This is a genomic window from Micromonospora sp. NPDC048839, from assembly GCF_040649915.1.
Classification (GTDB): domain Bacteria; phylum Actinomycetota; class Actinomycetes; order Mycobacteriales; family Micromonosporaceae; genus Micromonospora.
Genome location: NZ_JBEZGL010000021.1, coordinates 1 through 56151, shown reverse-complemented (window position 1 = coordinate 56151; position 56151 = coordinate 1). Strand labels below are relative to the sequence as shown.

General features: G+C 72.1%; 55 protein-coding genes (1 of these 55 only partly in view). 34 read left to right on the top strand and 21 right to left on the bottom strand.

The features are described from left to right. The 4 genes in view from AB0C25_RS29920 to AB0C25_RS29905 are tightly spaced (at most 53 nt apart) and all read left to right on the top strand, a layout consistent with a single transcriptional unit that may run on beyond the window. Positions 1-1418, top strand: the 3' portion of a protein-coding gene (locus tag AB0C25_RS29920; protein WP_357377482.1) for a nitrite/sulfite reductase. Its footprint begins 295 nt before the window's first position; only the last 1418 of its 1713 coding nucleotides appear in the window; its start codon lies beyond the left edge, outside the window; it ends in the stop codon at positions 1416-1418. Further along, positions 1415-1576, top strand: coding sequence for a hypothetical protein (locus tag AB0C25_RS29915; RefSeq protein WP_167393614.1), 162 nt, complete (start codon positions 1415-1417; stop codon positions 1574-1576). Before AB0C25_RS29920 ends, AB0C25_RS29915 begins: the two co-directional genes overlap by 4 nt. A 53-nt stretch (positions 1577-1629) precedes the next feature. Continuing rightward, complete coding sequence (locus AB0C25_RS29910; protein WP_357377480.1) at positions 1630-2391, top strand: phosphoadenylyl-sulfate reductase; 762 nt, start codon at positions 1630-1632, stop codon at positions 2389-2391. A gap of 53 nt (positions 2392-2444) precedes the next feature. Next, a complete protein-coding gene (locus AB0C25_RS29905) occupies positions 2445-3185 on the top strand; it encodes a CbiX/SirB N-terminal domain-containing protein (RefSeq protein ID WP_357377607.1) in 741 nt (246 codons plus the stop codon). A gap of 67 nt (positions 3186-3252) precedes the next feature. Here AB0C25_RS29905 and AB0C25_RS29900 read toward each other — a convergent pair whose 3' ends face one another. Together AB0C25_RS29900 and AB0C25_RS29895 are read right to left on the bottom strand one after the other, a co-directional pair. Further along, entirely contained in the window at positions 3253-3510 is a 258-nt protein-coding gene (locus AB0C25_RS29900) for a WhiB family transcriptional regulator (protein ID WP_088950012.1), read from the bottom strand. A gap of 450 nt (positions 3511-3960) precedes the next feature. Then, positions 3961-4911 carry a diacylglycerol kinase family protein gene (locus tag AB0C25_RS29895; protein WP_357377478.1) on the bottom strand — a complete coding sequence of 317 codons (951 nt, stop codon included), beginning with the start codon at positions 4909-4911 and terminating at the stop codon, positions 3961-3963. On the opposite strand from AB0C25_RS29895, the gene AB0C25_RS29890 reads away from it, so the two are divergent. Then, entirely contained in the window at positions 4910-5338 is a 429-nt protein-coding gene (locus AB0C25_RS29890; protein WP_357377476.1) for a hypothetical protein, read from the top strand. The two genes, AB0C25_RS29895 and AB0C25_RS29890, sit on opposite strands and share 2 nt — an antisense overlap. Before the next feature lie 22 nt (positions 5339-5360). Here AB0C25_RS29890 and AB0C25_RS29885 read toward each other — a convergent pair whose 3' ends face one another. From AB0C25_RS29885 to sodN, 3 genes are read right to left on the bottom strand one after another with little or no spacing between them, the layout of a single operon-like run. Continuing rightward, the gene (locus AB0C25_RS29885; RefSeq protein ID WP_355031264.1) at positions 5361-5768 is read right to left on the bottom strand and encodes an ATP-binding protein; all 408 of its coding nucleotides are present in this window, start codon (positions 5766-5768) and stop codon (positions 5361-5363) included. Next, the gene (locus tag AB0C25_RS29880) at positions 5765-6367 is read right to left on the bottom strand and encodes a GNAT family N-acetyltransferase (RefSeq protein WP_357377474.1); all 603 of its coding nucleotides are present in this window, start codon (positions 6365-6367) and stop codon (positions 5765-5767) included. The genes AB0C25_RS29885 and AB0C25_RS29880 overlap by 4 nt, the downstream gene beginning before the upstream one ends. Then, positions 6364-6768 carry a superoxide dismutase, Ni gene (sodN, locus tag AB0C25_RS29875; RefSeq protein ID WP_357377472.1) on the bottom strand — a complete coding sequence of 135 codons (405 nt, stop codon included), beginning with the start codon at positions 6766-6768 and terminating at the stop codon, positions 6364-6366. Before sodN ends, AB0C25_RS29880 begins: the two co-directional genes overlap by 4 nt. Positions 6769-6852: 84 nt before the next feature. Here sodN and AB0C25_RS29870 point away from each other — a divergent pair, with 84 nt between their 5' ends. The 3 genes from AB0C25_RS29870 (at position 6853) to AB0C25_RS29860 (ending at position 9652) form a co-directional block, all read left to right on the top strand. Beyond that, positions 6853-7203: a S24 family peptidase gene (locus tag AB0C25_RS29870; RefSeq protein WP_357377470.1), complete on the top strand. Its 351-nt coding sequence runs from the start codon at positions 6853-6855 to the stop codon at positions 7201-7203. 143 nt (positions 7204-7346) lie between these two features. Further along, positions 7347-8525 (top strand): NADP-dependent malic enzyme, encoded by a 1179-nt coding sequence (locus AB0C25_RS29865; RefSeq protein WP_357377468.1) that lies wholly within the window; start codon positions 7347-7349, stop codon positions 8523-8525. A 164-nt stretch (positions 8526-8689) separates the two neighbouring features. Then, the gene (locus tag AB0C25_RS29860) at positions 8690-9652 is read left to right on the top strand and encodes a zinc-binding dehydrogenase (protein WP_357377466.1); all 963 of its coding nucleotides are present in this window, start codon (positions 8690-8692) and stop codon (positions 9650-9652) included. Between the two features lie 134 nt (positions 9653-9786). Here AB0C25_RS29860 and AB0C25_RS29855 read toward each other — a convergent pair whose 3' ends face one another. Together AB0C25_RS29855 and AB0C25_RS29850 are read right to left on the bottom strand one after the other, a co-directional pair. Further along, a complete protein-coding gene (locus AB0C25_RS29855) occupies positions 9787-10755 on the bottom strand; it encodes a chlorophyllase (protein WP_357377464.1) in 969 nt (322 codons plus the stop codon). Between the two features lie 98 nt (positions 10756-10853). Continuing rightward, positions 10854-11903, bottom strand: coding sequence for an aldo/keto reductase (locus AB0C25_RS29850; RefSeq protein ID WP_357377462.1), 1050 nt, complete (start codon positions 11901-11903; stop codon positions 10854-10856). 91 nt (positions 11904-11994) lie between these two features. On the opposite strand from AB0C25_RS29850, the gene AB0C25_RS29845 reads away from it, so the two are divergent. Both AB0C25_RS29845 and AB0C25_RS29840 read left to right on the top strand, forming a co-directional pair. Continuing rightward, the gene (locus tag AB0C25_RS29845) at positions 11995-12567 is read left to right on the top strand and encodes a MerR family transcriptional regulator (protein WP_357377460.1); all 573 of its coding nucleotides are present in this window, start codon (positions 11995-11997) and stop codon (positions 12565-12567) included. Between the two features lie 23 nt (positions 12568-12590). Next, positions 12591-12764: a hypothetical protein gene (locus tag AB0C25_RS29840; protein WP_238677859.1), complete on the top strand. Its 174-nt coding sequence runs from the start codon at positions 12591-12593 to the stop codon at positions 12762-12764. Between the two features lie 60 nt (positions 12765-12824). Here AB0C25_RS29840 and AB0C25_RS29835 read toward each other — a convergent pair whose 3' ends face one another. The 7 genes from AB0C25_RS29835 to AB0C25_RS29805 all read right to left on the bottom strand — a co-directional run bounded on the left by AB0C25_RS29835 (position 12825) and on the right by AB0C25_RS29805 (position 23231). Beyond that, a complete protein-coding gene (locus AB0C25_RS29835; RefSeq protein ID WP_357377457.1) occupies positions 12825-13940 on the bottom strand; it encodes an acetate kinase in 1116 nt (371 codons plus the stop codon). Continuing rightward, positions 13937-16006 carry a phosphate acetyltransferase gene (pta, locus tag AB0C25_RS29830; RefSeq protein WP_357377455.1) on the bottom strand — a complete coding sequence of 690 codons (2070 nt, stop codon included), beginning with the start codon at positions 16004-16006 and terminating at the stop codon, positions 13937-13939. Before pta ends, AB0C25_RS29835 begins: the two co-directional genes overlap by 4 nt. Positions 16007-16273: 267 nt before the next feature. Continuing rightward, on the bottom strand, positions 16274-16459 hold the full coding sequence (locus AB0C25_RS29825; RefSeq protein ID WP_357377453.1) for a DUF6104 family protein: 186 nt from the start codon (positions 16457-16459) through the stop codon (positions 16274-16276). Positions 16460-16592: 133 nt separating this feature from the next. Beyond that, positions 16593-20384, bottom strand: coding sequence for a multifunctional oxoglutarate decarboxylase/oxoglutarate dehydrogenase thiamine pyrophosphate-binding subunit/dihydrolipoyllysine-residue succinyltransferase subunit (locus AB0C25_RS29820; protein ID WP_357377451.1), 3792 nt, complete (start codon positions 20382-20384; stop codon positions 16593-16595). A 312-nt stretch (positions 20385-20696) separates the two neighbouring features. After that, the gene (locus AB0C25_RS29815) at positions 20697-21509 is read right to left on the bottom strand and encodes an ABC transporter permease (RefSeq protein WP_357377449.1); all 813 of its coding nucleotides are present in this window, start codon (positions 21507-21509) and stop codon (positions 20697-20699) included. Then, on the bottom strand, positions 21506-22441 hold the full coding sequence (locus AB0C25_RS29810) for an ATP-binding cassette domain-containing protein (protein ID WP_357377447.1): 936 nt from the start codon (positions 22439-22441) through the stop codon (positions 21506-21508). Before AB0C25_RS29810 ends, AB0C25_RS29815 begins: the two co-directional genes overlap by 4 nt. 142 nt (positions 22442-22583) lie before the next feature. Then, a complete protein-coding gene (locus AB0C25_RS29805; protein ID WP_357377445.1) occupies positions 22584-23231 on the bottom strand; it encodes a hypothetical protein in 648 nt (215 codons plus the stop codon). A 150-nt stretch (positions 23232-23381) separates the two neighbouring features. On the opposite strand from AB0C25_RS29805, the gene AB0C25_RS29800 reads away from it, so the two are divergent. The 9 genes from AB0C25_RS29800 to AB0C25_RS29760 all read left to right on the top strand — a co-directional run bounded on the left by AB0C25_RS29800 (position 23382) and on the right by AB0C25_RS29760 (position 33268). Beyond that, positions 23382-24200, top strand: a complete 819-nt coding sequence (locus tag AB0C25_RS29800) for a GNAT family N-acyltransferase (protein WP_357377443.1) — start codon at positions 23382-23384, stop codon at positions 24198-24200. Beyond that, the gene (locus tag AB0C25_RS29795; RefSeq protein ID WP_357377441.1) at positions 24197-25153 is read left to right on the top strand and encodes a lysophospholipid acyltransferase family protein; all 957 of its coding nucleotides are present in this window, start codon (positions 24197-24199) and stop codon (positions 25151-25153) included. Before AB0C25_RS29800 ends, AB0C25_RS29795 begins: the two co-directional genes overlap by 4 nt. A gap of 517 nt (positions 25154-25670) precedes the next feature. Further along, positions 25671-26495: a DUF4097 family beta strand repeat-containing protein gene (locus tag AB0C25_RS29790; protein WP_357377439.1), complete on the top strand. Its 825-nt coding sequence runs from the start codon at positions 25671-25673 to the stop codon at positions 26493-26495. Continuing rightward, complete coding sequence (locus AB0C25_RS29785; protein WP_357377437.1) at positions 26492-27103, top strand: PadR family transcriptional regulator; 612 nt, start codon at positions 26492-26494, stop codon at positions 27101-27103. The genes AB0C25_RS29790 and AB0C25_RS29785 overlap by 4 nt, the downstream gene beginning before the upstream one ends. A gap of 85 nt (positions 27104-27188) precedes the next feature. Then, positions 27189-27890 carry a response regulator transcription factor gene (locus tag AB0C25_RS29780; protein ID WP_355033347.1) on the top strand — a complete coding sequence of 234 codons (702 nt, stop codon included), beginning with the start codon at positions 27189-27191 and terminating at the stop codon, positions 27888-27890. Continuing rightward, complete coding sequence (locus AB0C25_RS29775; protein ID WP_357377435.1) at positions 27887-29434, top strand: HAMP domain-containing sensor histidine kinase; 1548 nt, start codon at positions 27887-27889, stop codon at positions 29432-29434. The genes AB0C25_RS29780 and AB0C25_RS29775 overlap by 4 nt, the downstream gene beginning before the upstream one ends. Positions 29435-29496: 62 nt before the next feature. Then, entirely contained in the window at positions 29497-31197 is a 1701-nt protein-coding gene (locus AB0C25_RS29770; protein WP_357377433.1) for a trypsin-like peptidase domain-containing protein, read from the top strand. A gap of 185 nt (positions 31198-31382) precedes the next feature. Further along, positions 31383-32054 (top strand): BON domain-containing protein, encoded by a 672-nt coding sequence (locus tag AB0C25_RS29765; protein WP_357377431.1) that lies wholly within the window; start codon positions 31383-31385, stop codon positions 32052-32054. A 158-nt stretch (positions 32055-32212) separates the two neighbouring features. Beyond that, positions 32213-33268, top strand: coding sequence for a glycosyltransferase family 4 protein (locus AB0C25_RS29760; RefSeq protein WP_357377605.1), 1056 nt, complete (start codon positions 32213-32215; stop codon positions 33266-33268). A gap of 28 nt (positions 33269-33296) precedes the next feature. On the opposite strand, the gene AB0C25_RS29755 is transcribed toward AB0C25_RS29760, so the two are convergent. Then, positions 33297-34790 (bottom strand): serine/threonine-protein kinase, encoded by a 1494-nt coding sequence (locus AB0C25_RS29755; RefSeq protein ID WP_357377429.1) that lies wholly within the window; start codon positions 34788-34790, stop codon positions 33297-33299. A gap of 165 nt (positions 34791-34955) precedes the next feature. Here AB0C25_RS29755 and AB0C25_RS29750 point away from each other — a divergent pair, with 165 nt between their 5' ends. From AB0C25_RS29750 to AB0C25_RS29720, 7 genes are all read left to right on the top strand, one after another. Further along, a complete protein-coding gene (locus tag AB0C25_RS29750) occupies positions 34956-35789 on the top strand; it encodes a patatin-like phospholipase family protein (RefSeq protein WP_357377427.1) in 834 nt (277 codons plus the stop codon). Then, complete coding sequence (locus tag AB0C25_RS29745) at positions 35789-36793, top strand: 1-acyl-sn-glycerol-3-phosphate acyltransferase (protein ID WP_357377425.1); 1005 nt, start codon at positions 35789-35791, stop codon at positions 36791-36793. The genes AB0C25_RS29750 and AB0C25_RS29745 overlap by 1 nt, the downstream gene beginning before the upstream one ends. 73 nt (positions 36794-36866) lie before the next feature. Then, positions 36867-37187, top strand: coding sequence for a divalent-cation tolerance protein CutA (gene cutA, locus AB0C25_RS29740; protein ID WP_357066756.1), 321 nt, complete (start codon positions 36867-36869; stop codon positions 37185-37187). A 48-nt stretch (positions 37188-37235) separates the two neighbouring features. After that, complete coding sequence (locus AB0C25_RS29735; protein ID WP_357377423.1) at positions 37236-40637, top strand: hypothetical protein; 3402 nt, start codon at positions 37236-37238, stop codon at positions 40635-40637. Between the two features lie 136 nt (positions 40638-40773). Continuing rightward, on the top strand, positions 40774-41823 hold the full coding sequence (locus tag AB0C25_RS29730; protein ID WP_357377421.1) for an acyl-CoA desaturase: 1050 nt from the start codon (positions 40774-40776) through the stop codon (positions 41821-41823). Positions 41824-42012: 189 nt separating this feature from the next. Then, on the top strand, positions 42013-42306 hold the full coding sequence (locus AB0C25_RS29725) for a 4a-hydroxytetrahydrobiopterin dehydratase (protein ID WP_357246551.1): 294 nt from the start codon (positions 42013-42015) through the stop codon (positions 42304-42306). Further along, positions 42303-43457 carry an FHA domain-containing protein gene (locus AB0C25_RS29720; RefSeq protein WP_357377419.1) on the top strand — a complete coding sequence of 385 codons (1155 nt, stop codon included), beginning with the start codon at positions 42303-42305 and terminating at the stop codon, positions 43455-43457. The genes AB0C25_RS29725 and AB0C25_RS29720 overlap by 4 nt, the downstream gene beginning before the upstream one ends. Positions 43458-43510: 53 nt before the next feature. Here the strand turns inward: AB0C25_RS29720 and rocD are convergent, their stop codons facing one another. The 5 genes from rocD to AB0C25_RS29695 form a co-directional block, all read right to left on the bottom strand. Then, complete coding sequence (gene rocD / locus AB0C25_RS29715) at positions 43511-44725, bottom strand: ornithine--oxo-acid transaminase (protein ID WP_357377603.1); 1215 nt, start codon at positions 44723-44725, stop codon at positions 43511-43513. Further along, entirely contained in the window at positions 44725-45540 is an 816-nt protein-coding gene (gene ddaH, locus AB0C25_RS29710) for a dimethylargininase (protein WP_357377601.1), read from the bottom strand. The genes rocD and ddaH overlap by 1 nt, the downstream gene beginning before the upstream one ends. A gap of 760 nt (positions 45541-46300) precedes the next feature. After that, positions 46301-47185 carry a thrombospondin gene (locus AB0C25_RS29705; protein ID WP_357377417.1) on the bottom strand — a complete coding sequence of 295 codons (885 nt, stop codon included), beginning with the start codon at positions 47183-47185 and terminating at the stop codon, positions 46301-46303. A 369-nt stretch (positions 47186-47554) separates the two neighbouring features. After that, entirely contained in the window at positions 47555-47836 is a 282-nt protein-coding gene (locus AB0C25_RS29700; RefSeq protein ID WP_357377415.1) for a hypothetical protein, read from the bottom strand. Continuing rightward, positions 47833-48003, bottom strand: coding sequence for a hypothetical protein (locus tag AB0C25_RS29695; protein WP_357377413.1), 171 nt, complete (start codon positions 48001-48003; stop codon positions 47833-47835). Before AB0C25_RS29695 ends, AB0C25_RS29700 begins: the two co-directional genes overlap by 4 nt. Positions 48004-48228: 225 nt before the next feature. On the opposite strand from AB0C25_RS29695, the gene AB0C25_RS29690 reads away from it, so the two are divergent. From AB0C25_RS29690 to AB0C25_RS29670, 5 genes are all read left to right on the top strand, one after another. Next, complete coding sequence (locus tag AB0C25_RS29690) at positions 48229-49116, top strand: helix-turn-helix transcriptional regulator (RefSeq protein ID WP_357377411.1); 888 nt, start codon at positions 48229-48231, stop codon at positions 49114-49116. Further along, the gene (locus AB0C25_RS29685; RefSeq protein WP_357377409.1) at positions 49109-49309 is read left to right on the top strand and encodes a DUF397 domain-containing protein; all 201 of its coding nucleotides are present in this window, start codon (positions 49109-49111) and stop codon (positions 49307-49309) included. The genes AB0C25_RS29690 and AB0C25_RS29685 overlap by 8 nt, the downstream gene beginning before the upstream one ends. A 251-nt stretch (positions 49310-49560) precedes the next feature. Next, positions 49561-50370 (top strand): DNA-formamidopyrimidine glycosylase family protein, encoded by an 810-nt coding sequence (locus AB0C25_RS29680; protein WP_357377407.1) that lies wholly within the window; start codon positions 49561-49563, stop codon positions 50368-50370. A 242-nt stretch (positions 50371-50612) separates the two neighbouring features. Beyond that, entirely contained in the window at positions 50613-51464 is an 852-nt protein-coding gene (locus AB0C25_RS29675) for an LLM class flavin-dependent oxidoreductase (protein WP_357377405.1), read from the top strand. Beyond that, positions 51461-51886 carry a nucleoside deaminase gene (locus AB0C25_RS29670; protein WP_357377403.1) on the top strand — a complete coding sequence of 142 codons (426 nt, stop codon included), beginning with the start codon at positions 51461-51463 and terminating at the stop codon, positions 51884-51886. Before AB0C25_RS29675 ends, AB0C25_RS29670 begins: the two co-directional genes overlap by 4 nt. Before the next feature lie 97 nt (positions 51887-51983). Here the strand turns inward: AB0C25_RS29670 and AB0C25_RS29665 are convergent, their stop codons facing one another. After that, entirely contained in the window at positions 51984-52826 is an 843-nt protein-coding gene (locus AB0C25_RS29665) for an arylamine N-acetyltransferase (RefSeq protein ID WP_357377401.1), read from the bottom strand. 76 nt (positions 52827-52902) lie between these two features. Here AB0C25_RS29665 and AB0C25_RS29660 point away from each other — a divergent pair, with 76 nt between their 5' ends. The 3 genes from AB0C25_RS29660 to AB0C25_RS29650 all read left to right on the top strand — a co-directional run bounded on the left by AB0C25_RS29660 (position 52903) and on the right by AB0C25_RS29650 (position 55986). Continuing rightward, positions 52903-53544 carry a TetR family transcriptional regulator gene (locus AB0C25_RS29660; RefSeq protein WP_357377399.1) on the top strand — a complete coding sequence of 214 codons (642 nt, stop codon included), beginning with the start codon at positions 52903-52905 and terminating at the stop codon, positions 53542-53544. 232 nt (positions 53545-53776) lie between these two features. Further along, positions 53777-55036, top strand: coding sequence for an AGE family epimerase/isomerase (locus AB0C25_RS29655; RefSeq protein WP_357377397.1), 1260 nt, complete (start codon positions 53777-53779; stop codon positions 55034-55036). Continuing rightward, on the top strand, positions 55033-55986 hold the full coding sequence (locus AB0C25_RS29650) for a carbohydrate kinase (RefSeq protein WP_357377395.1): 954 nt from the start codon (positions 55033-55035) through the stop codon (positions 55984-55986). The genes AB0C25_RS29655 and AB0C25_RS29650 overlap by 4 nt, the downstream gene beginning before the upstream one ends. The last annotated feature ends 165 nt before the right edge of the window (positions 55987-56151 follow it).

The window sequence follows — 56151 nt, the reverse complement described above, 5'->3', positions numbered from 1 at the left end:
TGGAGCCGCACGAGCTGGAGGACGAGTTCTTCATGCTGCGGGTCCGCATCGACGGCGGCCAGCTCAGCCTGGCCCAGTTGCGGGTGATCGCGGACATCTCCCGGGAGTTCGCCCGGGACACCGCGGACATCACCGACCGGCAGAACATCCAGTACCACTGGATCCGGGTCGAGGACATGCCGGAGATCTGGCGTCGGCTGGAGTCGGTCGGCCTGCAGACGACCGAGGCGTGCGGCGACTGTCCTCGGATCGTGCTGGGCAGCCCGGTCGCCGGGGTGGCCCGGGACGAGGTGCTCGACCCGACCCCGGCGATCGACGAGATCGTCGCCCGGTACGTCGGCGACAAGCAGTTCTCCAACCTGCCCCGCAAGTTCAAGACGTCGATCTCCTGGCTGGTCGACACCCCGTACGAGTCGAACGACATCGCCTTCCTCGGTGTCGACCACCCCGAGTACGGCCCCGGCTTCGATGTCTGGGTCGGCGGCGGTCTCTCCACCAACCCGATGCTGGCCCAGCGGCTCGGCGTCTGGGTGCCGATGGCCGAGATCCCGGACGTGTGGGCCGGGGTGGTGGGGATCTTCCGCGACTACGGCTACCGGCGGCTGCGCAACCGGGCCCGGCTGAAGTTCCTGGTGGCCGACTGGGGTGTGGAGCGTTTCCGCGAGGTCCTGGAAAAGGACTACCTCGGTCGTACGCTGCTCGACGGCCCGGCGCCGACCCTGCCGTCGAAGCCGGTCGACCACGTGGGCGTGCACGAGCAGGCCGACGGGCGGCACTACGTGGGCGCCGCGCCGGTGGTCGGGCGGGTCTCCGGCGGGCAGCTCGCCCAACTGGCCGACGTGGTCGAGGCGCACGGCAGCGACCGGGTGCGGCTCACCCCGTACCAGAAGCTGCTGGTGCTCGACGTGCCGTCGGAGCGGACGGAGTCGCTTGTCGACGCGCTGCGTGGCATTGGCCTGGAGGCCCGGCCGTCGGCCTGGCGGCGCGGCACGATGGCGTGCACCGGCATCGAGTACTGCAAGCTCGCCATCGTCGAGACGAAGGCCCGCGGCGAGGAGTTGGTGGCCCGGTTGGAGCAGCGGCTGCGTGACTTCGACGCGGACATCTCGATCCACATCAACGGCTGCCCGAACGCCTGCGCCCGCACGCAGGTGGCCGACATCGGGCTCAAGGGCCAGCTGGTGGTCGGCCCGGACGGCCGGCAGGTCGAGGGCTTCCAGGTGCACCTGGGCGGCGGACTGGGCATGGCCCAGGGGCAGACGGCCGGTTTCGGCCGCAAGCTGCGCGGCCTGAAGACCACCGCCGAGGAGCTTCCGGAGTACGTGGAACGGCTGGCCCGTCGCTACCTGGCCGGTCGGAGCGAGGGCGAGACGTTCGCCAACTGGGTGATCAGAGTCGACGAGGAGGCACTGCGGTGAGCAGCGAGAACCGAGCGGCACCTCTGTACTGCCCGTACTGCGGCGAGGAGGACCTGCGGCCGCACGAGGCGGGGCACGGCGCCTGGGAGTGCCACGCCTGCACCCGGGTCTTCTCGGTGAAGTTCACCGGCCTGCTCTCCCGGGCGGTGACCCGATGAGCGCGAGGAGTGAGCTTGCGAGCCCCGCAGTCGCGAACGAAGGGCCAGCACGAATGAGCCTCGTCTCCGCAGCGAACCTGCGCCTGGTCGGTCCGGGCGCCTCGACGTCGGCCGACCCGGCCCGACGCGACCCCGCCGAGCTGCGCGTCCTCGCCGAGCAGGCGGCCCAGGACCTGGAAGGCGCCCCGGCGCTGGAGATCGCCCGCTGGGCCGCGCAGACCTTCGGCGACCGGTTCTGCGTCACCAGCTCGATGGCCGACGCCGTGTTGGCGCACCTGGTGTCCCGGGTGGCCCCGGGCGTGGACGTGGTCTTCCTCGACACCGGCCTGCACTTCCCCGAGACGCTGCGGGTGCGCGACGAGGTGGCCCGCACGCTTCCGGTGAACGTCCGGTCGATCCGGCCGCGCCTCACGGTCGGCCAGCAGGATGGCCAGTACGGCCCCCGGCTGTTCAACAAGTCACCGGACGACTGCTGCCAGCTGCGCAAGGTGGAGCCGCTGGAGCGGGCGCTGTCCGGGTACGACGCCTGGGCCGCGGGCCTGCGCCGGGACGAGTCGCCGACCCGGGCCAACACGCCTGTGGTGACGTTCGACGCGCGGCGCGGCAGGGTCAAGGTCAACCCGATCGCGGCCTGGTCGCAGAAGGATGTGGACGCCTACATCGCCCGCTTCAACGTGCCGGTGAACGAGCTGTTCAAGCAGGGTTACGGGTCGATCGGCTGCTGGCCGTGCACCCGCCGGACGAAGGCCGGCGAGGACGCGCGGGCCGGCCGGTGGGCCATGTTCGAGAAGACCGAGTGCGGGCTGCACGTCTGACCTCGCCAGCGACCACCCCGACCGGCCCGGACGTGGCCGGCGGGGTGGCCCCGGTGGTGCTCGTCGCCCACGGCAGCCGGGATCCACGAGCGGCCGACGCCACCCGGGCACTCGCCCGAGCCGTGTCGGCGGCCCGGCCCGGGACACAGGTCTGGGCGAGTTGGCTGGACCACACCGAGCCGGGGCCGACCGAGGTGCTGCGTGGCCTGGCGGCGGCCGGTCACCAACGGGCGGTGCTGGTGCCTCTGCTGCTGACCGCCGCGTACCACCATCGGGTGGACATCCCGGCAGCGGTCGGCGCGGCGGTGCGGGCCGACCGGCCACTGGCGGTGCGGGTGACCGACGTGCTCGGCCCGGCGGACGGCACCGTCGACCCGGGGCTGCTGGCCGGGCTGCGTCGACGGCTCACCGAGGTGCGGCCGGGCCGCTTCGACGCGCTGGTGTTGGCTGCTGCGGGCACCCGGGACGCGCGCGCCCGCCGGTCGGTGGGTCAGGCCGCGGAGGCGCTCGGTGCGGAGTTCGGGGTGCCCTGTCGGGTGGCGTACGCCTCGGCGGCGCCACCGGCGGCCGGTGTGGCGGTGTCCCGACTGCGGGCGGCCGGCGCACGGCGGGTGGCGGTGTCCGCGTACTTCCTGGCGCCGGGCCTGTTCCACGACGCGGTGACCGAGGCGGCTCGGGCGGCCGGCGCGGTGGCGGTGTCCGCCCCGTTGACCGACGCGCCGGAGCTGGTCGAGGTGGTGCTGCGCCGGGTCGATGACCCGTCGTCCGGCCACGTCGTGGCACCGGCCGGCTGAGGTTGGGGCGGACAGCGGAACGCCCCGGTGGGCGGACCCACCGGGGCGTACAGCGGTGTCGTTGGGATCAGGCGGAGTGAGCGCGCAGCACGCGGAGGCCGCCGCGCCGCTTGACGGCCCGCCGCTCCTCTTCGCTCATTCCGCCCCAGACGCCGGCGTCCTGACCCGACTCGAGTGCCCACTGCAGGCACTGGTCGGTCACGGAGCAGCGCCTGCAGACGGCCTTGGCCTGCTCGACCTGCAGCAGAGCCGGTCCAGACGTCCCGATCGGGAAGAACAGCTCTGGGTCCTCGTCGCGGCAGACACTATGGTGACGCCAGTCCATGGCGGCAACACTCCTCATTCTGGATGGGTGGCGAACAATTGCTTGGTCGTGCTTTTCCTATATGCATCCGCAGTGCCGATGGTGACGGTTAGCGTCCGTCCATTCGGCAGTGCGTGAGCAGGCGTTCAGCGCCGGGGACCTGCTGGAACAGCTCAACCTGACGAGCATATCCAGGCAATGTCCCGGTAACTCAAGTCCGCTTGTGAATACTTTCACGAACAGTCGTGATGTCAAGGGTGACGCTCGGAAAAACTCCGGGCGGTGAGCAAGCCCACAGCCCCTTTGTCCGGTTTTCGGGGCTTTCCCGATTACCCGCCGTGCCACAGTCGAGGATCAATATAGTACAGTCCGCGTGACATTGCTGACATTTCCGGCACCTGCCCCTCGGTGTGGCGGCGACCAAGTCGATCGGTTGTGGCCACCGTGTCGACCAAGGGCAGTACCCGAGACCTAGCAGATTACTCTCAGTGCGGCCGGAACGGAGGTGAATCTGACTTTCTCCCGCTCGCCGAGATAGTCGCCGTCGAGCTGAAACGCCTGCGGACGGCTGGAGACCAGCGTGAACTCCGCCGTGTCATGGAGTCGTAACACCTGCCGGCCGTGTGGATCCGGTTGCCGGGACAGGAACTGAGTCACTGTACGTGTTGTGCTAGCCACCCGGAGCTGACGTAGTGCCAGCACATCCAGCCCGAGGTCGAACGACGCCGCCGGGTTCGGGTTGACCTCCCGGTCGCCCAGGTACGTCCACGGTGCCGTGTTCTGGATGATGACCGTGGCCAGCTCGGCCTCGGACGGCTCGCCCGGACGCTCCAGCACGATCGCCGGATGCCGCCGGTCCGAGGCGAAGAAGTACTGATTCATGATCGAGCGCAGATAGAGCGTCGGCGTGGACACCCGACCCTTGCGCCGGGCCTGCTCCACCCGGTGGATGACCGCGGCGTCCAGGCCGAACCCCGCGCAGAAGGTGAAGTAGCGGTCGTCGGCGAGGCCCAGCCCCACCGTCCGGCTCCGGCCCAGGCGCAACCCTTCGAGGATCATGCTGGTCGCCTCCGGCCACTCCCGGGGCAGGCCCAGCGCGCGGGCGAACACGTTTGTCGACCCGCCCGGCACGGTCGCCAGCGCGGGCAACCGCTCGGCCATCGGTGCGTCGTCGGCGCGGGGCGGCGGGTCGGCCGTCATGAGGCCGTTCACCACCTCGTTCACGGTGCCGTCGCCACCCAGGGTGACGACCAGGTCGACGCCCTCGGCCGCGGCCTCCCGGGCCAGCGCCATCGCGTGTCCGCGCCGCCGGGTGTAGCGCACGCTGAGGTCGACTTCGCTGCGCAGCGCCCGGACGAGCACGTCCCGGCTGCGTTCGCTGGTGGTGGTGGCCTTCGGATTGACCACCAGGACGGCGTGCATGGGCGGCACTGTACCTCTCGGTAGCCCGGGTATCGTGGCGCGCGTGACCATCGACTCGGCTCCCGTCACGCTCCGCTGGGCGGTCCGGCTGCTCTGGGCGGAGGCGGCCGCCGTCGGGCTGATCGCGGCATGGCTGATCTGGGCCGACCTCACGGCCACCACCACCGATCTGGCGTCGGCGTTGCTGGTGACCGCGTTCGCCGTCGGGGCCGCGGTCGCGCTCTGGGCGCTGGGCCGGGCACTGTCGCGCCGCAAGGCGGGCGCCCGCGCGCCGGCGATCGTGCTTCAGCTGATGCTGCTGCCGATTGGATGGTTCATGATCCAGGGCGGGTTGGGCTGGCTGGGCGTGCCGCTGATGGCGCTCGGCCTGGGCGTGACCTGGCTGCTGGTCAGCCCCCCGACGACCCGGGCACTGGGCGTGGCGTGACCGACCTGGCGCGCCGCGCCGGTCAGTAGCCGCCGGAGCGGCGCGTGAGCAGCGCGATCGTGGCCCGACCGTCGACGGCCGTGGCGGACGCCGACGTCGTCAACGCGGTGAGCACCTTCCAGGCGAAGGACGACTCGGCCGGCAGCGTGGCGCCACGCACGGTCGGCACGGTCACCTCGACGGTCAACGCGTCCTCGGTGACCGCGAAGCGGCACTCCAACTCGGCGTCACGGGTGGCGATGGCGAGCAGCATGGCGCACGCCTCGTCGACCGCGATCCGCAGATCCTCGATCTCGTCCAGCGCGAACTGCAACCGGGCCGCGAGACCGGCGGTGGCGGTGCGGAGCACGCCAAGGTAACCGCCGTCGGCGGGCACCGTGAGGTGCACCACGTCGTCGTCGGTCGCTGGCTGGCCAGTCAGTTGAGTCACGCCTCATCCCCCCGGTCGGGGACTCTACCCGGTCGGTCGCCCGTGCGCGTGCCAGCGGTGGCGGCATGGTCCGCCAGCTCGCGCAGCGCGTCGCCACTGAGCCGATAGGGAACCCATTCGCTCATCTGCTCCGCGCCGATCGAGGCGTAGAACCCGGCGGCCGGGTTCCAGTCGATCATCCACCACTCCAGTCGCCGGTACCCGCGTCGTACGCAGATCTCGGCCAGGGCGGCGAGCAGCAGCCGACCCGCACCGGACCCCCGGGCGGTCGGCCGAACGTAGAGATCCTCCAGGTAGATGCCGTGCACACCGGCCCAGGTGGAGAAGTTGAGGAACCACAGCGCGAAGCCGATCGGCTCGTCCTGCTCGTCCACCGCGACGTGCCCGAAGAGCGCCGGGGCCGGCGCGGGGCTGGACGCGTCCGTGGCCGCGCCGCTGGCTGGAGCAGCCGGAAACAGGGCCGAGGTCAGCTGCTCGGCGGTGAGGTGGCACTGGTCGGCGGCCCGTTCGTACTCCGCCAGCTCGTGCACCATTGCGACGACGGCCGGCACGTCCTCGGGACGTGCCGGCCGGATCGTCAGGATGACCGGTGCGGTCACGCCTTCTTGGTCTCCCAGAAGATCTTCGAGATCTCGTCGATCTTCGAGAGGAGCTTGTCGGCGGTGGCCGGGTCGAGGCTGCCCTTGACGCCACCGGCGCCGGCGAGCTTGGTGGCCTCGTTGAACAGGCTGTGCAGGTTCGGGTACTTCTCGAAGTGCGGGGGCTTGAAGTAGTCGGTCCACAGCACCCAGAGGTGGTGCTTGACCAACTCGGCGCGCTGCTCCTTGATGATGATGGCGCGGGTGCGGAACTCCGGGTCGGTGTTCGCCTGGTACTTCTCGCAGATCATTTTGACCGATTCGGCCTCGATCCGAGCCTGAGCCGGATCGTAGACACCACACGGCAGGTCGCAGTGTGCGCTCGCGGTGACGCGGGGCGCGAGGATGCGCGGAAATCGCATCAGGATCCTCCATGGGAAGTTTGCGATGATCAAAGGCGACATTACTCCTGGGGGATGCTTTCCGAACGGACGGAGGTGAAACCAGTGGGCACCGATCACCCGCCTGAGGTGGCCCGGTTGCGCGGGCCGTTGACCGCCGTCCTGGTGGTCGGCCCGTCCATGGCACCGACGCTGCGGCACGGCGACTCGGTGCTGGTCCGCCCCGGCGACCGCCGGATCCGACCCGGGGACGTGGTGGTCGCGGTCTTCCGCACTCGTCCCGACCTGCTGGTGGTGAAGCGGGCGGTCCGGCAACAGGACGGCGGCTGGTGGCTGCGCGGCGACAACGAACTGGTCACCGACGACTCCCGGGCGTACGGGATCGCCGACGTACGGGGGCGGGTGCTGGTCCGATACTGGCCGCGCCCCGGTCGGGTACATCGCCGGCGGTTATGACCCCGCTCACATCCCGGTGTGGGCGTCGACACTATGCTCGAAGTGACCGGGTGACCCCCCGTACGCGTGCCACCGCTCGCCGCCCACCTCGCGGCCAGGCCCGGCCGCCTCACATCTGTTCGACAGATCCTGGAGTCACCGCCATGTCTTCGTCCACCGTGGACCCCGCTGATCCCGTCTTCCTGCTGCACCGGGGCGGCAAGATGGCCGTCACCTCGACCGTGCCGCTGACCAGCCGGGAGGACCTCTCCCTGGCGTACACCCCGGGGGTGGCCCGGGTGTGTGAGGCGATCGCCGCCGACCCGGCCCTGGTGGACGACTACACCTGGGTGTCGCACACCGTCGCGGTGGTCACCGACGGCTCGGCGGTGCTGGGGCTCGGCAACATCGGCCCACGTGCCGCGCTGCCGGTGATGGAGGGCAAGGCGGTGTTGTTCAAGCAGTTCGGTGGGGTGGACGCCGTCCCGGTCTGCCTGGACACGCAGGACGCGGACGAGATCGTCGCCGTGGTCCGGGCGCTGGCCCCCTCGTTCGGCGGGATCAACCTGGAGGACATCAGCGCCCCGCGCTGCTTCGAGATCGAGCGCCGGCTCGACGAGGCGCTGGACATTCCGGTCTTCCACGACGACCAGCACGGCACCGCGATCGTGGTGCTGGCCGCACTGCGCAACGCCGCCACCCTGCTCGACCGCAAGCTCGGCGACCTGCGGGTCGCGGTGAGCGGTGCGGGTGCGGCCGGGGTGGCCGTGACGAAGATGCTGATCGCCGGGGGCGTCAACCCCGACCAGGTGGTCGTCTGCGACTCCAAGGGCATCATCGGCCGGCACCGCACCGAGCTGACCGGCACCAAGGCCGAGTTGGCGGCTACCACGAACGCGGACGGCCGACACGGCGACATCACCGAGGCGCTGCGCGACGCCGACGTGCTGATCGGGGTTTCCGGCGGCCAGATCCCCGAGGCCGCGGTGGCGCGGATGGCACCCGGCGGGATCGTGTTCGCGCTGGCCAACCCGACCCCCGAGGTGCACCCCGAGGTCGCCGCCCGGCACGTCGCGGTGGTCGCCACCGGGCGCAGTGACTACCCCAACCAGATCAACAACGTGCTGGCCTTCCCCGGGGTGTTCCGCGGGGCGTTGGATGCCGGCGCGACCCGGATCACCGAGGCGATGAAGGTCGCCGCCGCGGACGCCATCGCCGGCGTGGTGGCCGAGTCGCTGACCGCCGACGCGATCGTCCCGTCGCCGCTCGACCCACGCGTCGCGCCGGCCGTCGCGGAGGCGGTCGCCGAGGCGGCCCGCCGCGACGGCGTCGCCCGCCGCTAGGGTCTGCGCGGCCCGCACAGGCGCCGGTGCGCTCCTGCGCAGCATGCGCTGGCCCTGTGTGTCGGCCGCGCTGGCCCTGTGTGTCGGCCGCGCTGGCCTGGGCCGGGGCGTTGCCGGCGCAGCATGCGCCGCGCGCCTTCTTAACGGGCGCTCAGCTTGTTACCGTGCCGATCATGCGTGCCGCCTTTGCCTCCCGCTTCAATGACGCCGACCCGCTCGCCGCGCTCACCGTCGGTGAGCGGCCCGAGCCGACCCACCCGGCCGACGACTGGGTGACCGTGCAGGTGCAAGCCACCTCGCTCAACCACCACGACCTCTGGTCGCTGCGTGGGGTGGGGCTCGCCGAGGCACAGCTGCCGATGATCCTCGGCTGCGACGCGGTCGGGTTGGACCCGGAGGGCCGCCCGGTGGTCGTGTACCCGGTGGTGGTCACTCCTGGTGACCCGCGCGGGGTCTCCATCCTCTCCGAGCACTTCGCCGGGACCCTCGCCGAGCGGGTCGCCGTACCCCGATCGAACCTGATCCCGCTGCCCGACGGCATGGCGGCGACCGACGCGGCGTGCCTGCCCACGGCCTGGCTGACCGCGTGGCGGATGCTGACCACCAAGGGCCGCGTCGCGGACGCCGACAGCGTGTTGGTCCAGGGCGCGGGCGGCGGCGTCGCCACCGCGGCCGTCGCGCTCGCCGTCGCGATGGGCAAGCGGGTGTACGCGACCAGCCGCGACGCCGGCAAGCGGGACCGGATCTCGGCTCTCGGCGCCACCGCCGTGGAACCCGGTGCCCGGCTGCCGGAACGCGTCGACGTGGTGATCGAGACGGTCGGCGCGGCCACCTTCGACCACTCGCTGAAGTCGGCCGCGCCGATGGCCCGGATCGTGGTCTCCGGCGCGACCGCCGGGCACGAGCCGGCGGTCAACCTGCGCCGGCTCTTCGCGATGCAGTTGGAGATCCTGGGCACCTCGATGGGCACGCCGGGTGAGCTGTACGAGCTGCTGGCATTCTGCTCGGACAACGAGGTGCGCCCGGTGGTGGACAGCGTGGTCCCGTTCGCCCGGGTCGAGGACGCCTTCGCCCGGCTGCACTCCGGGGACGCCTTCGGCAAGATCGTCATCGACCACACCGCCTGACGCGTTCATGATCCGCGCAACATCGGGGAAACTGCTGCCTCCGGCCGCGCCGAGGCAGCAGCATCCCTGATGTTGCGCGGATCTTCGCCCGGCCGCGACCGCCCCGCGCGGCCCGCGCGGCGCGGCCCGCCCGCTCAGAGGTGGTCGTCGAAGGTGGCGACGTCGCCGCGGGTCGCATCGGTCGGGATGCGCTTCCTGGCGTCGGCGTCACCGTAGAGCGACCAGCGCAGAAACTCGACGGACGTGTCCGAGACGACACGCAGCGTCGCGCCGTCGCTGAGCAGCGCCCGCCCGTGGTCACCCTTGGGCAGGCTCAGCATCGCCTTGGGCCAGGGCACCTTGTCGTACGCGGCCTTGCCCGCCGCGTACTCGACCACCTCGTCCAGCTCACCGTGCACGAACAGTTGCGGCGCGGCCGCGCCGGCGAACGCGGTGCCCACGCCGAGCGCGGTGCCCGCGAACACCACGCCCGCGTCCAGCCGCTCGTCCCGGTTGGCGGTGAACAGCCCGATCGTGGTCACCCCGCCGGCCGAGTGCCCGGCCGCGGCCACCCGTTCGCCGTCCAACCGGCCCCGCAACGCGTCGCCGGCCTTGCCGTCCAGCGCGAGCACCTGGTCCAACGCGTACGAGACGTCCGCCGGCTGGTTGAGCACGTCGAGGATGTTCTTGTCGCCGCCGGAGGAGGTGTGCGGGAAGGTCGGCGCGGCCACCACGAAACCCGCCGCCGCCCACCGGGTCAGCAGCGTGGCGTAGTCGTCCGGCCGCCCACCCAGCCCGTGGCTGAACATCACCACCGGAAACCGGCCCTCGGCCGCCGCCGCCGACCGCCTGGCCGCGCCGCCGGACTGCCCGGCCGCCGGGTACCAGAGCGTCGTCGGCAGCGCTCGGCCGTCCCGGTTCAGCTTCAGTTGGCGTACGCCGACCGCGAAGGCGCGCCGCGGGGCCTTTCCGGCGGGAACCTGTGGTGTCGGCGTGGCGGCGGCCTTCGGCTCGACCGGCGGAACCGGACCGCTCTGGCTCGGACGGGTGTCCGCTGAGCAGCCGGCCAGACCGGCCATCAGTACGGCGCTGGCCAGCAGTGCGGGAGTGACGCGACGCGACATGAACCCGATTGTGCCCCGACCGGCTGGGGTGCCCGGCGGGCATTGACGCGTTGTGTCCTTCCGGTCACCCGGGGCTGTGCCCTCGGAGACGGGCCCACTCAGGCCGCGGCACGGTCCGCGAGAGGACGACGCCGACGGGCGATGTCCGTCAGCGCGCGCAGTGGGAAGGCGGCATTGGGGTTGTACCGGTTCGTGCCGGGCGGCACGATCTCGTCGATCCGGTCGAGGGTCGCGTCGTCGAGGGTGAGCGTGGCGCCCTTGAGCAGATCTTCCAGTTGCGGCATGGTGCGCGGTCCGATGATCGCCGAGGTGACGGCCGGATGGGCCACGGTGAAGGCGATGGCGAGCTGTGGAAGCGTGCAGCCGATGCTCGCCGCGAGGTCGACGAGCTGCTCGACGGCGTCGAGTTTTGCGGCGTTCTCGGCGATCGTGGGATCGAACTGCGCCGGCCGCAGTGCGGCCCGCCCGGTCGACAGGTCGACGGGCTGGTCCCTGCGGTACTTCCCGCTGAGAAATCCGAAGGCGAGCGGGCTCCAGACCAGCACCCCCATGCCGTAGCGCTGGCAGACCGGCAGGGTCGAGGCCTCGACGCCACGGGCCAGGATCGAGTACGGCGGTTGCTCGGTGCGCAGGCGTCCGAGGCCGCGGCGCTCGGAGACCTGGTGCGCCTCGACGATCTCCTCGGCGGGGAACGTCGAGCAGCCGAACGCTCGGATCTTGCCCTCGCGGACGAGGTCGGTGAGCACCGAGAGCGTCTCCTCGATGTCGGTCGAGGGGTCGGGACGGTGGATCTGGTAGAGGTCGATCCAGTCGGTGTCCAACCGCCGGAGGCTCCCCTCGACCGCCTTGAGGATCCACCGCCGCGAGTTGCCACCCTGGTTCGGGCCCTCACCCATCGGGAAGTGCACCTTGGTGGCCAGCACGACGTCGTCGCGGCGCCCGCGCAGCGCCCTGCCCACGATCTGTTCGGACTCGCCCTGGCCGTACATGTCGGCCGTGTCGACGACGTTGATGCCCTGGTCGAGGGCGGTGTGGACGATGCGGACGCAGTCGTCGTGGTCGGGATTGCCGACGGCACCGAACATCATGGTCCCGAGGCAGTGGGTGCTGACCTCGATGCCGGTGCCGCCGAGGGTGCGATAGCGCATGCCGATGCTCTCCTAGCTGGTTCAGTGGTGATCACCTGGCACCGTAGGAGCTGGAGTCGGCTCTAGGTCAACCCCCGTTACCCTGCTCGGCATGGCTGAGGTCACCGCGGGTCTGAGTATCGGACAGGTCGCCGAACGCACCGGCTTGAGCGTGCACGCGCTCCGCTTCTACGAGCAGCAGGGGATTTTCGTCAGCCCGGTACGCCGTGGCTCCACCGGGCGTCGCGTCTACACCCAGGACGACGTGGACTGGCTGACCGTCTGCGTCATTCTCCGCGCCTCCGGCATGCCGCTGCCGGCGCTGCGCCGCTACACCGAACTGGTTCGCGAGGGCGCGGGCAACGAGGAGGAACGACTCGCGCTCATGCGTGCGCACCACGTGCGCGTCACGGACCAGATCGGCCAGCTCACCCAGAGCCTGGATCTGATCAGCTTCAAGGTCGGGGTGTACGAGGACCTGCTCGACGAGGCTCGGCCCGCAGTCGAGTCAGGTCGTCCGCGTCCTTCGGACGGCGGGGCCGCTCCGGCACACACCGGAACCCCTGCCGATCCGGCCACCTCGACCACCTCGGCGATGGTGGACAACTGCCGGAGCGCAAGCTCGTCCCGCGAAGGACCGTACCTGGGTCGGCAGGATCACTGGGCCGGGGACGGTGCCGCCTGACCAGCTTCGCTAGGGTCACCGACATGCCTGAGAACTACACGGACCCCAGCGGCAACACCGAGGCGTTCCGCGCCTTCAACCAGACGCCGGAGGCTGCGGCACCGACGGAGGCCCCTTCCCGCCTGCCGCTCATCATCGGTGCGGCAGTGGTCGTCGTGGTGCTGGTGGCACTCGTCGCCTGGCTGGCGACCGGCTGATCGAGTCGCACCGACTCGCGCGCACCCTCGGGATTCCCGGGGGTGCGCGCCTGCGTGGCGTCAGGCCGCCCCGACCACGTCCCGGGTCTGCCGGGCGATCTCCCGTTCCTCGTCGGTGCGGATGACACAGACGCTCACCTCGGTGCCGTCGGGTGAGATGACGCGGTCGCCCGCGCCGTCGTTGCGCGCATCGTCGACGGCGATACCGAGCCGGTCCAGGCCGGCCAGCGCGGCTGCCCGGACGGGCGCGGCGTGCTCGCCGACCCCGGCGGTGAAGGCGATCGCGTCGACGTGGCCGAGCAGCGCGTAGTAAGCCCCGACGTACTCGGTGATCCGCCGGCAGTACACGTCGAAGGCCAGCGCCGCAGCCCGGTCCCCAGCCGCCCGGCGCGCAAGCACCTCGCGCATGTCGTTGGCGCCGGTCAGCCCGAGCAGCCCGCTGCGGTGGTTGAGCAGGTCGTCGATCTCGTCGACCGACAGCCCGGCCTCCCGGCGCAGGTGGAAGATCACCGTGGGGTCGAGGTCGCCGCTGCGGGTGCCCATCACCAGCCCCTGCAACGGGGACATGCCCATCGAGGTGGCGACGCTGCGACCGTTGGCCACCGCGCAGGCGCTGGCCCCGTTGCCCAGGTGCAGGGTGATCGTGTTGACCTGGTCGTACGGGCGGCCGAGCAGTTCGGCGGTACGCCGGGACACGTACGCGTGCGAGGTGCCGTGGAAGCCGTACCGGCGGATGTCGTACCGCTCGGCGGTGTCCCGGTCGATCGCGTACGTCGCGGCGGCCTCCGGCAGGGTGTGGTGGAACGCGGTGTCGAAGACGGCGACCTGCGGGACGTCCGGGAGCGCCGCGCGGGCCACCTCGATGCCGGCCAGGTTGGCCGGATTGTGCAGCGGGGCGAGCGGCACCAGGTCCTTGATCGCGGCCAGGACCGTGTCGTCGACGAGCACCGGCGCACTGAACGTCCGGCCACCGTGCACCACCCGGTGCCCGACCGCCTCCAGCCCGCCCAGGTCGAGTCCGTCCAGGATCTGCCGGACCGCGCTGGCGTGGTCCGCCGGGCCACCACCGGGCTCACCGATCCGTTCGACGGTGCCGTGGTCGAGCACCCGGTCCCCGTCGTAGAGGCGCCACTTCACCGACGACGACCCGCAGTTGAGCACCAGCACCCGACTCATGAGGCCTCCTCGGTGGCCGCCTGGATGGCGGTGATCGCCACCGTGTTGACGATGTCCGGCACGGTCGCGCCGCGGGACAGGTCGTTCACCGGCCGGCGCAGACCCTGCATGACCGGGCCGACGGCGACCGCCCCGGCCGAGCGCTGCACCGCCTTGTACGTGTTGTTGCCCGTGTTCAGGTCCGGAAAGATGAATACGGTGGCCTGGCCGGCGACCGCGCTGCCCGGCAACTTCGTCGCCGCCACCGCCGGGTCGATCGCCGCGTCGTACTGGATGGGTCCCTCGACCAGCAGGTCGGGCCGGCGCTCCCGGACCAGGGCGGTGGCCGTGGCGACCTTCTCCACGTCCGCGCCCGCGCCGGAGCTGCCGGTGGAGTACGACAGCATGGCCACCCGTGGTTCGATCCCGAACCGGGCGGCGGTGTCGGCCGACGAGATCGCGATGTCGGCGAGCTGCGCGGCGTCCGGGTCGCGGTTGACCGCGCAGTCGCCGTAGACGAGCACCCGGTCGGCGAGCAGCATGAAGAAGACGCTGGAGGCCACCGAGACGTCCGGCAGCGTACGGATGATCTCGAAGGCCGGTCGGATGGTCGCGGCGGTGGTGTGCGTGGCGCCGGAGACCATGCCGTCGGCCCGTCCGGTCGACACCATCAGCGTGCCGAAGTAGTTGGGCTGCGCCACGATGTCGTGCGCCAGTTCGGCGGTGACGCCCCGGTGGGCGCGCAGCCGCGCGTACTCGGTGGCGAAGTCGTCGCGCCATTCACTGGTGACCGGGTCCACCACGCTCGCGTCACCGAGGTCGATGCCCAGCTCACGGGTCCGCCGGACGATGTCGTCAGGTCGGCCGAGCAGCGTCAGCTCGGCCACGCCCCGGCGTAGCAGGATCTCCGCCGCGCGCAGGATCCGCTCGTCGGTGCCCTCCGGCAGCACGAGGTGCCGGGGCTTCGAGCGGGCCCGGTCGATCAGCTCGTTCTCGAACATCAGCGGGGTGACCCGCGTCGACCGGCTGACCCGCAGCCGGCGAGCCAGGTCGTCGGTGTCCACGCAGCGCTCGAACGCGCCCAGCGCGGCCTCCACCTTGCGCGGGTTGGCCGTGCTGGGCCGACCCTCGATCCGGCTGGACGCGGCCACCGTGTCGTAGCTGTCGCTGGCCACCGACAGCACCGCCAACCCGGTGTTCAGCCCCTGGACCAACCGCATCACCCGGGGGTCCGGCTGCTCGCCGAGCGTGAGCACCAGCCCGGCCACCGACGCCTGGCCGGCCACGTGCGCGGCACTCGCGGCCACGAGCAGGTCGGCCCGGTCCCCGGGGGTGATCACCAGGGCGCCTTCGGTGAGGTGGTCCAGCAGGGTCGGCACGTGCGCCGCGCCGACCACGAAGTCCAGCACGTCCCGGCTGAGCGCGGCGTCGTCCCCGGCCAGCAGGGTGGCACCGAGCGCCGCCGCCACCTCGGCCACCGTCGGCGCCGACACGCTCGGCACCTCCGGGATGGCGTACGCGGGGACCGGCAGGTCGGGCAGCGTCATCGGCTCGGTCACCCGGTTGGCGATCACCGCGAGCACCGTCGCGCCCAGGTCGGTCAGATCGTGGTACGCCCCGCGCACCGCGGACGCGACCGCCGCCGGCTCCTGCCCGAGGCCGTCCACCACCGGCACCACCACGCTGCCGAACTCGGTGGCCAGCCGGGCGTTGAAGGCCAGCTCGCGAGGATGGGCCGGATCGCCCGGGTCGTCGAAGTCGCTGCCCACCACGACCACGGCGGGGCACTGCCGCTCCACTGCCCGGTACCGCTCGACAACCGTGGAGATCAGTTGCTCACGTCGACCGTCGGCGACCAGCGCCGCCGCCTGGGTGTAGGTCGCCCCGGCCAGCTCCGACAGCGGCAGCTCGACCCGGTAACGCTCACTGAGCAGGGCGAGGATCGGATCCGGACCGGTGTCGGCGACCAACGGCCGGAACACGCCGATCCGACCCACCTGGCGGGACAGCAACTCCGCCAGTCCGAGAGCGATCGTCGACTTGCCCCCGCCCGAACCAACGCTGGTCAGATACACACTGCGAGCCACACGCCAACCCTAGAAGATCGTGAGTGTGACGAGCCTGGTGGGCCGAGAAGGCGACCCCGGGATTGGGCGTGTCGTCGGCCGGTCGGCGAGGTGTCCAGGTCCTCCTTTGCTCTGCTTCAACCCGCGCAACAGCCGATGTCCGGATATCGGACGCTCGCCGTTGCGTCCGTTGAAGCAGAGCAAAGGAGACGACGCAGCGGTGCCGACCCCGCGCCAGCAGCGTCAAGCCCGTCCTGGCCGGAGGGTCACGACGTGCGGGCGGGACTGTCAGGCGTCTTCGTCGTCGGGGTCGTCCAGGCGGGCCAGGTACGTTGCCAGGCGCTCGATGGGGGTTTCGAAGTCGGGGTTGAGGTCGACGAAGTCGCGCAGGCGCTCGCCCAGCCACTCCAGGGTCACCTGCTCGGCGCCCCGGCGCTCGACCAGCTCCTCGATGCCACGGTCGGTGAAGTACATCGGGTACGTCCTCGTGCTCGGCCCGGCGCGGGCCGGGCGGATGGGCGGGTGGGTCGATGGGTCCGTGGACCGACGCGAGCCGGGGCAGGACCGTGGGTAACGGCCCTGCCCCGGCTCGCGTGGTGCGGTCAGGTCACGGGCGGGGGAGAGCCGCCTCGATCAGCGCGTTCTGCTCGACCTCGTGGGTCTTGGCCGAGCCGACCGCCGGGGCAGCCGCGGCCGGGCGGGAGATCCGCCGCAGCCGGACGTCCGTGAGGTGCTCCAGCAGGTTGAGCGCGACGAACGACCAGGCGCCCTGGTTGGCTGGCTCCTCCTGCACCCAGGCGAAGTCCTCCGCGTTCGGGAACTGCGCGAGGGCGGCCCGGATCTCCTCCACCGGCAGCGGGTACAGCTGCTCGATCCGGAGGATCGCGGTGTCGGTGACGCCGCGCTCCTGCCGGGCCTGGAACAGGTCGTAGTAGACCTTGCCGGAGCAGAGCAGCACCCGCTTCACCGACTCCGGGGCCGGTGCCGCCGTGTCGCGCAGCACCGGCTGGAAGGTGCCGGTGGTGAAGTCCTCCACCGAGGAGACGCAGAGCTTGTGCCGCAGCAGCGACTTCGGCGTGAACACCACAAGTGGCTTGCGCTTGGGCGACAGGGCCTGGCGGCGCAGCAGGTGGAAGTAGTTCGCCGGGGTGGTCGGGATGGACACCCGCATGTTGTCCTCGGCGCACATCTGCAGGAACCGCTCCGGCCGACCGGAGGTGTGGTCCGGGCCCTGGCCCTCGTGGCCGTGGGGGAGCAGCAGGGTGACGGCGGAGCGCTGACCCCACTTCACCTCGCCGGACGAGATGAACTCGTCGATCACCGACTGGGCGCCGTTGACGAAGTCGCCGAACTGGGCTTCCCAGGCGACCAGGGCGTTGATGTTCTCCACCGAGTAGCCGTACTCGAAGCCCATCGCCGCGTACTCGCTGAGCAGCGAGTCGTGCACGAAGAACCGGGAGCGCTCGCCGTCGCCGGTGAGCGACTTCAGCGGCAGGTAGTCGTCGCCGGTGCGGGAGTCGACCACCGAGGCGTGCCGCTGGACGAACGTGCCGCGACGCGAATCCTGCCCGGCGAGCCGGACGGTGACCCCGTCGTGCAGCAGCGCCCCGAGCGCGATGATCTCGCCGAAGCCCCAGTCGATGTTGCCCTCGACGGACATCTTGGCCCGCCGGTCCAGCAGTTGCTGGATCCGCTTGTGCGGAGTGAAGCCCTCGGGGAGGTTGATGTGCGCCTCGCCGATCGCCTTCACGACCGACGCGTCGGTTGCGGTGTCGACCTGCGGCTCCGGCTCCTCCTCGCGACGCGGCCGGTTGAGCTGGCGGGGCGCCGAGGCGGCGTCCCGGGTGGCCTTGAAGACCTTCTCCAGCTGCGCCTGGTAGTCGCGCAGCAGCTCTTCCGCGTCTTCCACGGTGATGTCGCCGCGACCGATCAGCTCCTCGGTGTAGAGCTTGCGCACCGAGCGCTTCGAGTCAATGATCTTGTACATCTGGGGGTTGGACATCGACGGGTCGTCGCCCTCGTTGTGCCCGCGCCGGCGGTAGCAGACCATGTCGATCACGACGTCCTTGTTGAACGTCTGCCGGTATTCGAAGGCCAGCCGAGCCACCCGGACCACGGCCTCCGGGTCGTCGCCGTTCACGTGGAAGATCGGCGCCTGGATCATCCGGGCCACGTCGGTGCTGTAGAGGCTGGACCGGCTGTACTCCGGGGCGGTGGTGAAGCCGACCTGGTTGTTGACCACCACGTGCACGGTGCCGCCGGTGCGGTAGCCGCGCAACTGCGACAGGTTGAGCGTCTCGGCGACCACGCCCTGCCCGGCGAACGCCGCGTCACCGTGCACCGCCAGCGGCAGCACGGTGTAGCCCTCCAGCTTGAGGTCGATCCGGTCCTGCTTGGCGCGGACGATGCCTTCCAGCACCGGGTCGACGGCCTCCAGGTGCGACGGGTTGGCCACCACCGACACCTTCACCGAGTGCCCGCCGTCCGGGGTGGTGAACTTGCCGTTCTGGCCCAGGTGGTATTTCACGTCGCCGGAGCCCTGCGTCGAGCGCGGGTCCAGGTGGCCCTCGAACTCCGAGAAGATCTTCTCGTACGGCTTGCCGACGATGTTGGCCAGCACGTTGAGCCGACCCCGGTGCGCCATGCCGATGACGACCTCGTCCAGGCCGTTCTCGGCGGACGACTCCAGCACCTCACCGAGCAGCGGGATCAGCGACTCGCCGCCCTCCAGGGAGAAGCGCTTCTGGCCCACGTACTTGGTCTGCAGGAAGGTCTCGAACGCCTCGGCGGCGTTGAGCCGGTTGAGCACGTGCTTCTGCTCGTCGGCGGCCGGCTTCTCGTACTTGCGCTCGATCCGTTCCTGCACCCAGCGCCGCTCCTCCGGGTCCTGGATGTGCATGTACTCGATGCCGACGCGGCGGCAGTACGAGTCGCGCAGCACGCCGAGGATCGAGCGCAGCTTCATCCGCTGCCGGCCGGCGAAGCCGTTGACCGGGAACTCGCGGTCCAGGTCCCAGAGGGTGAGCCCGTGCTGGAGGACGTCCAGGTCGGGGTGCTTGCGGATCTTGAATTCCAGCGGGTCGGTGTCGGCCATCAGGTGACCGCGCACGCGGTACGCGTGGATCAGCTCGTGCACCCGGGCGGTCTTGTTGATCTGGCCCTCGGAGTTGACCGCGACGTCGCGCATCCAGCGCACCGGCTCGTACGGGATGCGCAGCGAGGTGAAGATCTGGTCGTAGAAGCCGTGCTCGCCGAGGATCAGCTCGTGCATCACCTTGAGGAACTCGCCGGACTGTGCGCCCTGGATGATCCGGTGGTCGTACGTGCTGGTCAGCGTGATGATCTTGCTGACGGCCAGCTCGGCCAGGGTGGCCTCGGACATGCCCTGGTAGGGGGCCGGGTACTCCATCGCACCGACGCCGATGATCGCGCTCTGCCCCTGCATCAGGCGGGGCATCGAGTGCACGGTGCCGATGCCGCCCGGGTTGGTCAGCGAGATCGTGGTGCCGCTGTAGTCGTCCATGGTCAGCTCGTTGCGCCGCGCCCGCCGGACCACGTCCTCGTACGCCTGCCAGAACTGGCGGAAGTCCATCGTCTCGCAGCCCTTGATGGAGGGAACCACCAGGTTGCGGCTGCCGTCCGGCTTGGCCAGGTCGATCGCGATGCCGAGGTTGACGTGGGCGGGGCGGACCATCGCCGGCTTGCCGTTGGCCTCGGCGAAGGAGTTGTTCATCTCCGGGTGCTGGGCCAGCGCCCGGACCATCGCGTACCCGACCAGGTGGGTGAAGCTGACCTTGCCACCGCGCCCCCGGGCGAGGTGGTTGTTGATCACGATGCGGTTGTCGACGAGCAGCTTCGCCGGGACCGCGCGCACGCTGGTCGCGGTGGGCACGCTCAGCGAGGCGTCCATGTTCTGGACGATCTTCGCGGCGACGCCCCGCAGGGGCGTGGTCTGTGGGCCGTCGGCGCTCGGCGCGGCGGCCGGCTTGGCCGGGGCCGCCTTCGCCGGGGCGGCCTTGGGCGCGGCCGGCGCGGCAGCGGGCTTGGCCTGCGCCGACTGGGCGGCGGACGACTGGGCGGCGGGCGACTGCGCGGCGGGCGACTGCGCGGCGCTCGGCTTGCTCGCGGTCGCCGGCGGCGTGGCGCTCGGCTGGCTGACCGTGGCGGCTGCCTCCGGCTGCCCGTCCGGCTCGGGAGCGGCGGTCGGCTTTTCCGACGCCTCAGCCCCGCGTGGCGTGGCCGCGCCGGGCGCCGGCCGGTAGTCGGCGAAGAAGTCGTGCCAGGCCGAATCGACGCTCGATGGGTCGGCGAGGTACCGCTGGTACATCTCCTCGACGATCCACTCATTCGGGCCGAAACCCGCCAGTGGGTTCTCCTGCGAAGTCTGCTGGGTCGACACGGCCGGTAATCGCCTCTTTCACGCGGGTTTGTGTGGCACGCGGTGTGTCCCTCGTGCCCGATTAGGAGCACGGACTGGACGGCTCCCAGGCTACGCCGTACGGATCCCGTAGGCATTTCAGCCTCGGCCCCGTGGCCGGTTTCACAGAAGATGCCAGAAGTTCAGCAACCGCTGCGCGGCCGGCCGAGGGCTGGTAACGCGCGGCAGATCGAGGCTGGTGACCCGCAGCAGATCGCTGGTGACGCACGGCCAACTCCGGCGTGGTGCCGGCCCCGGGGCGGCCAGCTCGCCGCCCCGGGGTCGGAAACGCCGTCAGGCGATGTCGCGACGTCGAGTGATCAGGATTCCGACGATGCCACTGACCAGCGCGTAGCCCACCAGCACCAGGGCGCCGACCCACCAGTCGGGGGTCATGTCGGTGCTGCTCCCGCTGATCATCACCTGGGATGCCACCGAGGGCCAGACCACCTGCCACTTCATCACCGCCTCGTTGTCCAGCCAGCCGGAGAGGAGGAAGAAGAGCAGCTGCGCCACCTGGGTGCCGATCAGGTACAGCACCGAGGCGGTGATCACCGCGCCGAGCTGGTTGGGGATCAGCGTGCCGATGCCCACCCCGAGGACCGTCCAGATCATGTACGCCAGCAGGTTCAGCAGCAGCGCCCGGTGCACCGTCCACTCGCCGAGCTGCGTGCCGTGCCCATCCAGGCTCAGGAAGATCGACCCGGCGGCCAGGTCGATCACCGTGGTGACCAGCCAGAAGCCGAAGCCCAGCAGTGAGGCGGCACCGAGCTTGGCCAGGATCACCGAGGTGCGCCGCGGGGTGGTCAGGTACGTCGTGGTCGCGGTCTGGTGGAAGACCTCGTTGGTGACCATCAGGATGCCGATCAGCATCACGAACATCAGTCCGAGGTACTGCCCCGAGGTGTACAGGTTGGCCGCCTGGTTGGCGGGGGCGGCCTGATCCCCGCTGACACCGACGTTCTGCCCGTCGCCGGCGAGCGCCTCGTGGGCGACCCAGGCGTTGAGGGCGAACGCCAGCACCAGGGCGAGGAACGCGCCCAGGGCCAGCCACCACCACGTGCTGGTGGTGCGGATCTTGAGCAGTTCGGCTCGGACCAGGTTCATCGGATGCCCGCCTTTCCGGCCGTCAGCTCCAGGAAGACCCGTTCCAGGTCGGGTCGTTCGGTGGTCAGTTCGTGCAGCTCGACGCCGGCGGCCAGGGCGGTCCGGCCGATCGTCGGGGCGTCCACCCCGGCGACCAGCAGCACGCCCTGCTCGTCGGTGTCGACGGTCGCCGACTGCGCCTTCAGCGCCGCGACCAGCGCCTCGGCCTGCGGCGTGCGGACCCGCACCCGGGCGGTCTGCGCCATCGAGCCGAGGACCTGGTCGACAGGTCCCTGCCGGACCAGCTGCCCGGCCGCGATGATCACCACGTCGTCGGCGAGGAGCTGCATCTCCGACAGCAGGTGGCTGGAGACCAGCACGGTGCGGCCTTCGTGGGCGAGGTTCTTGAGGAACCCGCGCATCCACCGGATGCCCTCCGGGTCGAGCCCGTTGGCGGGCTCGTCGAGGATCAGCACGCGAGGGTCGCCGAGCATGGCGGCGGCGATGCCCAGCCGCTGCTTCATGCCCAGCGAGTAGCCCTTGAACTTGCGCTTCGCCGCCGGGGTCAACCCGACCAGGGCCAGCGCCTCGTCGGCCCGCTGCCGGGGCAGCCCGGCCGCCGCGCAGATGACCCGCAGGTGGTTGATGCCGGTACGGCCCTTGTGCGCGCTGGAGGCTTCCAGCACCGCGCCGACGTGCCGGAGCGGGTCCGTGAGATCGGCGTACCGGTGGCCGCTGATGGTGGTCGTGCCCGCGGTCGGCGTGACCAGGTTCAGCAGCATGCGCAGGGTGGTGGTCTTACCAGCGCCGTTCGGGCCGAGGAAGCCGGTCACCCGCCCCGGTGCCACGGTGAAGGACAGGTTGTTCACCGCCCGCACGTTCTTGTACTGCTTCGTCAGACCGGACACCACGATCTGACCGTCGCTGGTGGGGCTTCGCTGCCCGTCAGTCATCGTTCTCCTCCCGTGTACGGCGTCGAGGTACGCCGTGGCACAGCGTGACGGCCCGGGGCACCAAGGTCAATCAGGCTCGGTCCCTATGTTCGTCTCCGTCGCAGGGCGGAGGCGACTCCACCCTGCGGACGACGGACCGGGTTCAGCGGGCGATCCAGGTCGCCCGCGCCGCGCCGAGCAACGCGCCGTCCGGGCCGTACAGGCTGGTGTGCACGAGCGCCTTGCGCCCATCGACGTCGAGCAACGCCCCGGTCACCACGCAGTCGTCGCCCGGCCCCGGCAGCGCGGTGACCACGGCGGCGATCCGACCCAACAGGTACGGGCGGCCCGGCGCGAGGACCGTCCAGCCGCCGGGGCAGTCCAACGCCGCCCAGACCGTGGCGGCGCTGACCCGCTCGGGCGCCCGGAACGGCGCGGCGGTCCGCCCATCAGGTAGCCGGCCGGGAAAGATCCGCAGCCCGTCGGTCCGCTGCGGCCCGCAGACGTAACAACCGGGGAACGGATGCTCGGCCAGGCCGGGGTAGCGGGTCGCCGCGGCCACCGCGGTGTCCAGGTCGACCGGGGGTACGACGACGTCGACCACGTCGGCCGGGCGCACCTCGGCCACCAGCTCGCCGGCCGGGTCACGGACCTCGCCGTCGGTGAGGATCAGCTCGGTGTCCAGTGGTGGCGGTCGGCGCAGCGTCACCTCGACCGGGCCCGTGCCGCCCGCCTCGGCGGCGAACACTCCCGCGCTCCAGCCGCCGTTGCCCGAGCCGGGCGGCCCGTTGTAGCGGGACTCGATCCGCATCGTCGACCTCCGGTGGGGCATGCCGGCGTCGTCGCCGGTTCGTCGCGCAGCCTCGCACGACCACCCGTGGGACGCATCTGCCGGCCGGCGTTCATCCTGCCGACACCGGTGGTCTGAGTGAATGGCAACCCGAGCACCTACACAGATCCCATGGCCGTTCTGCATGCCGCTGGCGCACCCCTGACGACCAGCGGATACACCCTGCTGATCGCCGACGACCCCATCCAGGTCGCGGCCGCGCAACGCCTGCGCCACGAGGTGTTCGCCACCGAGCTCGGCGCCACCCTCCTCCCCGGCGCCGCCGGGCTGGACGTGGATCCCTTCGACGCGCACTGCGACCACCTGATCGTCCGCGAGGACAGCACCGGCCAGGTGGTCGGCACGTACCGTCTGCTGCCGCCGGGCCGCACCACCCGCCGGTACGCCGAGGACGAGTTCGACCTCGGCGCGCTCGACCCGCTCCGCGACGACCTGGTCGAGGCGGGCCGGTCGTGTGTGCACCCGGACCACCGCTCCGGCGCGGTGATCAATCTGATGTGGGCGGGCATCGTCCGATACCTGCACCTGCGGGGCTCCCGTTGGCTCGGCGGCTGCGCGTCGGTGCCGGTGGCCGACGGTGGGCGGACGGTCGCCGAGGTGTGGACCCAGGCCCAGACCCGGCACCTGTCGCCGCCGCCGCTGCGGGTCCGCCCGCTGCGGCCCTGGTTCGCCGAGTCGGCCGCCGGTCCGGTGCCCGCCGGTCCGGTGCCCGCCGGTCCGGTGCCCGCCGGGCCGATGGCCGCCGCCGAGCCGGCGGGCCGCGTCGCGGTACCGCCGCTGCTGCGTGGCTACCTCCGGCTGGGCGCGTGGATCTGCGGCGAGCCGTCGTACGACCCCGACTTCGGCTGCGCGGACTTCTACGTGCTGTTCTGCCTGGACCGGATGAACCCGCGTTACCTGCGGCACTTCCTGGGCGAGGCGCAGCGATGACCGCCGGGTCGCACGACCTGTGGCGGCCGTCGTCGGGTTGCGACGACGACTGTCTGCCACCGACCGGCGCGGTGCCCACCGTGTCGGTGACCCGTCGGGTGCTGCGGTTGGTCGCCGTGTCCGGCATGCTGCTGGCCGGCGTCGGCCTGGTGGTGCTGCTGCCCGTACTGCCGGTCCGGGAACGGCACGCGGCGGTGCGCGGTTGGGCCCGGTCCACCGCGCGGGCCTTCGGGGTCCGGCTGGTGATCCGGGGTCGACTGCCCCGGCGGCGGGCGCTGCTGGTCGCCAACCATGTCTCGTGGCTGGACATCCTCGCGGTGCTGGCCGTCGCGCCCACCCGGATGGTGGCGAAGCGGGAGATCCGCTCCTGGCCGGTGTTCGGCCTGCTGGCCGCGGCGGCGCGGACCGTCTTCGTGGACCGCGCCCGGCCGCGCGCGCTACCGGCCATGGTCGGCCGGATCGCCGACACGCTGCGCGCCGGCCGGTCGGTCGCGGTCTTCCCGGAGGGGACGACCTGGTGTGCGGGCGCCGGTGCGGCCGACTGCCGCCCCGGCGGCGGCTTCCGGCCCGCGACGTTCCAGGCGGCCATCGACACGGGCAGCCCGGTGGTGCCACTGCGGATCGCCTACGCCTGCACGGCCACCGGTACGACCACCACGGCCGCTGCCTTCCTCGGTGCGGACACGTTGCTGCGGTCGGTGGTCCGGGTGGTCACGGCGCGGGATCTGGTGGTGTCGGTGACGATCGCCGCCGCGCTGCATCCGGCCCGTACCGCCGACCGGCGGTTGCTGGCTCGGGCCGCCGAGTCCGCCGTACACCTGGTGCCCGCGGCGGCGCGGAGCCGGCCGCACCCGGTGCCCACGACGACCCCGGCGGTCGCGGTGCCCACGGCGGTCCCGGCGGTGCCCGTGCCGACGCCAGCCGTCGGCGGCGGGCTGGATCTGGCGGCCTGAGGACGGCGGCCCTGCGCCGTGCCCTGCGCCGTGCCCGTGGCCCTGCGCTCCGAGCCCGCGGCCCGCGCCCACCAAGATCGCGCTCCGAGCCCGCGCTCCGAGCCCGCGTTCCGAGCCTGTGCCCCGAGCCCGCGTTCCGAGCCCGCGTTCCGAGCCCGCGTTCCGAGCCCGTGCCCCGAGCCCGTGCCCCGAGCCCGTGCCCCGCGCCCGCCAAGATCGCGCTCGATCCAGCAAGTAGTGGCCTCCGGGATGTGGGATGCCACTACATCAAGGATCGAGCGCGATCTTGGTATACGGGGTGGGTTCGGGGAGCAAGATCTTCGCAACTTCGGTGATGTTGCTGCCTGGTGCGCGTCTGAGGCAGCAACATCCGGGAAGGTGCGCGGATCTTGGGGGCGGATCTTGGCGCGCGCAGGACGGCCGGCAACTCGCGACCTGTCTTGTGCTGTCGCGATGTATCGCGTTACTGTCTGCTCGTCCGGCGCGCGTTGGCGCGCCGTCGAGAGGAGGACGCGCCATGGCCGGATGGACGGTCGAGAGCCCGCAGCGGCTCACCGTGGACGGGCCGGTCACCCGGCTGGACGTCCGCCTGGTCAGTGGGCGGCTCAACGTGGTCGCCGCCGACGGCCCGACTCGGATCGACGTGACCCAGGTCGGCCGTCGGCCGGTCGTGATCGAGCATGCCGACGGCCGGCTCAGCATCCGTCAGGAACGCGGTCGGAGCTGGTCGGACGTCCTGCGGTGGTTCCGGATGATCCACCGCTACCCCCGGGTGGACGTCTCCATCGCCGTGTCCGCCGACGTCCTCGCCGACCTGGGCCTGGTCGCGGGCTCGCTCGTCGTCTCGGGCCTACGCCGGCAGACCAGGGTCCACGTCACCGCCGGCCAGATCACCCTGATGGGACTGCGTGGCACCACCACGGCGAACATCACCTCCGGCCCGGTGGAGGCGCTCGGCGTCCGCGGCGACCTCACCCTGGAGACGGTCTCCGGCGAGGTGATCCTCGCCGACAGCGCCGCCGACCGGGTACGGGCGCAGACCGTCTCCGGCGCCATCACCTGTGACCTGGACAACCCCCGGCACAGCGAGATCCGGTTGACCACCATCTCGGGCGGCATCACCGTCCGGGTCCGCGCGGACAGCGACCTCGCCGTCCAGCTGAACACCGCCTCCGGGCGCATCACCAGCGGCTTTCCGCAGCTGCGCAGCTCGACGTTCCCGGTGCGCAACAGCGAGGGAGTGATCGGTGCCGGCAACGGTAAGCTCTGGGCTTCCGCGACCTCGGGGAGCATCGCCCTGCTCGCCCGAGCCGTCGACCACGATGGGGAGGAGCTGCCGTGACCGCCGTGTTCAGCCACGGGCGGCTCCGGCTCTACCTGCTCAAGCTGCTCGACGACGGCCCGAAGCACGGCTACGAGCTGATCCGCCTGCTGGAGGACCGTTTCCTCGGGCTCTACGCGCCCAGCGCCGGCACCATCTACCCCCGCCTGCAACGGCTGGAGGTCGAGGGTCTGGTCAGCCACACCGCGGCCGGCGGCCGCAAGACGTACGACATCACCGACGCCGGCCGGGCGGAGCTGCGCCAACGGGCCGGCGAGTTGGAAGCCCTCGAGGCGGACATCGCGGCCTCGGTGGCCGACCTCTCCACCCTGGCCGGTGAGATCCGCAGCGAGGTACGAGGCTCGGTTCGCGACCTCAAGCGGGAGCTGAGCGAGGCCACCCGGCAGACCCGGCGCACCCGGTGGGACGCACCGGCACCGCCGCCCCGGCCGGCGTCGACCGTCGGGCCGCAGGCCGAGCTGCTCGACGAGCTCGACAAGCGGCTGCACGCGTTCAGCGCCGAGGTGGGCCGGTTGACGCGCGCCCGGCCGTTCAGCGACAACCAGCTGCGCACCGCGATCCGGCTGCTCGACGGCGCCCTGGACGGGCTGCGCCGCCTGCTGCGCTGACCGGAGTCGCCGAACGGCGGTGACTCACAGGATTTTTGCAGGAACTGTCCAGCGCTGGCGCAGTGATGTCACCGATGATGGGCGCATGCCCGCTACCCAGACCGAGGCGCGACTTCTCGTCGTCGAGGACGACCCCAACATCCTCGAACTGCTCTCCGCGAGCCTGCGCTTCGCGGGGTTCGACGTGGCCACGGCGACCAGTGGGAGCGCGGCGCTCAACGCCGCGAAGGACCACCGGCCCGACCTGGTGGTGCTCGACGTCATGCTGCCGGACCTGGACGGCTTCGAGGTCATCCGGATGCTCCGCGAGGGCGGCACGCGTACCCCGGTGGTCTTCCTGACCGCTCGGGACGCCACCGACGACAAGATCCGTGGGCTGACCCTGGGTGGTGACGACTACGTCACCAAGCCGTTCAGCCTGGAGGAGTTGACCGCCAGGATCCGGGCCGTGCTGCGCCGCACCACGACCGGCGGGCAGGCGCCCTCCCGGCTCACCTTCGCCGACCTGGAGTTGGACGAGGAGACCCACGAGGTGCACCGGGCCGGCCAGCGCGTGCAGCTGTCGCCGACCGAGTTCAAGCTGTTGCGCTACCTGATGCTCAACGCCAACCGGGTGCTGTCCAAGGCGCAGATCCTCGACCACGTCTGGAACTACGACTTCCGTGGTGACGACAACATCGTCGAGTCCTACATCTCCTACCTGCGACGCAAGGTCGACACCACCCAACCCCGGTTGATCCACACGCTGCGTGGCGTCGGGTACGTGCTGCGCAAGCCGGCGGCGTGAACGCGGTCCAGCAGGCGAAGGGGCGGCTGCGGGGCGTACCGCTGCGGGTCAAACTGGTGACCGCGGTGCTGCTGCTCGTGGCCGCCGCGCTGCTGGTGATCAGTTCGCTGACCACCGTCTTCCTGCGCAGCTACCTGGTCACCCAGGTCGACACCGAGTTGAGTGTCTCGGCACGCAGTCTCGACGAGGTCGTCACCGCGCAGCGGGGCAGTGTGGGCTTTCCGACCGACTACCTGCTGGCGGTCATCGACCCGAGAACCGGCCGGCAAGTGTTCTACGACGACAAGCGTTTCGTGCTGGACGACCTGCCACCGATCCCGTCGGACGCCGCCGGCTTCGAGAAGCTGGAGAGCAAGCCCTTCACCGTCCGGGCCCGGGACAGCAAGGTGCGTTGGCGGATGCTCTACACCCAGCTGCCCAACGGTCAGCCCCTGGCCATCGGTCAGCACCTCACCGACGTCGACCAGGCGGTGAGGCGGCTGGTCTGGATCGACCTGCTGGTCGGCGGGTCAGTGCTGATCATGCTGGCCTCGGTGGGCGCGGCGATCGTCCGGACCAGCCTCAAACCGCTTGTCGAGATCGAACGAACCGCTGCCGCCATCGCCGGCGGCGACCTGACCCGGCGCGTGCCCGACCCGGAGGAGGGGCAGGTCGAGCCCACCTCGGAACTGGGCCGCCTCTCCCGCGCGCTGAACGCGATGCTCACCCAGATCGAGGCGGCGTTCACCGCCCGAGCCGCCTCGGAGATGTCGGCGCGCTCGGCGGAGAGCTCCGCCCGGGACGCTGCCTACGCCGCTCAGGCGTCCGAGGCGCGGGCCATCCGCTCCGAGGAGCGGATGCGACGCTTCGTCGCGGACGCCTCGCACGAACTACGGACCCCGCTGACCACCATCCGCGGTTTCGCCGAGCTGTACCGGCAGGGCGCGGCCCGGGAGCCCGAGCAGACCGCCGGCCTGCTGCGCCGCATCGAGGACGAGGCGGCCCGGATGGGGCTGCTGGTGGAGGACCTGCTGCTGCTCGCCCGGCTGGACCGGGAACGGCCACTCGCACTGAGTCCGGTGGAACTGCCGGTGCTCGCCTCCGACGCCGTGCAGGCCGCCCGGGTGATCGCTCCGGACCGCCGGATCGAGCTGGAGATCGAGCCCGGATCGGGTCCGCTCGTCGTCTCCGCCGACGACCCGCGGCTGCGTCAGGTGATCGGCAACCTGGTCACCAACGCGCTCACCCACACCCCGCCGGACGCCGAGATCCGGGTGCGGTTGCGGGCCGAACCGGGAGGCCACGCCGTCATCGAGGTGGCCGACAGCGGTCCGGGCCTCTCGCCGGAGCAGGCGGAACGGGTCTTCGAGCGGTTCTATCGGGCCGACGCGGCACGCACGCGGCGGGCCGACGGCAACACCGGCACCGGCCTCGGCCTGGCGATCGTGGCGGCGCTCGTCGCCGCGCACGGCGGCTCGGTCGAGGCGGCCGAGACACCCGGCGGCGGGGCCACCTTCCGGGTCCGGTTGCCGCTGCTGCCGCAGGTCGACGACATCGGCGAGTGACTTTCAGCCAACTTCCAGGACGGTTCCAGGTTGATTGCAGTGCCGAGGGAGAAGGTAGTGCCATGACCGAGTACGAGTCCGACCCGCAGCGCCGGCCGGCCCCCACCGACGCCGAGCCGTCGCACCCCACCGCCGAGCTGCCACGCGACGAGCGCGCGCAGTCCGACTCCCCGACCACTCCCGTCCAGGTCGTTTCGACCACGGGTGACGCGCAGGCCACGGGTGACGCGCCGACCACCGGCGACACCTCGACCACCGCCGTCACCGAGGCCGCACCCGCCGCCTACGGCGCGCAGCCGACCAGCACGCCGCCGGGCGCGCAGCCGACCGGGTACGAGCCGCCGACCTCCGCGCAGCCGACCGGATACGAGCCGCCGGCCACCGCTGGATCCGCGCCGCCGTACCCGGTCTCCGGCTACCCGGCGCCCGGCCAGTCCAGCTACCCGGCGCCCGGCCAGTCCAGCTACCCCACGCCCGGCCAGCCCGGCTACCCCCAGCCGAACGCCGGCCGGTACCCCGGTGCCCCCTGGTATGCGGGCCAGCAGTCCGGCTGGGCCGGCGGGGGACAGCCGGGCATGGCGTACCCGCCGCACCAGCAGCAGCACGCCCAGCAGCAGCAGCAGCACCCGGGGCAGCACGCCCCGCACCCGGGTCAGCCGGTACCGCCGTGGGGTCCGCAGGTCGCGCCGCCCGGCAGCGGTCCCCGGCCCGGCCGGATCGCCAAGTTCGCCGGCGCCGGCGTCGCGGTGTTCGCGCTGATGCTCGGCTCCGGCGTGGCCGGTGGAGCGCTCGCCCTCGCGCTCGACGGCGACGGCGGTGGCGTCACCCGCACCTACACCGCGGCACCGGTGCTCAACAGCGCCGACCTGCCGAAGATCGCCGCGTCCGTGCAGGACAGCGTCGTCTCGATCACCACCGGCAGCGGCGAGGGCTCCGGCGTGGTGCTCACCACCGACGGCTACGTGCTGACCAACAACCACGTGGTCGCCTCGGCCAGCGGCGACACCGTCGAGGTGGTCTTCGCCGACGGCAAGAAGGCACCCGCGAAGATCATTGGCACCGACCCGAAGACCGACCTGGCCGTGGTCAAGGCCGACGGGGTCACCGACCTCAAGCCGGCCAAGTTCGGCGACAGCGACGCCATGCAGGTCGGTGACCAGGTGCTCGCCCTGGGCAGCCCGCTCGGTCTGCAGGGTTCGGTGACCTCGGGCATCCTCAGCGCCCGGGACCGCACCATCCGGGCCGGCGAGGGCCAGCAGCAGGACCCGACCCAGCAGAGCCAGCCCGTCAGCTCGATCTCCGGGCTGCTCCAGACCGACGCGCCGATCAACCCGGGCAACTCCGGCGGCGCGCTCGTCAACACCCGGGGTGAGGTGATCGGCGTCAACACCGCCATCGCGACCTCCGGGCAGAGCACCGGCAACATCGGGGTCGGGTTCGCCATCCCCAGCAACAAGGCGAAGGACGTCGCCGGCAAGCTCCAGCGCGGCGAGAAGGTCAGCCACCCGTCGCTCGGAGTGGGCGTCAACCAGGCCGAGGGCGGCGGCGCGCTCGTCGCGTCGATCACCCCGGGCAGCCCGGCCGAGAAGGCCGGCCTCCAGCGCGGCGACGTCGTCACCAGGTTCGGTGACAAGCCGGTCAACGACTCGGACGACCTGGTCGGCGCGGTCCAGGCCGGCAAGGTCGGCGACCGGGTCGAGGTGCAGTTCAAGCGGAACGGCGCCGAGAAGTCGGTGTCCGTGACGCTCGCCGAGACGAACTGACAGATATCTGAACCTGCTTCCTCCCTCCGGCGGCGGGTGGCGGGGCCGAGGGGGTCGGCTCCGTCACCCGCCGCGCTTTTCGCCCAGGACGGCGGTTCACCCGGATCGGGTGAACCGCCGTCACCCGGGTGCCCGGCAGATTTCGGTGCGCGAGTTCTCGGCGACCGAAACCGGGGGTGGGTGCCATGACCGAGGTGGTGGACGTCCGCGACGACCAGCGGATCCAACGCGACGTCCTGGCGGAGCTGGCCTGGGACGCCCAACTGCAACCGAACGAGATCGGTGTGACCGTCGACCAGGGCGTGGTCACCCTCACCGGGTACGTCGACGGTGCCGCCCGCGGTTGGGCCGCGACCCGATGCGCCCAGCGGGTTCGCGGCGTACGGGCGGTGGCCGACGAGATCGAGGTGCGGCTGCCCGGTACGCCGGGGCGTACCGACGCCGAGATCGCCATCGCCGCCTCCCGGGCTCTGGAGTGGGACAGCTTCGTGCCCGCCGAGCGGCTCGACGTGACGGTGGCCAACGGCTGGCTGATGCTGCGTGGCGAGGTCGAGTTCGGGTGGCAGCGGCGGGCCGCGGAGGGGGAGGTGCGCCGGCTCGACGGCGTACGGGGGATCACCAACCTGATCGAGGTACGGCCGCTGGCCCCGCCGGTCGCGGACCGACTGCGTCGGGACGTCCAGCGGGCGCTGGCCCGCACCATCGGTGGCGACCGGGTGACCGTCGAGGTGGACGGCGACACGCTGGTCCTCGCCGGGGTGGTCCGTTCCTGGTGGGAACGTGACCAGGTCCAGCGGGTCGCCTGGAGCGCGCCGGGAGTGCGGGTGGTGCACGACCAACTCCTGGTCGGCGGGTGAGCGTCCGCCTTGTCCGGTTTACCCGGGACGCCACCGGGAACCCGCCGCCGACCAACGCCGGTCGGCGGTCACGCCGCACCGGGGAGCAACGGGGAGGACTCGTGGCCGTGACCCACCCGCCCGCGGGCCGCCCTCCGGAGCGGTCGCTGCGCATCGCGATGGTGGTTCCGCCGTGGTTGTCCGTACCGCCGCCCGGTTACGGCGGCCTCGAGCAGGTCGTCGCCGCACTGGTGGACGCGTTGAGCAGCCACGGACACGCGGTGACCCTGTTCGGCGCCGGCAGTCACCACGGCACCGATGCCGACGGCTTCGTCTCGACCGTGCCCGATGTCCAGTACGAGCGGCTCGGCGAGTCGCTGCCCGAACTGGCCCACCTGGCCCGGGTGAACCGGCTGATCACGGCGGCCGACTTCGACGTGATCCACGACCACACCACGATCGGCCCGTTGATCGCCGGCCGCCGGGCCGTACCGACGGTCGCGACCGTGCACGGCAATCCCGTGGGGGAGTACGGCGATGTGCTCGGCGAGATCGACTCGGGTGTCGCCCTGGCGGCGATCTCGCACGCCCAGCGTCGGCTGAACCCGAGCCTGCCCTGGGCCGGCACGGTGCACAACGCGCTGGACATCCGCGGCTTCCCGCGTAAGACCGTGCCCGGCCGAGGGCCGGTGCTGTGGTTGGCCCGGTTCAGCCCGGACAAGGGTCCCGACGTCGCCATCCGGGCCTGCCGGGAGGCGGGGTTGCCCCTGCTGCTCGCCGGCAAGTGCAACGAGCCGGCCGAGCGTCGCTACTACGAGCAGGTCGTCGCCCCGCTCGTCGACGAGAACGTGACAGTCGTCCTCAATGCCGATCGCGAGGCGACGCTGCGGATGCTCGTCGACGCCCGTTGCCTGATCATGCCGATCCAGTGGGACGAGCCGTTCGGCATGGTCATGTTGGAGGCGATGGCGACCGGGACACCTGTGGTCGCGCTCAACCGGGGTGCGGTGCCGGAGTTGGTCCGGCCCGGGGTGACCGGGCTGGCCTGCGCGCACGCGGACGAGCTGCCCGCGGCCTTGCGCGCGGCGGAGCAACTCGACCCGGAAGACTGCGTGGCGCACGTCGCGCGGAACTTCTCGGTCGAGCGGATGGCGTACGGGTACGCGGAGATCTACCGGCGCTTCGCCGGCGGCGGCCACGACGTGCGCGAGTCGGCCCACGTCTCGGCCCGCTGACCCGGCCCGCCGTGGCGTCGCCGTGCGGTCAGACCCGGGCCATGCCCAGCTCCGCGACGGCGACGTCGAGTCGCTCCGCGTACGCCGGACTGATGCCACCCTCACCGAGGCGGACCGCGACCTTGTTGCGCAGCCGGGCCACCGGTGGTGCCAGCTCGTCGCGGCCGGAGCTGACGGCGGCGGTCAGGTTGCGCAGCTCGTTGCGCAGGTCGAGGCCGACGTCGCTGCGGATCTCGCCGGCGCTCAGCCCCGCCGTGATCAGCTCGTCGACCCGGTTGGCGGCCTCCACGAGGGTGCCCGGATCGGAGCGGGGCGACGTGGTCCTCGGCCCGGCCGGTGGTGCCGTCGTCGGCTCGGGCGGCGCGGAGGTCGGCGGGGCGGTCGTCGGAGTCGTCACCGGGCCGGCCGAGGGTTGCGCCTGCCGGGTGGGCTGCTGGTCGGGCCGCAGGGCCACGCCGATCAGCACCGCCGCGACCACCAGGACCACGGGCACCAGCAGCAGCGCCAGTCGCCGTCGCGACCAGCGTGACCCCGCGTCGGTCTCGCCCGCCTCGGTCCCGACGACGGCCGTTCCGCTGGCGGCGGCTGTTCCGACGGCGGCCGTCTCGCCGTGCACCGCCGCGACGGTTACCGGCTGCGGCGGCAGGGGCTGAGCGGGCACCGGGACGGTCGTGGGTGGCGGGTCGGCCGGTACCAGCTGGTCGCGAAGCGTGTTGGCGACCTGGCGGGCGGTCGGCCGGTCCGCCGGGTTGCGGGCGAGGCTGCGCAGGCAGATCCGGGCCACCGCCGGGGGCAGGTCCGGCAGCTCGGCGAGCGTCGGCGCCGGACCGTTGGCCAGCGCGGCGCTGAGCTGCTCCCAGGTCTCCGCCGGATACGGGACCCGGCCGGTGAGTGCCTCGTGCAGCAGGACGCCGAGCGAGTACACGTCGGTGGACGGTTGGGCCGGTGCGCCGTCGAGCCGTTCCGGAGCGACGTACGCCGGAGTGCCGAAGGTCCCGCCGTCCTCGTCCTCGTCGGGCGCGCCGATCCGGGTGGCGATGCCGAAGTCGAGGACCTTGACCCCCGAACCGGTCATCATCACGTTGGCCGGAGTGATGTCCCGGTGCACGATGCCGAGCCGGTGCGCGGCGGCCAGCGCGTCCGCGACCTGCGCGCCCACCTGGACCGCCTCGGCCCACGGCAACGGCCCCTCGGTGAGCCGCAGCTCCAACTCCTCGCCGTTGAGCAGCTCCATCACCACGAACGAGGTGATCGAGCCGTCCGGGGCGACCGTCTCCCCGTAGTCGTGCACCGAGGTCACGTGGGGGTGCACCAACTGGGCGGCAGCGCGGGCCTCCTCGCGCACCATGCCCCGGAATCGCGCGTCGGCGGCCAGCGAGGGAGCGAGCACCTTGAGCGCGACGACCCGGTCCAGCACCTCGTCGCGGGCACGCCAGATCACGGACATGCCGCCGGCGCCGATCTGGTCCAGAAGTCGGTATCTGCGAGCCAGCAATCGGCCCGGATGCAGCGCTGCCTTCACGGATCGCACCTGCCTCAGGGGTGGGAGCGGTATCAGGTTGCGCGAATGCGTTCGGCCTGTCAACGCCGTCACCGGCTCCGGTCGCCGGGCGGTGTCTGGCGTGCGCCGACCGTCCGGCGACGGCGGCTGGTCGGTCGGCTGCGGACCCGTGCCAGGATGAGGGGCATGGCTGCGGGACCTGTGGCGTTCGTGCTCGGCGGCGGGGGAGTGCTCGGCGCGGTCGAGGTGGGCATGCTGCGCGCGCTGTTCCGCGCCGGCATCCAGCCCGACATGGTGCTCGGCACCTCGATCGGCGCGGTGAACGGGGCACTCGTCGCCGCCGACCCGTCGGAGGCGGTGACCGACCGGCTGGTCCGGCTGTGGGCCTCGCCGGAGGCGAGCGAGGTGTACGGCGACTCGGTCGCCCGGCAGTTGCGTCGCTTCGCCGCCCGCACTCACCTGCACTCGCCGCGGCCGTTGCGCCGCCTGCTCGAAACCGAGCTGGGGGTGGACACCACCTTCGCCGACCTGCGGGTGCCGTTCCGCTGCTGCGCCGCGCACATCGAGCGGGCCGCCGAGCACTGGTTCGACAGCGGTCCGGTGGTGCCGGCGGTGATGGCCTCGGCCTCGGTGCCGGGCCTGCTCCCGCCCATGGAGATCGACGGCGCGCACTACGTGGACGGCGGCATCGTCAACTCCATCCCGATCGGCGAGGCGGTGGCCGTCGGCGCGCGCCGGATCTACGTCCTCCAGGTGGGTCGGATCGAACGCGAGCTGACGCCGCCCCGACGGCCGTGGGAGATCGCGCAGGTCGCCTTCGAGATATCCCGCCGGCACCGCTTCTTCCGGGAGATGGCCGCGCTGCCCGACGGGGTGGAGGTGCACGTCCTGCCCACCGGAGGGCTGAACCCACGAGACGACACCCCGTGGGCGTACCGGGACATGGCGGCGGTGGGGCGGCGGATCAGCCGGGCGTACACCGCCTCCCGGCGCTACCTCGCCACCCACCTGGAGCGGTGATGCCGTTACCCCCCAGGTGGCTACGCCGGTTGCTGTTCGCCCCCGCCGTGGTGGTGCTCGCCTTCGTCGTGGTCACCACGTTGCCGGTCTGGGCGCTCCTCGCCGCAGCCGCGTCGCCGCTGGTCCCGGGTCGGTTGCGCCCGCTGCGGCTGCTCTGGATCGGCTGCGTCTACCTGGTCTGGAACGCCGCCGCGCTGCTCGCGCTCTTCGTGCTCTGGGTGGTCTCCGGCTTCGGCTGGCGGGTCCGGTCCCCGGCCTTCCAGCGTGCGCACTACGTGCTGGCCGGCTGGTTCCTGCGGGTGCTGTTCTGGCAGGCCCGCTGGACCCTGCGGTTGCGCATCGACGTGGTGGGCACCGACCCGGACACCGCGCTGCCCGGCCGGCCCGAGCTGGTGCTCTGCCGGCACGCCGGGCCGGGTGACTCGTTCATCCTGATCCACGGCCTGGTCAACTGGTTCAAGCGGGAGCCACGGATCGTCCTGAAGGACAGCCTGCAGTGGGACCCGGCGATCGATGTGCTGCTCAACCGGTTGCCCAACCGCTTCATCGCGCCGACGCCGGAGCGCGGCGAGGAGACGGTACGTCAGGTCGGGCACCTGGCCGCGGGCCTGGACGACAACGACGCGTTCGTCATTTTCCCCGAGGGCGGTAACTTCACCCCCAAGCGGCGGCTACGCGCCATCGCCCGGCTGCGCTCCCTCGGCCTGGAACGGATGGCCGTGCGCGCCGAGCGGATGCGCCACGTCCTCGCCCCGCAGCCCGGCGGGATGCTCGCCGCGTTGGACGCCGCCCCGGACGCCGGGGTCATCTTCGTCGCCCACACCGGACTGGACCGGATGCTCACCGTCGCCGACGTGTGGCGGGAACTGCCGATGGACAAGCAGATCGTGATGCGGTTCTGGTCGGTGCCGCCGGAGGACGTGCCGGTCGGACGGCAGCAACGCATCGACTGGCTGTTCGACTGGTGGGCACGGATCGACGCCTGGATCGCGGCCAATCGATGAGCGTGCGCCGCGCGGCCTCGCGGTCGGGAGCGAAAAGCCGGCTCGAAGGGGTGGCGCCGCGTAGGGTGCGGGCGTGGATCAGATCTGCGTGGTGACGACGGTGGTGGATGCGCGTTCGGTCGCCGACGTGCTGGCGGCCGCGGCCGTTGCCGGTCGGCTGGCCGCCTGTGCGCAGGTGGGCGGTCAGGTGGACAGCACCTACTGGTGGCGGTCCGGAGTGGAGACCAGCTCCGAGTGGTCGGTGCAGTTCAAGACCGCACCGGACCGGCTGGCCGCGTTGGTGGATCAGATCCGGGTCAGCCATCCGTACGAGGTGCCGGAAATCCTGGTGTCCAGGGTGGACAGTGGCGATCCCGCGTACGCGACCTGGGTGTTCGAACACACCCGACCCTGAGTACGCGGACTCTGGGCCGCGCCCCGGCCGGCTCCCGATGATGACCGGGTGGATGACACCCGCTATCCCTGCCCGGCCTGTGCTGCCCCGGCCGGCCTGAGCACCGGCTGCACCGGCTGCCGGCGCGCACCCGATCCGATCGCCGCCGAGGTGTTTCGGCTGGGCCGAGAGGTCGCCCAGCTTGAGCCGGAGGTGGAGCGCGCGCGCCGCGCGTACACCGAGCTTGCTGGACGCCTCTCGGTCCTGTCGCGGCGGCGGGCCGAGCTGGCGGCGGTCGTCCGCGCGGGGTTGGCTGTTCCGGTGGTGGCCGGCCCGACGCCTGTCGTCGGGCCGGTGCCGACCGGCGGCCCTGGCGTTGCGGGGGGTGCGGCTCCGGGTGCTGCGGAGACGTCCAGCCGGACGGTCCAGGGTCTGCTCTTCGTCCTCGGTGGACTGCTGCTGGGCACCGCGGCGGTGGTGTTCACCGCGGTGGCCTGGGCGTCGGTGGGCGTCGGTGGGCGGGCGTCGATCCTGACCGCGTTCACCGCGCTGCTGCTGGCCGTACCGCTGCTGGCGGTCCGTCGGGGGCTGCGCGGCACGGCGGAGACGTTCGCCGCGGTCGGGTTGCTGCTGGTGGTGCTTGACGGTTACGCGGCCTGGTCGGTGGACCTGGCCGGGGTGGCCGGCTGGCCGGGCAGCCGGTACGCCGCGCTGGTCGGGGGGGCCAGCGCGGCGGTCGCCGTGGCGTACGGCAGGTGGAGCGGGTTGACCGGGCCGTGGTTCGCCGCCCTGCTGGCCGCCCAGCCGGTGCTGCCGCTGCTCGCCGTCGCGGCCGAACCGGGTGCGGCCGGATGGGCGCTGGTCCTGCTCGCCGTGGCGCTGCTGGACCTGGGCGTGCTTGTCGCGCTGCGCGGCCGCGACGGTGTGGCGCTGCTGGTCGGCCGGGTGTCGGCGGCGGTCGGTCACGTGACCGCGCTCGTCGGCGCAGCGAGTTGCGCCCTGGTGCCGCTGGTCCTCGGGCGGGCGGCGGACTCGCCGCTGCTGGCCGGGGTGCCGCTGCTGCTTGTCGTGCTGACCGGGCTCGGTGCGGCCTGGTTGGTCGGCGGCCCGGCGCTGCGGGCGGTGGCCGGCGGTGTGCTGGTGCCGGTGCTCGCCGCCGCGCTGCTGCGCCCGGTGGCCGAGCTGCGGCCGGCACTGCTGCTGATCGCGGCGGCGACGGTGGCCCTCGTGCTCGCCGGTGCGGTGCGGCTGCTGCCGGGTGCCGGGGGTTGGCGGCACGGCCCGCGCGCCGGTGCGCTGCTGGTCGCGGCCGGCACGGCGCAGGTGGCCGCGCTGGTCACCGCCGTGCTCGCGGTCGCGGCCGTGAGCCGCTCGCTGCCGCCGTGGCGCGGGGCCGGGACGGGGCCGGACCTGGACTGGGGTTGGCAGCTCGCTCCCGCCGTCGCGTTGGCGCTCGGCGCGACGGTTCTGCTGCTGCCCGGGAGGGCGCGCGCGGTGCTCGCCCCGGCCGGCGCGGTGGCGGTGCTGCTCGCCCTGCCCGCCGGCTGGGCGGCCCCCTGGCCGGCGGTGGTGGCCGTCGACCTGGTCGGCGGGGTCGCGCTGCTGATCGCCGTGCTGGCCCGCCCGGCGGCACGCGTCGCCGCGCTGCGCACCCGCGCGCTCGGTGGGGCCGTCCTGCTCGGGCACGGGTTGCTCGTCGCCCTGGCCTCCCCGACCGGTGCCCTGGTGGCGCTCGGCAGCAGCACCGTGGTCGGGCTGGCACTTGCCGCACGGCGGGGCGTCGGGCCGTACCGGCAGGTGGCCGGCGTGGGGCTGCTGGTCGCGCAGCTCGCGCTGCCCGGGGTCGCCGCGGTGGCGCTGTTCGCCGCGGGTGCGCCCCCCTGGTGGCAGGCGCGGCTGGCACTTGTCGCCGCCGGGGTGTCGCTGGTCGCGGTACTCGCGGCAGGTCGCCACCGGATGGAGCTGACCGGGTACGCGGTGACCGGCGCCGTGATCGCGGTGACCGTGCCCGGACTCACGCCGCTGGTCGTGGCGGGCAACGAGCCACTGCCGCTGTACGCCGCGCTGGCGGCGCTCGGCGTCGCGCTCGTCGCCCGGTGGGAGCGGCCGGCGACCGGCGACCGGGAACCGGTCCGGCGGGCCGTGCCGCTGGCGGCGGGGGGCCTGCTGGCGGCGGTCACGGTCCTGGCGGCCCTGCCAACGGTGCTGACCGCGCTCGTGTCGCCGTACGGCAGTCGGGAGCGGGTGTGGTCGGGCGTGCCCACGATCGTCGCCGACCCGATGGCGCTTCCTCGCGGGTTGGCGCTGGCCGTGCTGGGGGCGGCCGTCGTGCTGGCCGGTCGGGGGATCCGCCCACGCGTGCTGCACGCGCTGCCGTTCGTCGCGGCCGCCCTGCCGGTGCTGCTCCTCGCGATCGGCACGCCGTGGCCGGTGCTGCCGGCGGCTGTGCTGCTCGCCGGGGTGGGCGCGCTGCTGCTCGCGGCACTTGCCGCGCGTCCGGCGGGCGCACCTGTCGTCGTACCGGTGGGGGTGGTGCTGACCGCGTCCGGTGTGGCGGGGCTGCTGGCCACGCCGGCCGGGACGCTCGCCGCGCAGGGGGTGCTGCTGGTGGCGGCGGTCGTCGTCGCCGTCGGGGCGCGGGTGGTCGAGGTGCGTGTCACGGGTTGCCTGGCCGCGGTGGGGGCGGCGTCCGCGCTGGCGGTGACCGCCCCGCTCGCCGGAGGGCTGCCGCTGCGGGCGGCGGCGTACCCGCTGCTGGGGGTGGCCGCGCTGGTGCTGGCCGTCGCCGCGGTGGCCTCGCCGAGAGACCGGGTCGGGCGGGTGCTGGACGCCGCCGCGCAGGCGGTGGCGCTGGTGGCGGCGGTGCTCGCCGTCGAGGTGGCGCGGCACCTCGCCACCGTCTGTGTGCTCTGGGGCGTGGCCGTCGCGCTGCGGCTGCTGCGACGGGGTGAGCCGGCCGGTCGGCGGTGGGCGTTCGCCGGCATCGCCGCCGGCAGTGAGTTGCTCGGGGCGTGGGTGCTGCTGCTCGCTGGCGGCGTGACCGTGCTGGAGGCGTACACCCTGCCGGCCTCGGCGCTCGCCCTCGGCGCGGGTCTGCTGGCGCTGCGCACCCGGCCGGGGCTGACCAGTTGGCCGGCCCTCGGCCCGGGGCTGGTCGCGGCGCTGCTCCCGAGCCTCGTGTCGGTGCTGGTCGGGGCGGACCCGCAGCCGTGGCGGCGACTGTTCCTCGGCGCGGCGGCCCTGGGCGCGGTGCTGGCCGGCGCCACCCGCCGATGGCAGGCGCCGGTGCTGCTCGGTGGGGGCGTGCTGGCGCTGTTGGCCTTGCACGAGGTGGCCCGGGGCTGGGACCTGCTGCCCCGGTGGATCTACCTCGGTGTGGGTGGGCTGGCGCTGGTCGGGCTGGCCGCGACCTACGAGCGGCGGCGGCGTGACCTGGCTCGGTTGCGGGCCACGGTGGCCCGGCTGGGCTGAGTCACGCCATCGGGGGTAGTGCCCGCCCTACCCCCGATTCGGGGGTTGTCTGGGTTTTTCAGCACGACCGTGGACGGGAGACTTGACGATAAGCCCGAACCGCCCCGGTTCAGGCAGAAGCGGATCGGGAGCAGCAATGGCGCTCGGAGCGGTGGCGGAACCGCCGGTACGACGGCGAGGCAGTGACTACGCACAGTTGTCCCGGCGGATCAGCCAGGCGGGCCTGTTGGAGCGGCGCCCCGGTTGGTACGTCGCCCGCATCACGCTCACCCTCGGCGCCTTCGTGGCCGGCTGGATCGCCGTGTTCCTGCTCGGCGACTCGTGGTGGCAGCTGCCGCTGGCGGCACTGATGGCGGTGGCCACCACCCAGGTCGCGTTCCTCGGGCACGACGCCGGTCACCGGCAGATGTTCCGACGCCGGGGCGCCAGCGAGTTGGTGGGGCTGTTCGCCGGCAACGTGGCGGTGGGGATCAGCTACGGCTGGTGGGTCGACAAGCACAACCGGCACCACGCCAACCCGAACCACGAGGACGAGGACCCGGACGTCGGCGCCGGCGCCCTGGTGTGGACGCCCGAGCAGGCGCTGGAGACCCGGGGGTTCGGCCGCTGGATGGCGCGGCGGCAGGCGTACTTCTTCTTCCCGATGCTCCTGCTGGAGGGTCTGAGCCTGCACGTGGCGAGCATCCGGGCGATCGTCGGCCGGGAGGACGGCAGGTACGCCGTCCCGATGCGCCACCGGGCGGTCGAGGCCGCGCTGCTCGTCGCGCACACCGTCGGCTACGTGGCGCTGCTGTTGGCGGTCATGTCGCCGGTCAAGGCGCTGCTCTTCGCCGTCGTGCACCAGGCGCTGTGGGGCCTCTACATGGGCTGCGCGTTCGCGCCGAACCACAAGGGCATGCCGATGCCGACCGCCGAGGACGACCTGGACTTCCTGCGTAAGCAGGTGCTGACCTCCCGCAACGTGCGGGGCAGCCGACTGGTGGACACCACGCTGGGCGGGCTCAACTACCAGATCGAGCACCACCTCTTCCCGAACATGCCCCGCGCCAACCTGCGCCGGGCCCAGCCGATCGTGCGCGCCTACTGCGTCGAGCAGGGCATCCCGTACGCCGAGACCGGGCTGATCGAGTCGTACCGGCAGGCGCTCGGTCACCTGCACGCGGTGGGCCGGCCGCTGCGCGGCTGAACGGCACGGCCGCTGCGCGGCTGAACGGCACGGCCGCTGGGCGGCGGTGGTGAGTACTGATCGGTGGGGCGGCATCTGACGATGCCGCCCCACCGCCGTGTCTGGACAGGTTGCTCGCTGGCCTCGGGTGGAGCCGATGGCACGGTGGCGCGGCCGGCTCGTCGGCCGCGCCACCGGTAGGGTCTGCTCATGGCAGACCTGCTCACCGCGGACGCGGTGCGAGAAGAGCTGGGCCGGTTGCCCGACTGGTCGGGTGACCCGACCGGCATCGGTCGTACGGCCCAGCTCGGCAGTTTCCCGGCCGCCATCGCGGTGGTGGACCGGGTGGCGGCGGTGGCTGAGGAGCTCGACCACCATCCCGACATCGACATCCGATGGCGGACCCTGACCTTCCGCTGTGTCACGCACTCGGCCGGTGGGGTCACCCACCGGGACGTCGAGCTGGCCCGGCGGATCGACGACATCGTCCGGAGTGCGGCATGAGATTCGAGATCAGCAAGGTTCTGGATGCCATCGAGGGTCGGGTCTGCACGGATCCGTCGCTGGCCCGGGCGGTGCTCGACCTGGCCGAGGTGATCCGCTACCAGGACATCGACGGTGGTCGGCCGGCCAGTCTGCTGCGACTGGGCATGGTCATCGACGCGCTCTCCCGGGAGTTGGAGGAGGACAGCGTCCAGGTCTACGCGGTCGTACACCGGGCGTTGCTCTCCGACGCAGACCTGACGTCCAACGAGCGGATGGTGGTGCGGCGCTGGGCCGACGACGGGCTCGTCGAGGTGCTCGACAATCCGGGTGACCGGATGTTGGAGGTGGCCGACCTGCTCGGGTTGCCGGTGCTCAGCCGGGTCCGCTTCGACGGGCTGCGCGGGCGGTTCCCGTGGCTGGTCGAGCAGCCCGGTCGGGTGGTCGCCCCGGTGCCGGGCGCCGGCGGGCCGGTGTTCATCGCGCACGTCGGTGGTGGGCACGCGCCGGTCGGCGGCAAGCCCTCGCCGACCGGGGCGAAGCTGCTGGCCCGGCAGTGGCGCTGCCCGGAGTCGGGTTGCGCGCTGTTCGGCGGCGGTGGTGGGGGTGGCGCGTTCGCCGACCTGGCCGGGGGCGCGGACCGCAGCCCCGCCGCGCAGCCGCCGCCCGCGCTGCGCAACGGCGTGCCGACCTGCCCCCGACACGGGGTACGCCTCGGTGACAGTGGCCCGCGTCCGCGTTCCGAGGTGCTCGCGGTGCGCGTCGGTGGTCTGGTCCGGCGGCGGTTCGTGCTCACTGAGGAGCAGCCGATCGTGGCCGGCCGGGCTCCCGAGCAGGACGGCGGGATCATGCTCGGGCAGTGGCTCAACGACGAGGCCCGGCGGTGGATCAGCCGTGGCCACGTCCAGTTCGAGCTGCGGGTCGGCGAGGTCATCGTGACCGACATCAGCACCAACGGTTCCGGCATCCGTCCGGCCGGTTCGATGACCGAGTCGGACCGTGTTCCCCTGGCCCCGCAGCAGTCCCGGGTGCTCGGTGAGAACGACATGGTGGAGCTGTACCCGGGGGTGCAGATCGGCCGTGCCGAGGAGTTGCCGACCGGCGCCCCGTTCACCCCCACCTCGGTGATGGCCGAGGCCCCGACGATGGCGATGCGCCTACCCCGCCCCTGACGCGGAAGGCGGGCGCCGGAACCCCGACGCCCGCCTTCCAACACGTTTCTGGGTCAGCTGGCCAGCACCTCGGCGAGCGTGGCCACCGCCAGGTCGATCTCCTCCTCGGTGATGACCAGGGGCGGGGCGAGCCGGATGGTGGAACCGTGGGTGTCCTTGGCGAGCACGCCACGCTCGGCGAGCCGCTCGCACGCCTCCCGCCCGCTCATCAACGCCGGGTCGATGTCCAGACCGGCCCACAGGCCGCGGACGCGTACCCCGACCAGACCCTTGCCGACCAACCCCTCCAGGCCGGCCCGCAGCCGATCGCCCAGTTCGGCCGAGCGGCGCTGGAACTCGCCGGTGGCCAGCAGCCGGACGACCTCGATGGCGACCGCGCAGGCGAGCGGGTTGCCGCCGAAGGTGGAGCCGTGCTGGCCGGGCTTGAGCACACCGAGCACGTCGGCGTTCGCGGCCACCGCGGAGACCGGCACGATGCCGCCGCCGAGCGCCTTGCCGAGCAGGTACATGTCGGGCACGACGCCCTCGTGGTCACAGGCGAAGGTCTCGCCGGTACGCCCCAGACCCGACTGGATCTCGTCGGCGATGAAGAGCACGTCGCGGTCGGTGCAGACCTGGCGTACGCCCGGCAGGTAACCCTCCGGCGGCACCACCACGCCCTGCTCGCCCTGGATCGGCTCCAGCAGCACGGCCACGGTGTTCTCGTCGATCGCGGCGGTCAGCGCGTCCAGGTCGCCGTACGGCACGACCGTGAACCCCGGGGTGTACGGCCCGAAGTCGGCGCGGGCGTCCTCGTCGGTGGAGAAGCTCACGATGGTGGTGGTCCGGCCGTGGAAGTTGCCCTCGGCGACCACGATGTTGGCCTGGCCAGCGGGCACACCCTTGACCTGGTAGCCCCACTTGCGGGCCACCTTGATCCCGGTCTCCACGGCCTCCGCGCCGGTGTTCATCGGCAGCACCAGGTCCTTGCCGCACAGCTCGGCCAGCTCCCGACAGAAGTCGGCGAACTGGTCGTGGATGAACGCGCGGCTGGTCAGCGTCAGCCGGTCCAGTTGCGCGTGCGCGGCGGCGATGAGCTGCGGGTGCCGGTGGCCGAAGTTCAGCGCGGAGTAGCCGGCCAGGCAGTCCAGGTAGCGCTTGCCGTCCACGTCGGTGAGCCACGCGCCCTCGGCGGACGAGATCACCACCGGCAGCGGGTGGTAGTTGTGCGCCGTCCAACGCTCGGCGTCCCGGACCGCTCCCGGCGTCCGCAGGATGTCATCCACGATCACTTGATTGCCTTTCCCTGGCGGAGTCGCAGTGTGCAGCACTTCGGTCCGCCGCCGGCCTTACGCAGCTCGGACAGGTCGACACCGATGGTTTCGTAGCCCCGGTCGCGCAGCTTGGCGGCCAGGTCGGTGGCCTGCGCGGGCAGCACCACGTGCCGTCCGTCGCTGACCGCGTTCAACCCCAGCACCTCGGCGTCGGCCAGGGTGGCGTGCACCGCGTCGGGGAAGAGTCGGCGCAGCACCGCCTGGCTGCCGGGGGAGAACGCCTCCGGCAGGTACGCCACGGTCCGCTCGTCGAGCACGGTCAGCGCGGTGTCCAGGTGGTAGAAGCGGGGGTCGACCAACTGCATGGTGATCACCGGGTAGCCGAAGACCTCCTGCAACTGGGCGTGCGAGGCGTGCGCCGTACGGAAGCCGGTGCCGGCCAGCAGGTGGTCGCCGGCCAGCAGGACGTCGCCCTCGCCCTCGTTGACGTGCTTCGGGTCGTACATCTCGAAGCCCGCGTCCTCGAACCAGGCCCGGTAGGCCGGCGCCTCGTCGGCGCGCTGCGGGTCGCGGAACTGCACGGCCATCGCCTTGCCGTCGATGACCGTGCCGCCGTTGGCGGCGAAGACCATGTCGGGCAGGCCGGGCACCGGAGTGATCTCCTCGACGGTGTGGCCCAGATCAAGGTACGTCTGGCGGAGCTGCTCCCACTGCCGGACGGCCAGCGCGGTGTCGACCGGCGCGCTCGGGTCCATCCAGGGGTTGATCGCGTAATCGACGGCGAAGTACGTCGGCCGGCACATCAACAGGCGCTGGCTGGTGGCGTCCATCGTCATTGTCCTGCTCCAAAGGGTCGGGCGCGCCCGGCCACCGTGGCCCACGGGCTGGCGCCGTGGCTCAACGCTATGCGGCCTCAGCGGCAGGATCCACCACTGAGAGTTGCGCAGACCGAACATTCGTTGCGTCTAGTCGGTCGGTAGCTGCGAATCATTGCGTTGTGGGTTGCGCGAGCCGGGATTCGTGTTCTGGGCCACCCCGCAGCAGGGGTGGGTCTCGCGTTGCGGTGGCCTGCCAGGAGCAACGGCCCGGCCCGGCCGCCGATTTCGCCGCCAGGCCAGCCCTGACAGCGGCCAAACCGGACAACCCGCCCACCCGCCCGTCCACCCGCCCGTCCGCCCGTCCGTCCGTCCGTCCGAGAACGTTGACCCGCCACGCCCGGTCCCAGTCGGCGTCGTCGACCTCCACTCCCCCCTCGCCGATATGGACACGGCGACGTGCACTACGCCGCCGTGGAGGCCTCCACCGACAACGAGGCGGGGTGATCGACTCGGGTTCCTGAAAGTCGCGGTGTCCGGGCGCCGGGAACACCCCGACATCATGAAAGCCGAGTGGACCATGTCGGTCTGTAGCCGTTCGCAGGCGCGTATCGGGCCAGCGAGGGGAGCTGCCGGGCCGAGAAACACTTCAGGGGCGGCGAACCGCCGCCCCTGAAAGGGTGTTGCCCGGCCGGTGAACCACCGGATGAGTTCGGGCTGCCGGCGAACCGCCGGCTGTTCGCCGGTGCATCACCGGCGAGCGGAACAGTGCCCGCTAGAAACGGTCCACAAACTGTGAGTCAAGCCACTCCCGGAAGCGTTGCACCCAGTCCCCGTCGGTGGTCGGCCAGTCGAACTGCCCGGTCATCGCGAGCACCCCGATCACCACCGCAGCCAGGCCGATCAGCACGCCGAACAGCGCGTCGGTCTTGCCGGCGACGTGCCGGCGGCGGGTGGCCATCAGGCCGAGTACCGCGAGCACCGCGCCGAACGCGCCGACCCCGATGCCGTACCCGGCCAGGGTGCCGGTCAGCACGAACATCGCACCGACGACGGAGACGATCAGGCCGAGAGTGGCGAGCAGACTGGCCCGCGGCTTCGGGCCACGGGTCACTGGCGGCTCCGGCGTGGTCACGCCCGGGGTCGGGTCGACCGGACGGTCGGTGGTGACCCCGTCCGTCGGCTCGGGCCGGCGGGCGGTGGTGTCGAGGTCGGCGTCCCGCTCGGCGCTGCGCGCCAGGGTCGGGGCGGTGCCGGCCCGGGACTCGGTCTCCACCGGAGTGCCGGCCGGGGACGTGGTCTCGACCGGGCGGGCGGCCGGGGACGTGGTCTCGACCGGGCGGGCGGCGCCGGTCCGCGGCTCGCTCTCGACCGGGCGGGAGATGGCGGCCCGGGCCACCGCAGCCCGCTCGGCGGCACGCCGCTCGGCCTCGCCGAGCTGACCGCCGGGCGGTGCGGCGCTGCGGTACGTCGTCTGGTCGGCGTCCCGGTCGGTGACCACCGGCCGGCCGGCGACGTCGTCGGACCGGCCCGCGTCGGTGGCCGCCGTGCTGTCCCGGCCGGCGACCTGGGTGTCGCGGCCGTCCACGCGGCCGTCGAGGTTCTCGTCCCGCGTCGGCGCCGGCTCGGACCGGCGGGACAGCGAAGGAATCCTGACCACTACACACCTCCTGATAAATGCGTGGTGGCCGACGGACGGGGTGGCACCCACGCGCTTCCGTCCTGAATTACCCACCCGGGCGTTTCCTGACACCAATCCCGGGTACGGGGCCCCACGCTCGGGCCGTGAGTCGCCACGCTCGGGCCGTGAGTCGCCACGCTCGGGCCGTGAGTCGCCACGGTCGGGCCGTGAGTCGCCACGGTCGGGCCGTGAGTCGCCACGCTCGGGCCGTGACCGGGCTCAGCGGTGATCGACTCGGTTTGCAGGAAGTCGGGGTGTCCGGCTCACCGGGACCGCCCGGTTTCCTTGATGCCGAGTCGATCAGCGCCGGCGATGCCGAGTCGATCAGCGCCGGCGATGCCGAGTCGATCAGCGCCGGGCCGCGCCGACCCTGTTCGACCTGGGCGCGGACGTGCCCGGCGGAGGCTCGGCAGGGAGCAACCGCACCCCCGCCTGCTGCACGAACACCTCCCGCCTGTCGACGGCCAGGCCCTTGCCATCCAGTACGTAGCCCGTCAGCCAGACCCATCCGTGGTACGTCGGGCGCGGATCGACACTCACCAGTCGTAGGCGTAGCGCGCGCTCGCCGGCGAACTGCACCGAGCACGCCGCGCCGATCAGCAGCAGGTCGCCTGGCTTCCACTCGGTCACGTCGGCCAGTGGCCACGGCTGATCGGGATGCGGTGGCGGGCACGGCAGGGCAGTTCGCTGCCGCAGCGGCACACAGTGCGCCAGCGCACCCAACTCCACACGGGCCGGTGTCGACGGGCGAGGGTCAGCGCGGTGACCAAGAGGTATTCGTTGTACGACACGCGCATGGCGGTGTCCTTCCGAGCAATAGCGTCCCGGTGGCCTTGTGCTGACGCTATTCCCGACACTGTTTTCCGGGAGGCGCCAACGCGTGACATCTTGTTCCACGCTGGCCCCCTTGTGCAATCCGCGCAGCCGCCCTAACGTCAAGTCATATTGACGCACGAGGAATGGAAGAGAATTGCGCGCAAGGCGAAACATTCGGTGTTGCAGGAGGGACGCGGTGATGTTGCATGACGGATGAAACAAGCGGGTCTACGGTCCCTCGGCGGCAGCTCGGACGGCTGCTCACGCAGCTCCGCGAGGATGCCTCGGTCTCGCTGGACGCCGCGGCCGACGCACTGGACTGCTCACGGCAGAAGGTGTGGCGCATCGAGAAGGGGCTGGTCCCGGTGCGCGTCGTGGACGCCCGAGCGATGTGTGCTCTCTATCGGGTGCCCGACGCCATGGGCGAGATTGTCGCCGGGTTGGCGAAGGAGACTCGCGCCCGGGGTTGGTGGCATTCGTACGGCGATGTCGTCCCGTCGTGGTTCTCGCTGTACGTCGGTCTGGAATCCTCCGCCTCGGCACTGCGCCAATATGACGCCGAGTTAATTCCCGGACTCCTGCAAACCCGGGAGTACGCCAGCGAGTTGTTCCGCCGGAAGAATCCGACCATGCGCGAGGAGGACCGGGAAAAACTGGTGGAGGTCCGGCTGCAACGGCAGGGCATCCTCGTGCGTCGGCTGCCCACCGCCCCCACCCTGCGGGTCGTCCTGAGCGAGGCCGTGCTGCTGCGCACGATCCCCGACCGCCGGGCGATGGCTCAGCAGTTACGACACCTGCTCGACGTGGCCGCACTGCCGACGGTGAGTCTGCGGGTCCTGCCGCTCGCGGCCGGTCCGCCGCTGGCCAGCGAGACGGGCACCTTCGTCCTCCTGGACTTCCCGCAGGCGTTCGGGAGAGCGTCCACCGAGCCGACCACCGTCTACGTGGAGAACATCACCGGGGCGCTCTATCTCGACAAGCCGGTCGAGGTGGCCGCCTACGAACATGTCTGGTCGGACCTGGAAGCCCTCGCCTTGAGTGAGGCAGAATCAGAGAAAATGATCACTTCGATCATCGAGGAGCATCATGACTGACCTTGCCGGTGCGACCTGGCGCAAGAGCACCCGCAGCGGCGGGAGTGGCGGCAACTGCGTCGAGGTGGCCGACAACCTGCCCGGCGTGGTGGGCGTGCGCGACAGTAAGGACCCGACCGGTCCGGCGCTGGCCTTCGCTCCCGCCGCCTGGGCCGCGTTCGTGGGCGACGTCAAGGGGCAGCGCCGGAGCTGACCACGCCGTCCAGGGCGCCCTCCCGCCTTGATCGACTCGCCTTCCTGAAAGTCGGGGCGTCCCGCTCACCAGAACACCCGACTTCCTGAAAACCGAGTCGATCAGCGCGGCGGCGCCCGGAGGCGGCGCGGCGGCGCCCGGAGGCGGCGCGGCGACGCCCGGAGGCGGCGCGGCGACGCCCGGAGGCGATCAGCGCGGCGGTGACCTGGGCCGATCTGCGTCTCGGCGTGGGCTGGCTATCCTTGGCACCTGTGCCAGAGGGACATACGATCCACCGCCTGGTGGCCCGGCACGCCGAGCTGTTCGCCGGGGACAAGGTGCACGCCGCCAGCCCGCAGGGTCGCTTCGCCGACGGCGCGGCCCGGCTCTCCGGCACCGTGCTGGAGGGCACCGAGGCGTACGGCAAGCACCTGCTGCACCACTACGCCGGCGAGCTGACTCTGCACGTACACCTCGGGCTTTATGGGAAGTTCACCGACGGGTCGGGGGAGCCGCCCGAGCCGATCGGCCAGGTGCGGTTGCGGCTGGCCAGCGATCGACACTGGCTGGACCTACGCGGACCCACCGCCTGCGAATTGATCAGCCCACCCGAGGTGGCCGCACTGCGGGACCGCCTCGGGCCGGATCCGCTGCGTGCCGACGCCGACCCGGAGCGGGCGTACCGGAGGATCTCGCGCAGCCCGACGCCCCTCGCGGCGCTGTTGCTGGACCAGTCGGTGGTGGCCGGCACCGGGCTGATCTTCGTGACCGAGGCGCTGTTCCGGGCCGGACTGCCGCCGACGATGCCCGGCCGCCGGCTGACCCGTGCCGGCTGGGACGCGCTCTGGGCCGACCTGGTCGAGCTGATGCGGCTCGCGGTCGAGCACGGCCGGATCGACACCGTGCGCGACGTACACCTGCCGGAGGCGATGGGCCGGGCGGCCCGGGTCGACCGGCACGGCGGTGAGGTGTACGTCTACCGCCGCCCCGGCGCGCCCTGCCACGTCTGCGGCACCGAGGTCAGCCGTGGTGAGCTGGCCGGACGCAACCTCTACTGGTGCCGCACCTGCCAGGCCGGTTGATCGCCGGTCACCGCCCAGGCCGCGTTTGGTCGTGTTGCGCCAGGCACTGCCGCGCCGCGCTGCACTCGGGCAGCGCCCGCGCCGCGCTTGATTGTGCTGGAACAAGGAAAGAGTGGCCTCCTGGGATGGGCAGACCACTACATCCTGGATCGAGCGCGATCATGGGCGCGTTCGGGGAGCTCCATCCGGCCATCCTGGGGCTGGGCGTTCCCAGGCTCGTCCACAGTGGCTAGCGTAGGCCCGTGCAGATCGGCGTGAACGTCCCCAACTTCGGCCCGGGCACCGACCCCGACGTGCTGCGACGGTGGGCGCAGACAGTCGAGGGCCTCGGCTTCGACCTGCTGATGGTCTCTGATCACATCGCGGTGACCCCGGACGTGGCCCAGCAGTACCCGGCGCCGTTCTACGAGCCGTTCACCACGTTGTCCTGGCTGGCCGGGGTGACCCGCCGGGTCCGGCTGGGCACCACGGTGCTCATCGTCCCGTACCGGCACCCGCTGCTCACCGCTCGGATGGCGGCGAACCTCAACCGGCTCAGCGGCGGCCGGTTCGTCCTCGGGGTCGGCGTCGGCTGGGCTCGGCAGGAGTTCGAGGCGCTCGGCGTCCCGTTCCAACGGCGCGGCGCGTTGACCGACGAGCACCTGCGCGCGATGCGCGACGCCTGGCAGGACACCGCCGACTACGACAGCCCGGCGATCCCGATCTGGGTCGGCGGCAACAGCGACGCCGGCATGCGTCGCGCCGTTCGGCTCGGTGACGCGTGGCATCCGCTGCGTCTCACGCCCGGCGAACTCGCGGACGCGGCCGGGCGGCTCGGCACCATCGCCAAGGAACTGGGCCTCCCCGAGCCGGCGCTGGTGCCGCGCATCGCGCTCCAGGAAACCCGCGAACCGGTCACCGCCCCGGACCGGCTCGCCGGTGTCGGCACCATCGAGCAGATCGTCGCCGACCTCGACCAGATCCGGCTGCTCGGCGCGGAGGCGGTGGTGCTCGACCCGTTCAACGGTGACCTGGCCGAGATCCGCCAACCCGAACGCGCCTGGCGGACCCTCGCGGCCGTGGCCGCGTACGCCACGACCCAGGAGGTTCGATGACACCCGACGACGAGAGGTTTCTCCGCCGCGCCGTGGAGATCGCCAGCCAGGCGGGGGCTGCCGGCGAACGGCCGTTCGGGTCGTTGCTCGTCGGTGCGGACGGCACGGTACTGGTCGAGGACCACAACACGGTGGTGTCCGACTCGGACATCAGCGCCCATCCGGAACTCAAGCTGGCCCGCTGGGCCGCCCGGGAACTCGCGCCGGACGTGGCCGCCGGCACCACCATGTTCACGAGTTGCCAGCCCTGCCCGATGTGCGCGACCGCGATCGACCGCTCGGGGCTCGGACGGGTGGTGTACGCCCTGTCCAGTGAGCAGTTCGAAGAGGTCAAGCCGGCCACCCCGCCGTTGCCCGCGGTCCGCTACGAGGGGCCGGCGCTGTTCGACGAGGCGCGTCAGCCGATCGACGACTACTACTGACCGGACCGGTCAGGGCTGCCGTCGCGGCTCAGTCGGGCTTCGGCCGGGAGCGTAGGGACCAGGCCTCGTCCACGTCCTGACCGGGCCCAACTCCCGCTCAGGGCGTGTTGCGGACGCGTGCGCGCCACAGGTCGTCCTGGGTGCCGGTCTGCTGCCAGAGGCGCGCGACGCCGTCCGGGCCGAGGTCGTCGAGTGGTACGAGAAAGTGCGTGGACAGCGTCCGGGCGAAGTCGTCGACGTCGGTGATCGTCTGCGGGCTGCTGGCGTCGGCGCCCAGTCGGCGCAGGGTCCGGGACAGCAGGATCAGGGTCTCGCCGGCGATCGGCCGGGCGGCCATGAGCGTGGTGACGTACGCCGAGGCGGGGGACGTGGACATGTCCCGGGAGTGGGCGGCGAAGTCGGTGATGTCCCGTGGCCGCAGGCGGAAATCGTAGGAGGCGATGGTGCCGCCGGGGTGGTGGTGGAAGCGCCAGGTGTCCGGGTCGAGCCGTTCCAGCCGGTAGGTCAGACGCCCCTGTACGTGCGGACCCTCCCGCATCGGCAACGGCTGGACGAATCCGTCGCCGATGCCGGCGTCGGCCAGCCAGCGCCGACCGTCCAGGTCGACCAGGAGCGCGTTGTGGTTGCCCCACATCGCCTCGCCGCGGGTCGCGCGCAGGACGGCGGCCTCCACCATGGTCACCTGAAAGCCGGCCAGCCGCAGCAGCGTGGCCAGGCCGGCGTTCTGCTCGTAGCAGTAGCCGCCGCGTCGACGCCGCACGAGCTTGTCGAAGATCGCCTCCGCGTCGAGGGCGATCGGCCGGCCGAGCTGGATGTCGAGGTTTTCGTACGGCACGGTGTGCCGCCAGGCCTGATGCAGGGCGAACAGCGTCTCCACGTCGGCTGCCACGCGCCCGTGGTGCCCGATTCGGTGCAACATCTGAGCCAGTTCGGTGCTCATCGGCGGACTCCTAAGTGATAGTTATTCCTCCACTTGCTGAGTGTAAGTGACAGATCTTCATCCGTATACTGGTCGAGTGACGAACGAGGGCAGCAGGCTCCGGGCCGACGCCAGGCACAACCGCGAGCAGATCATCGAGGCCGCTCGGGCGCTCATCGCCGAACGGGGCGTCGACGTGCCGATGGAGGAGGTGGCCCGCCGCGCCGGTGTCGGGGCCGCCACCCTGTACCGCCGCTTTCCCGACCGTGAGGCCCTGGTACGCGGGGTGGCGCTGGACGGCTTCGACCGTGTGGTCGCCATCGCTCGCGACGCCGAGGACGAGGAGCCGGACGCGTGGCGCGCGCTGGCACGCTTCGTCCGCCGGGCGGCGGCCGAACTGCGGCTGGCCACCTGGCTGTCGATCTGGTTCACCAGCACCTGGGAGCAGTTGCACACCGAGCCCGAGGAGCAGCGGCTGCGGCAAGCCCTGTTGAAGATCCTCGACCGGCTCGTCCGCCGCGCGCAGGCCGACGGCGATCTGCGCCGCGACGTGGACGCCGGCGACCTGACCCTGATGATGGCGCTGCTGCTGCGGCCGTTACCCGGCCTGCGCGCCGAACTCACCCAACGCAGCGTGGACCGCTTCCTGATCCTCATGCTCGAGGGCCTGCGCGCCGGTCCGGACATCCACGAGCTTCCCCCCGCCGAGATCGGTCTGGCCGACCTCGGTGGCGCGTGAGGAATGGTGGCGGCGGCCAACGCCGATGGTCGGAATTGACAGTCGGCCGGCTGCCGGAGCAGGGTTGAGAAGTGACAACGATGTCAACGGGCAAAAGGGATGAATCGCACTCAGGATTCGCCCTTGCGCCTGCGGCGTTACGCCGTACCGTTGACGGTTTTGCGGCGCGGACCCGGTCCGTACGCCGATCCTGGCCGTATGTTCCTTTCCTACCCGACGGTGACCAGCTGAGATGACCGACGTGCCCCGATCCGACGCCACCACGCCCCCCGCAGGGTCACCCGACCTGCCCGACCTGGACGACTTCCTCGCCGACCAGACCCGCACGCTGCTCGACACGGCCCGCCGCGCGGTCCGGGCCGAGGGCGGCTTCTGGTGGTTGACCGACGACCGCACCCCGGACCGTGGCGAACCCGTCTACACCTGGATCACCTGCCGGATGACCCACGTGGCCGCGCTCGCCCACCTGGGCGGCGACCCGGACGCCGCCGCCCTTGTCGACCATGGCATCGCCGCGCTCAGCACCCTGCTGCGCGACGACCGGTTCGGCGGTTGGTTCAGCGCCGTGGACCAGCAGGGAACGCCCGTCGACGACCACAAGGCCGGCTACGACCACGCGTTCGTGCTGCTCGCCGCATCCACCGCAGCGCGCGCCGGACGGCCCGGCGCGGAGGAGTTGCTCGCCGACATCCTGACCGTGGTGCGGGACCGGTTCTGGGACGACGAGGTGGGCGCCGTCCGCGAGTCGTGGAACCGGGACTGGACGGAGACCGAGGACTACCGCGGCGCGAACAGCAGCATGCACATGGTCGAGGCGTTCCTCGCCGCTGCCGCCGCCACCGGCGACCCGAGCTGGGCCGACCGCGCCCTGCGGATCGCCTACCACCTGGCGCACACCGAGGCCGCCCGGCACGACTGGCGGCTGCCCGAGCACTTCACCGCCGACTGGACGCCGCTGCTCGACTACAACCGGGACCAGCCCGCCGACCAGTTCCGGCCGTACGGCTCGACAATGGGCCACTGGCTGGAGTGGGCCCGGCTGCTGCTGGAGTTGGAGGCGGTCCTGCCGCAGCCGCCACGCTGGCTGCTCACCGACGCCCGCCACCTGTTCGCCGCCGCCGTACGCCGCGGCTGGGCGGTCGACGGCGCCGACGGCTTCGTCTACACGATCGACTGGGACGACCGGCCGGTGGTGCGCTCCCGGATGCACTGGGTGCTCGCCGAGGCCGTCGGAGCGGCGGTGACCCTGTACCGCCGCACCGGCGACGACGTCTACGCCGACTGGTACCGGGTCTTCTGGGCATACGCGCGCCGCTACCTGATCGACGGCACCGGCTGGCGGCACGAGTTGGACCCGCAGAACCTGCCCGCCGACACGGTCTGGCACGGTCGGCCGGACGTCTACCACGCGTACCAGGCGGTGCTGCTGTCCCGCTCGGCCACCGGGCTCGGTGGCCCCGGTCCGCTCGCGCCGGGCGAGGTGACCGCATGATCGTGGTCGCGGGTGAGGCGCTGATCGACCTGGTGGTCACCGCCGAGGGGGAGCGTGCCGTGCCGGGTGGCTCCCCGGCGAACGTGGCAGTCACGCTGGCCCGGCTCGACCAGCCGGTGCGGCTGCTGGCCCGGCTGGGCGCCGACGAGTACGGTCGGCAGCTCGCCGCGCACCTCAGCGCCAACCGGGTGGAGCTGGACTGGGCGGTCCGCGCCCCGGAGCCCACCTCGGTGGCGAAGGCCACGCTGGACGCCAGCGGGCAGGCCAGCTACGAGTTCCGGCTGGCCGGCACGGCGGACTGGCAGTGGACGCCCGAGGAGTTGCCCGACCTGGCCGGGTCACCGGCGACCGCGCTGCACACCGGATCCCTCGCGCTCGCGCTGGCACCCGGTGCGCAGGTGCTGGAGGACCTGCTCGCCCGCGAACGCCGCCGCGACGGGCTCACCGTCTCGATCGACCTCAACCTGCGGCCGAGCATCGTCACCGACCGGGCAGCCGAGCAGGCCAGGGTACGATGCCAGGTGCCCCTCGCGCACGTGGTGAAGGCCAGCGACGAGGACCTGGCGTGGCTCTACCCGGACCGGTCGGTGGGCGACGTGCTGGCCGAGTGGCGCGACGCCGGGGTGCCCTGCGCGCTGGTGACCCGGGGTGGTGAGGGTGTCTGGCTGCTCGCCCCGAACGGATCGCTGCACGAGCAACCCGCGGTACGCACCACGGTTGTCGACACCGTCGGGGCCGGTGACTCGTTCACCGGCGGTCTACTGGCCGCGCTGGCCGACCTCGACGCGCTCGGCGCACGGCCGGCCGACCGGCTCGCCGGGGTGACCGAGCAGCAATGGGATGCGGTACTCCGGCAGGCCGCCACGGTGGCCGCGTTGACCTGCGCCCGCCAGGGCGCCGACCCACCCCACCGCGCCGACGTCGACGCCCTGCTCAACCGGCCGGGTTAGTCCCTGTCGCCTCTGGCGATGCGGCCCGTTCCGGGCTGAAAATCGTGTTGGTCGCTCGCTGACGTCGTCGCTCCTTGGTCCGTACGAGGTCGTGGGTTAGTCGGACGCTGGTAGCCGCGTTATGGGCCCTTCACTGTTGCTGCGAGCACGCGAGTTAGATTCACC

What these genes read in the sequence shown, in the direction of transcription:
- AB0C25_RS29910 (WP_357377480.1), top strand. Translation starts at nt 1,630, where the DNA reads ATGAGCCTCGTCTCCGCAGCGAACCTGCGCCTGGTCGGTCCGGGCGCC.
- AB0C25_RS29900 (WP_088950012.1), bottom strand. Translation starts at nt 3,510, where the DNA reads ATGGACTGGCGTCACCATAGTGTCTGCCGCGACGAGGACCCAGAGCTG.
- AB0C25_RS29890 (WP_357377476.1), top strand. Translation starts at nt 4,910, where the DNA reads ATGGGCGGCACTGTACCTCTCGGTAGCCCGGGTATCGTGGCGCGCGTG.
- AB0C25_RS29895 (WP_357377478.1), bottom strand. Translation starts at nt 4,911, where the DNA reads ATGCACGCCGTCCTGGTGGTCAATCCGAAGGCCACCACCACCAGCGAA.
- sodN (WP_357377472.1), bottom strand. Translation starts at nt 6,768, where the DNA reads ATGCGATTTCCGCGCATCCTCGCGCCCCGCGTCACCGCGAGCGCACAC.
- AB0C25_RS29865 (WP_357377468.1), top strand. Translation starts at nt 7,347, where the DNA reads ATGTCTTCGTCCACCGTGGACCCCGCTGATCCCGTCTTCCTGCTGCAC.
- AB0C25_RS29855 (WP_357377464.1), bottom strand. Translation starts at nt 10,755, where the DNA reads ATGTCGCGTCGCGTCACTCCCGCACTGCTGGCCAGCGCCGTACTGATG.
- AB0C25_RS29850 (WP_357377462.1), bottom strand. Translation starts at nt 11,903, where the DNA reads ATGCGCTATCGCACCCTCGGCGGCACCGGCATCGAGGTCAGCACCCAC.
- AB0C25_RS29845 (WP_357377460.1), top strand. Translation starts at nt 11,995, where the DNA reads ATGGCTGAGGTCACCGCGGGTCTGAGTATCGGACAGGTCGCCGAACGC.
- AB0C25_RS29840 (WP_238677859.1), top strand. Translation starts at nt 12,591, where the DNA reads ATGCCTGAGAACTACACGGACCCCAGCGGCAACACCGAGGCGTTCCGC.
- AB0C25_RS29835 (WP_357377457.1), bottom strand. Translation starts at nt 13,940, where the DNA reads ATGAGTCGGGTGCTGGTGCTCAACTGCGGGTCGTCGTCGGTGAAGTGG.
- AB0C25_RS29825 (WP_357377453.1), bottom strand. Translation starts at nt 16,459, where the DNA reads ATGTACTTCACCGACCGTGGCATCGAGGAGCTGGTCGAGCGCCGGGGC.
- AB0C25_RS29815 (WP_357377449.1), bottom strand. Translation starts at nt 21,509, where the DNA reads ATGAACCTGGTCCGAGCCGAACTGCTCAAGATCCGCACCACCAGCACG.
- AB0C25_RS29810 (WP_357377447.1), bottom strand. Translation starts at nt 22,441, where the DNA reads ATGACTGACGGGCAGCGAAGCCCCACCAGCGACGGTCAGATCGTGGTG.
- AB0C25_RS29805 (WP_357377445.1), bottom strand. Translation starts at nt 23,231, where the DNA reads ATGCGGATCGAGTCCCGCTACAACGGGCCGCCCGGCTCGGGCAACGGC.
- AB0C25_RS29800 (WP_357377443.1), top strand. Translation starts at nt 23,382, where the DNA reads ATGGCCGTTCTGCATGCCGCTGGCGCACCCCTGACGACCAGCGGATAC.
- AB0C25_RS29795 (WP_357377441.1), top strand. Translation starts at nt 24,197, where the DNA reads ATGACCGCCGGGTCGCACGACCTGTGGCGGCCGTCGTCGGGTTGCGAC.
- AB0C25_RS29790 (WP_357377439.1), top strand. Translation starts at nt 25,671, where the DNA reads ATGGCCGGATGGACGGTCGAGAGCCCGCAGCGGCTCACCGTGGACGGG.
- AB0C25_RS29780 (WP_355033347.1), top strand. Translation starts at nt 27,189, where the DNA reads ATGCCCGCTACCCAGACCGAGGCGCGACTTCTCGTCGTCGAGGACGAC.
- AB0C25_RS29770 (WP_357377433.1), top strand. Translation starts at nt 29,497, where the DNA reads ATGACCGAGTACGAGTCCGACCCGCAGCGCCGGCCGGCCCCCACCGAC.
- AB0C25_RS29765 (WP_357377431.1), top strand. Translation starts at nt 31,383, where the DNA reads ATGACCGAGGTGGTGGACGTCCGCGACGACCAGCGGATCCAACGCGAC.
- AB0C25_RS29760 (WP_357377605.1), top strand. Translation starts at nt 32,213, where the DNA reads ATGGTGGTTCCGCCGTGGTTGTCCGTACCGCCGCCCGGTTACGGCGGC.
- AB0C25_RS29750 (WP_357377427.1), top strand. Translation starts at nt 34,956, where the DNA reads ATGGCTGCGGGACCTGTGGCGTTCGTGCTCGGCGGCGGGGGAGTGCTC.
- AB0C25_RS29745 (WP_357377425.1), top strand. Translation starts at nt 35,789, where the DNA reads ATGCCGTTACCCCCCAGGTGGCTACGCCGGTTGCTGTTCGCCCCCGCC.
- AB0C25_RS29730 (WP_357377421.1), top strand. Translation starts at nt 40,774, where the DNA reads ATGGCGCTCGGAGCGGTGGCGGAACCGCCGGTACGACGGCGAGGCAGT.
- AB0C25_RS29725 (WP_357246551.1), top strand. Translation starts at nt 42,013, where the DNA reads ATGGCAGACCTGCTCACCGCGGACGCGGTGCGAGAAGAGCTGGGCCGG.
- AB0C25_RS29720 (WP_357377419.1), top strand. Translation starts at nt 42,303, where the DNA reads ATGAGATTCGAGATCAGCAAGGTTCTGGATGCCATCGAGGGTCGGGTC.
- ddaH (WP_357377601.1), bottom strand. Translation starts at nt 45,540, where the DNA reads ATGGACGCCACCAGCCAGCGCCTGTTGATGTGCCGGCCGACGTACTTC.
- AB0C25_RS29695 (WP_357377413.1), bottom strand. Translation starts at nt 48,003, where the DNA reads ATGCGCGTGTCGTACAACGAATACCTCTTGGTCACCGCGCTGACCCTC.
- AB0C25_RS29690 (WP_357377411.1), top strand. Translation starts at nt 48,229, where the DNA reads ATGACGGATGAAACAAGCGGGTCTACGGTCCCTCGGCGGCAGCTCGGA.
- AB0C25_RS29685 (WP_357377409.1), top strand. Translation starts at nt 49,109, where the DNA reads ATGACTGACCTTGCCGGTGCGACCTGGCGCAAGAGCACCCGCAGCGGC.
- AB0C25_RS29670 (WP_357377403.1), top strand. Translation starts at nt 51,461, where the DNA reads ATGACACCCGACGACGAGAGGTTTCTCCGCCGCGCCGTGGAGATCGCC.
- AB0C25_RS29665 (WP_357377401.1), bottom strand. Translation starts at nt 52,826, where the DNA reads ATGAGCACCGAACTGGCTCAGATGTTGCACCGAATCGGGCACCACGGG.
- AB0C25_RS29655 (WP_357377397.1), top strand. Translation starts at nt 53,777, where the DNA reads ATGACCGACGTGCCCCGATCCGACGCCACCACGCCCCCCGCAGGGTCA.
- AB0C25_RS29650 (WP_357377395.1), top strand. Translation starts at nt 55,033, where the DNA reads ATGATCGTGGTCGCGGGTGAGGCGCTGATCGACCTGGTGGTCACCGCC.